The organism is Roseateles sp. So40a (assembly GCF_048081605.1).
In the GTDB taxonomy this organism is placed as follows: Bacteria; Pseudomonadota; Gammaproteobacteria; order Burkholderiales; family Burkholderiaceae_C; genus Roseateles.
In genome coordinates, this window is the sequence record NZ_CP182288.1 from 57,672 (window position 1) to 114,051 (window position 56,380).

Consider the following 56,380-nt stretch of genomic DNA (forward strand, 5'->3'; position numbering starts at 1 on the left):
ATCGCCGTGGCGATGAGCTACGGCTACTTCATGGTCGACGGCTACGACGACCTGCTCGCGATGGGCGTGCTGCTGGGCATCGCCGGCGCGAGTTTCGGCGTGGCGATGTCGCTGGGCTCGGGCTGGTATCCGCCGCCCTACAAGGGACTGGCCATGGGCCTCGTCGGCGCTGGCAACGCGGGCACCGCGGTGTCCGTGCTGGTGGCGCCGCCGCTGGCGCAATGGCTGGGCTGGCAGAGCGTCTACGCGATCGCCGCGGGCGCGATCGCGCTGCCGATGCTGGTGATGGTCGTCTTCGCCAAGGAGCCGCCCGATGTCGATGCCCATGCGGGTCTGCGCGATCACGTCGCGTGCCTGTTCGAGAAGGACGGCTGGGCCTTCAGCCTGCTCTACGCGGTGACCTTCGGCGGCTTCATCGGGTTGACCACGTTCCTGCCCACCTACTACCACGACCAGTTCGGTGTCTCCAAGGTCGCGGCGGGCCAGCTGACGATGCTCGCGGCCTTCATGGGCGCGGCGGTGCGCGTGGTCGGCGGCGCGCTGTCGGACCGCGTTGGCGGCGTGCATGCGCTGACGGGCGTGCTGGTGGTGGTGGCGCTGACGCTGGCGCTGATCGGTCCGGCCAACGGCTCGCTGGTCCTGACGACCGCCCTGCTCATCGTGTGTTTCGCCGCGCTGGGTGCGGGCAACGGCGCGCTGTTCCAGCTGGTGCCGCTGCGCTGGCCCGCGGCCACCGCGGTGGCGGGTTCCATGATCGGCGAGATCGGCGCGCTGGGCGGCGGCGCGGTGCCCAACCTGATGGGCCTGTCCAAGCAGTGGGCGGGGACCTACGCCTGGGGATTCGCCGCCTTCGCCGTCTTCGCGCTGCTCATGCTGGGCCTGCTGCGCGTGATGCAGACCCGCTGGACCCAGACCTGGGTCGGCGCCGGCGGCCGTTCACTCCCTCTCCCGCTTGCGGGAGAGGGTAGGGGTGAGGGCCAGCGGCCGCCGCACACCACCGCATTGCCTCACCCGCATGCGGGAGAGGCCAGGGATGAAGCCCATGGCCCCTCGCACCTCCCCGCATTCCCCATGGAGCGTTCTGCATGAAGAAGATGAAACTCGTGATGATCGGCAACGGCATGGCCGGCGTGCGCACGCTGGAGGAGTTGCTGAAGATCTCGCCCGAGCTGTACGACATCACCGTCTTCGGCGCGGAGTCGCATCCCAACTACAACCGCATCCTGCTCAGCCCGGTGCTGGCCGGCGAGCAGACGCTGGACGAGATCATCCTCAACCCGCTGAGCTGGTACGAGGACCACGGCATCACGCTGCACCTGGGCAAGACGGTGACGACGATCGACCGCATCAAGCGCCAGGTGATCGCCGACGACGGCACCGTCGCCGACTACGACCGGCTGCTGATCGCCACCGGCTCGACGCCGTTCATGCTGCCGGTGCCGGGCAAGGACCTGGACGGTGTCATCGGGTACCGCGACATCACCGACACCAACACGATGATCGAGGCGGCGACGAAGTACCGCCACGCGGTGGTCATCGGCGGCGGGCTGCTCGGCCTGGAAGCGGCCAACGGCCTGATGCTGCGCGGCATGCAGGTCACGGTGGTGCACATCGGCGGCTGGCTGATGGAGCGTCAGCTCGACGACCAGGCCGGCGATCTGCTGCGCAAGTCGCTGCAGGAGCGGGGCCTGCGTTTCCGCATGGGCGCGCAGACCGAGGCGCTCATCGGCGACAAGGACGGACGCGTGATGGCGGTCCGCTTCAAGGACGGCGAGGAGATCCCCGCCGACCTGGTCGTGATGGCCGCGGGCATCCGTCCCAACACCGCGCTGGCCGAGAGCGCCGGCTTGCATTGCCATCGCGGCGTGGTCGTGACCGACACGCTGCAGACGGTGACCGATCCGCGCATCTACGCGGTCGGCGAATGCGCCGCGCACCGCGGCATCGCCTACGGCCTGGTGGCGCCGCTGTTCGAGCAGGGCAAGGTCTGCGCGAACCACCTCGCGCAGTTCGGCATCGGCCGATATCTCGGCAGCCAGACCAGCACCAAGCTGAAGGTGACGGGCATCGACCTGTTCTCGGCCGGCGACTTCATGGGCGGCGACGGCACCGAGGAGATCGTGATGAGCGATCCCTTCGCCGGCGTCTACAAGAAGCTCGTGATCAAGGACGACCAGCTCGTGGGCGCCTGCCTGTACGGCGACACCGTCGATGGCAGCTGGTATTTCAAGCTGCTGCGCGAGGGCCGCAAGATCGCCGACATCCGGGACAAGCTGATGTTCGGCGAGAGCAACATCGGCGACGTCGGCCACCAGGGCCACAACAAGGCCGCCGCGATGGCCGACAGCGACGAGGTCTGCGGCTGCAACGGCGTGACCAAGGGCGCGGTCTGCAAGGCGATCAAGGACAAGGGCCTGTTCACGCTGGAGGAGGTGCGCAAGCACACGAAGGCGAGCGCCTCCTGCGGGTCCTGCACGGGCCTGGTCGAGCAGCTGCTGATGTTCACCGCGGGCGGCGACTACTCGTCCGCGCCGAAGAAGAAGGCGATCTGCGGCTGCACGGAGATGAGCCACCAGGAGGTGCGCGACGCCATCTTCAAGGACCATCTGACGACGCTGACCAGCGTCTACGAGCGCCTGAACTGGAAGTCGCCCAACGGCTGCGCGACCTGCCGTCCCGCGCTCAACTACTACCTGATCTCGTCCTGGCCCAAGGAGGCGGTGGACGATCCGCAGTCGCGCTTCATCAACGAGCGCAGTCACGCGAATATCCAGAAGGACGGGACCTACTCGGTGATCCCGCGGATGTGGGGCGGGGAGACAACCGCCGATGAGCTGCGTCGGATCGCCGACGCCGTCGACAAATACAAGATCCCGACCGTCAAGGTGACCGGCGGCCAGCGCATCGACCTGCTGGGCGTCCGCAAAGAGGATCTCGTCGACGTCTGGCGCGACATCGGCATGCCCAGCGGTCACGCCTATGCCAAGGCGCTGCGCACGGTGAAGACCTGCGTGGGCTCCGAGTGGTGCCGCATGGGCACGCAGGACAGCACGCAGATGGGCAAGGACCTGGAGCGCGCGATGTGGCGCATGTATGCGCCGCACAAGGTCAAGTTCGCTGTCAGCGGCTGCCCGCGCAATTGCGCCGAGGCCGGCATCAAGGACGTCGGCATCATCGGCGTGGACTCGGGCTGGGAGATGTACGTCGCCGGCAACGGCGGCATCAAGACCGAGGTCGCGCACTTCCTGGTCAAGCTCAAGACCGCCGAGGAAGTCATGGAGTACACCGGCGCGTTCATGCAGCTCTACCGCAAGGAGGGCTGGTACCTCGAGCGCACCGTGCATTACGTCAGCCGCGTGGGCCTGGAACATGTGAAGCGCCGCATCCTCGATGACGCCGAGGGCCGCAAGGCGCTGTGGGCCGAGCTCCAGTTCGCGCTCGACGGCGAACCCGACCCGTGGTTCGAGTTCGCGAAGGCGCAGGTCGACGTGCGGCAGTTCGAGCCGGTGGCCACCCTTTCCTCCTGAGGACTTCGTCATGACCGACTGGATCTCTGTCTGCGCCGTCACCGATATTCCCGTGCTGGGTTCGCGCCGCGTGGCGCGCGTGCGGGGCCCGCAGGTGGCGCTGTTCCGCACCGCCGACGACCGCGTCCATGCGCTGCTCGACCGCTGCCCCCACAAGGCCGGTCCGTTGAGCCAGGGCATCGTCTTCGGCAACGCGGTCGCGTGCCCGCTGCACAACTGGACCATCGCGCTGGACAACGGCTGCGCGCGCGAGCCCGACGAGGGCCGCACGCCGGTGTTCCGCGTGAAGGTGGAGGCGGGCGTGGTGATGCTCGATCGCCAGGAGCTGGACACCGTGGGCATCGACCTGCCGCCGGTCCAGGCCGGCCCTTGCACGCGGGTGGCCTGCTGAGCGGATCGGCGCGATGAGCCTCGACGTCCGCACCACGCGCTCGACCTGCCCGTACTGCGGCGTGGGCTGCGGCGTGCTGATCGACACCGAAGGCGAGGGCGCCGGCATGCGCCTCGTCGGCGTGCGCGGCGATCCCCATCACCCGGCCAACCTGGGCCGGCTGTGCACCAAGGGATCGACGCTGCACCTGACCGCCACGCCGCTGGTGCGGCAACAGCAGCGCCTGCTGCGGCCGGCCTGGCGGGCCACGCGCGACGACGCCCTGCAGCCGCAGGACTGGGACACGACGACGCGGCGCATCGCCGATCAGCTGCTGGCGATCCGCGCCGAGCACGGTCCCGACGCGATCGGCTTCTACATCTCGGGCCAGCTGCTGACCGAGGACTATCACGCGTTCAACAAGCTCGCGCGCGGGCTGGTCGGCACCAACAACATCGACAGCAACTCGCGGCTGTGCATGAGCGCCGCGGTGGTCGGCTACAAGCAGGCGCTGGGCGCCGACGCGCCGCCCACCTGCTACGAGGACCTCGAGCGCACCGACTGCCTGTTCATCGCGGGGGCCAACACCGCCTGGGCCCATCCGATCCTGTTCCGCCGCATCGAGGCCGCGCGCGCGGCGCGGCCCGACATGAAGATCATCGTCGTCGATCCGCGCCGCACCGAGACGGCGGAGTTCGCCGACCTGCACCTGGCGCTCAAGCCCGGCAGCGACGTGGCGCTCTTCCATGGCATGCTGCACGCGGCGATCTGGGAGGGCTGGATCGACGCGGCCTTCATCGATCAGCACACCAGCGGCTTCGACGCGCTCAAGGCGCTGGTGCGCACGATGACGCCCGCTGAATCTGCCCGCCTCACCGGGCTGAAGGAGGACGGCATCCTGCAGGCGGCGCGCTGGTTCGCGCAGTCGCCGGCGACCTTGTCGCTGTACTGCATGGGCCTGAACCAGAGCAGCAGCGGCGCGGCCAAGAACACGGCACTGATCAACCTGCATCTGGCGACGGGTCAGATCGGGCGCGCGGGCGCGGGACCGTTCTCGCTGACCGGGCAGCCCAATGCGATGGGCGGGCGCGAGACGGGCGGCATGGCCACGCTGCTGCCCGGACACCGCGATCCCGGCCAGGCCGCGCATCGCGAGGAGATCGCCGCGCTGTGGGGCGTGGACGCGCTGCCCGCCGCGCCGGGCAAGACGGCGGTGGAGCTGTTCCAGGCGGCCGCGCGCGGCGAGATCAAGGCCTTGTGGATCGCCTGCACGAATCCGGCCCAGTCCATGCCCGAGCAGGCGCTGGTGCGCGAGGCGCTGTCGCGTTGCGAGCTCGTGATCCTGCAGGAGGCGTTCAGCGGCACCGCCACGGCGGACTTCGCCGATGTGGTGCTGCCAGCGTCGACCTGGGCCGAGAAGGAAGGGACGGTCACCAACAGCGAGCGCCGCATCAGCCGCGTGCGCGCCGCGCTGGCGCCGGCCGGCGAATCGCGCGCCGACTGGCGCATCGTGCGCGACGTCGCGCGATGCATGGAAGCGGTGCTGCGGCCGGGGCGTCCGAGCCTGTTCGCCTGGGACGGTCCGGAGCCGCTCTGGATCGAGCATCGCGAGGCGACGCGCGGTCGCGACCTCGACATCGGCGGGCTCAGCTACGCGATGCTCGAGGAGGCGCCGCGCCAGTGGCCCTGGCCCCAGGGTGCCCAGGCCGCGAAGGCGCGACTCTACGAGGACGGCCATTTCGCGCATGCCGATGGGCGCGCGCGTTTCGTGGCCAAGCCTGTGCAGCCGACGGCGGAGAGGCAGGACGCGCGGTATCCGATCGCGCTGAGCACCGGCCGCCTGCGCGATCAATGGCATGGCATGAGCCGCAGCGGCACGGTCCCGCGGCTCTTCGCCGGAGAACCCTCGCCGGCGCTGTCCCTGCATCCGCAGGACATGGCGCGTCGAGGTCTGAAGGACGGCGCGCTCGTGCGTGTGACGTCGCGGCGCGGCGCGGTGATCGTGCCGCTGCGTGAGGACGAGTCGGTCGGCGCGCAGCGCGCGTGGCTGCCGATGCACTGGGGCAGCGAGTACCTCGGCGGGCGCGATCAGCTCGGCATCAACGCGCTCACGCAGCCGGCCTATTGCCCGGACGCGCGCCAGCCGGAGCTCAAGTTCACGGCGGTGGCCGTGGAAGCGGTGGCCTTGCCGTGGCGCGTCTTCGGCGCGGCCTGGGTGGGGCCGGGCGAGGGCGCGGCGCTGCGCAGCCAGTTGCGCGTGCTGATGGATCAGGCGGACTACGGTTGCTGCCTGCCGGGCCCCGCGCAGGACGGGCGCGAGGGCTGGAGCTTGACGCTCGCCTTCGCTGAGCCGCCTCCCGCGCCGGTCGTGCAGGCGCTGGCGACGGTCCTGCAGCTCAACGGAGTCGGTGTGCTGCGCTACGCCGATGGACGCCGCGGACGCAGCCGGTCGCTGCGGCTGGACGGCGAGGGCGCGCAGGCACGGCTGCAAGCGCTGCTGCGCGTGGGCGAAGGCAGCGAGGGCGCCTGGCTGGACGCGCTGTGGCGTGAGCGCTCGCCGGTCGCGCCGCATGGCCGCCGCCTGCTGGCGCCCGACGCGGAACAGCCCTCGGCACCCGCGAGCGCGCAGGTCTGCAACTGCTTCAACGTGCGCGAGGACGCGATCGCGGCCTGCCTGCGCCGGCAACCGGCGGGCCCCGCTGAGGCGCGTCTCGCGGCCTTGCAGGGCGAGTTGCGCTGCGGCACGCAATGCGGCTCCTGTCTGCCGGCCTTGCGGCGCATGGTGCAGGCGGTCGCGCCTGGCGAAGCGGTCTCGAATGCGATGAAGGAACCGACATGACGAACCTCGACAGTCCCTCCCGCGCGCTGTGCGCGACGCCGCGTGTCTCCCTCGTGGGCGCAGGCCCGGGCGATCCGGAACTGTTGACGGTCAAGGCGCTCAAGTGCCTGGAGCGAGCGGAGGTCGTGCTGACCGATGACCTCGTCGATGCCCGCGTGCTGGCATGCCTGCCGGCTGGCGCGCGCGTGCTGCGTGTGGGCAAGCGCGGCGGTTGCGTGTCGACCGAGCAGCGCTTCATCCACGAGTTGATGATCCGCGAGGCCCAGGCCGGCGCGCGCGTGGTGCGGCTCAAGGGCGGGGATCCCTTCGTGTTCGGACGCGGGGGAGAGGAAGTCGATGCGCTGCGCGAGGCGGGCATCGAGGTCGAGGTGATCAACGGGCTCTCGGCCGGACTGGCGGCGCCGGCTGCGGTCGGCGTGCCGGTCACGGACCGGCGCTGCACGCCCGGCGTGGCCTTCGTCACCGGGCACAACGGCGAGCACGGCATCGCGCCCGACTGGGCCGCGTTGGCGCGCAGCCGCCTGACGCTGGTCGTCTACATGGGGCTCGCCCGCGCCGCGGGCATCTCGCGGGCGCTGCAGGACGGTGGGCTGAGCGGGGAGACGCCCGCGGTGATCGTCAGCGCGGCGCACACGCCGCATCAGCGCGAGTGCTTCACGACACTGGCGGGTCTGCCCGAGGCCATCGAGCGCGAGGGGCTGGCGAGCCCGGCGCTGCTGGTCATCGGCGAGGTCGTGGCGCTGTCGCCGACCTGGCGCGATCAGGTGGGACTGGATGTCGGGATGAACGGCAGCTTGAGCGCGGCGCAGGCCGGCGTCATGACGACGCGCGAGCTTCCAGCGCGCGCAGCCGCAGCATGATGGCCATGCCCACGGTCAGCACGCCGGCGGTGAGCCACAGCGAAGCGGTGTAGCTGCCGCTGGCCTGCGCCATGGCGCCGGCCAGGGCGGGCGCGGTGACCTGCGCCACGCCGTAGCTCAGCGTCAATCGGGCCATCGCCTTGCCCGGGTTGCCGGGCGAGCGCCGGCCCACGAGCGCCAGCGTGAGGCTGACCAGGCCGATGAAGGTCGCGCCGTAGAGCAGCGCGCCGGTGAGCGCGGCGCCCAGGCTGCCGGAGAGCGCCGGCAGGACGACCGAGACGATCTGCAGCGCGAAGGCGGCCAGCAGCGCGTTGAGGTCGCCGATGCGTCGCGCGACGCGGTCCCACAAGAACACGGCCGGCGTGGCGGCCAGACCGACCAGCAGCCAGGCCCACGGGCCCTGGCCATGCAGCAGCGGTTGGCGCTCCACGATGGCGACGGTGAAGGTGGCGCTGATCACAAAGCCCCAGCCGGCGCAGAAGTAGCCGGCGATCATCCAGCGCATCCACTGGACGCTGGGGGCTCCGGCGGCGAGGGCCGTGGTGGCGGGCGGAGGCACGGGGGGCCGCCACCACCAGCAGAGCGCGAGCAGCGGGACGCCCAGCACGACGAATCCCCACCAGTGGCCGGCCCAGTCGAGCGCGAGGCGGTCCATGGCCATGGCGCCGATCGCGGAGACGACGATGCCCAGGCCGAGTCCCATGAAGTGGACGCCGAGCTCGGGGCGTCTGCCGGCGCGCATCAGGAAGCCGAGGACGAGGCCGGAGCCGAGCAGCATGCCGGCGGCGCCGCTGAGCCCGCCGAGGTAGCGCGAGAGTGCCCACAGCGTGAGGTTGGGCGCGAGCGGCATGAGCGCGGTGGCCACGAGGCCGAGCAGCATGCCCCAGAAGTAGAGGCGGGAGCGCCAGCGCGGGTCGTCGATCAGCGCGGCGAGCAGGGCGCCGCTCATGTAGCCGGTGTAGTTGACGGCGGCGAGCGTGCCGCCCATCGCGTCGCTGAGGCCGGCCTGCTGCTGCATCAGCGGCAGCACCGGCGTGTAGGCGAAGCGCGCCAGCCCGATGCTCAGGATCAGCCCGGCGATGCCGCCGGTGGAGACTTGCCAGGGGAGGAGCGCCGTGTCGCGGGACATCGAGAGATCAGGCCGCAAGGGCGTCGACTTCCTCCACCAACTGGTCGCCTTGCGTTTGCAAGATGACCTCGATGTCGTACTGCGCTTGAAGGTTCAGCCAGAAGCGCGGATCCATTCCGAAGGCCAGTCCCAACCGCACGGCAGTGTCAGCCGACATGGCACGCGATCCGGCACAGATCTCGTCGATGCGCCGCTGCTGGACGCCGATGGCCTTGGCCACGCGGTAACGCGTCAAGCCCAGCGGCTCGATGAACTCTGACATCAGGATCGTGCCTGGATGGACCGGATCCAGCCGGCGCCCCGTGGCGATGTCGCTGAAATCGACCTGGTTGATTCGACTGCGAGGAATGCTCATGGCTTCGATCCGTGAATGTGTGCGGCCGGGTCAGTGGTAGTCGACCACCTCGACGTCCCAGGCAGCCCCGTCCTGCCATCGAAAGCAGATGCGCCATTGGCGGTTCACTCGCAGACTCCATTGGCCCTTGCGCGTTCCCCGCAGCAACTCGAGACGATTCCCTGGAGGAAATCGCAAGGTGTCCACCGAAGGGGCTGCGTCGATGGCACGCATCTTCTGGCGACATTGCTGTTGGAGTTCGCGCTCCATCCCCCGCACTTCCCGACCATCGAAGATGGCCGCCGTGCGCTTGTCCGCGAAGCTTTCGATCATTTAGTATCGACGCGCAATAGTAGCGAAGTCAATACAGATTCGGCGACGAGCGCTCCTTGTCTCGCGCCTTCGCGTACTCGACGAGGTCGACAAAGAAGCGTTGATCAAACGGAGCCAGTCCGCCGGAGTCGATGCCCTCGACCATCATGTCCTGCATGGCCTGGCGATCCATCTCCATCGCGATGAGCCCGCAAAGGTACTCGTCGCCGGAGCCGAACCCTCCGCGCTTGGCTTGAGCATCAATGAATGAAAACTGCGCCTCGCTCAGGAGCAGAGTCCTTGTGGGCATGAAGGCGTCGAGGAGCGGCGGCGCGGACGTATGGCTGTGTTGAGGGAGAGGCGACATCGATGGGCCCTTCTTGAAGAAGGCATCGAGCCTAAGCCCGGGTCATTTGACACCCGACCCTGCCAGACGGCATAACGGCCTCTATTCAAGAGGCCGTTGCGTTGGATCAAAAAGTCTCCCAATCTCCGTCGGGCGCGGACGTCGCGCTCGGGCCGGAAGGCGCTGGCGCCCTGGGGGTCACCGCCGGTGCGGGCTTGGCGATCGGTGTCGACTTCGCCGGCACGGCCTTGGCCGCAGCCTTCGGAGCGGCGCTCGACGCCGCCTTCACCGTCGATTTCACCGCCGGCTTGACTGTCGTGCTCGCCTGCTTCACCGCGGCAGGCCGCGGCGCGGAGATCGGCTTCGATGCCGCGGGCGACGCGCTCACCGACGTCATCGGCGCGGACGCGGGCTTGGCGCTCGTCGCCTCGTCGCCCTTGGGCTTGGGATCGCTGACCTTGAAGTGACCCACGAGCGCCGTGAGCTTGCGCGCCTGCTCGCTGAGCGACTCGGCCGCCGCGGCGGACTCCTCGACCAGCGCCGCGTTCTGCTGCGTCATCTGATCCAGCTGCGCCACCGAGCCGTTCACGCTGCCGATGCCCTGGCTCTGCTCGACCGTGCTCGCGCTGATCTCGCCGATGATGTCCGACACCCGCTGCACGCTCGCCACGATCTCCGTCATCGTCGCGCCGGCATCGCGCACCTGCTGCGAGCCCACTTCCACCTTCGTCACGCTGTCGCCGATCAGCGCCTTGATCTCGCGCGCCGCGCTCGCGCTGCGCTGCGCCAGCGCCCGCACCTCGGAGGCCACCACCGCGAAGCCCTTGCCGTGCTCGCCCGCGCGCGCGGCCTCGACCGCCGCGTTCAGCGCGAGGATGTTGGTCTGGAACGCGATGCCATCGATCGTGCCGATGATGTCGTTGATCTTCTTGGCCGACGCGTCGATCTGCGCCATCGTGCCCACCACGTCGCCCACGGCCGCGCCACCGCGCTCCGCCACTTCCGCGGCGCTGCCCGCGAGCTGGTTGGCCGTGCGCGCGCTGTCCGCGCTCTGCTGCACCGTGCCGGTCAGCTGCGACAGCGACGACGCCGCCTGCTGCAGGTTGGACGCGGTCTGCTCGGTGCGCTGGCTCAGGTCCTGGTTGCCGCTGGCGATCTCCTGGCTGGCGGTCTGCATGCCGTCGGCGCTCGCGCGCACCTCGCGGATGACCTTGCGCAGCGCGCTCTTCATTGCCGCCAGCGCCCGCTGCACATCGCCGATCTCATCGGCGCGGTACTCGCGCTCGACGTGGAACAGGTCGCCCTCGCCGATGCGTTCGGCCTCGGCCATCAGCGACTTCAGCGGCTGCGAGATCGTGCGCACGAAATACGCCGTGGCCAGCGCCAGCGCGCCCACGATCAACGCCATCAGCGCCGCCACGCCCCACACGGTGCGCATGCGCTCGGCGCCCGCGGCCTCGCGCAGCGACGCGGAACGCTTCTGCTGCAGCGAGACGAAGTCCTGCTGCGCCACCAGGTACTGCTCGATCGCGGGGGCGACCTTGTCCTTGAGCGCCTTGTGCGAGCCCTCGACGTCGCCGCCGGCCTTGAGCTTGTTGGCCTCGTTGCGCACGGCGATGTAGGCCTGGCGGCGTTCGGCGATCTTCGCCATCGCCGCCTTGTCGTCGTCGCCGTCGGTCAGCGCCTCGAGCTGCTTCTGGATCTCGTTGATCGACTCGGTCGTGCGGGCGATGTCGGCCTTCATCGCGTCGGCCACCGCGTTGTCGTTGGCGGCCAGGCCGGCCTGGACGCGGCTCGCGTTGGCTTCGGTCAGGCCGCGCCAGCGCAGGGCCAGCTCGAAGCGCTGCTGTTGTTTCTCCTGTGTCACCTGGGCGACTTCAAGAAGGGCGCGCGTGCGCGATGCCGCGCCGAGCGACATCACCACCGTCATGACGGACATGACGGCCACCGGAATCCAGAGCCGCGTGGCGATCGAGAACTTCATCGGTCCTGAGCCTTGTGTTGTTGTTTCGGAGGGCGCCGCCCCGGGATGGTGCGACGGGCCTCGATCCCATCCTAAATCGGCACCCCGGTGCACTTGCTTGAGGACAAACACTGCTAACCTGCCGCCTGGCCGCACGGCGCCGCCATTTCCCCCAAGAACTCCACAGATCGTCCGTCTCGCCCATGACCTTCTTGGCCATCGACATCGGCAATACGCGCCTGAAATGGGCGCTGTACGCCGGCCCCCAGCCCGGCAGTCCGATGCTGGCCCATGGCGCGCAGTTCCTCGAGAACATCGAGAAGCTGGCCGAACACGATTGGGCGGGCCTGCCCGCGCCCGGGAGCATGCTGGGCAGCAACGTGGCCGGCGACGGGATGCGTCATCGCGTCGAGGAGCAGATGGAGCTCTGGGACATCGAGCCGCGCTGGGTGGCGTCCTCGGCGCAGGCCGGCGGGGTGACCAACGGGTATGACCATCCGGTGCGGCTGGGCGTGGACCGCTTCGTGGCGCTGATCGGCGCGCGGCACCACGTGCTCGCGCGCGGTCGTGGCCAGACGCCGAGGCCGGCGCTCGTGGTGATGGTGGGCACGGCGGTGACGGTCGACGCGCTGGACGCGGACGGCCGCTTCCTGGGCGGGTTGATCCTGCCGGGGCACGGGATCATGCTGCGCGCGCTGGAAGGCGGCACGGCGGGATTGCGCGTGCCCACGGGCGAGGTGCGCGAGTTCCCGACCAACACCTCCGACGCGCTCACCAGCGGCGGCAACTACGCGATCACGGGCGCGATCGAGCGCATGCACCGTCACATCGTGCAGCGCTGCGGCCAGCCGCCGGTCACGCTGATGACGGGCGGTGCGGGCTGGAAGGTCTCGCCCGCGCTGGACATCCCGCACGAGCTGATCGACTCGCTGATCTTCGACGGCCTGCTCGCGTTGCAGGCGCACCGGCTGGCGCTCTGAGCGCCAGCGCGGCTCAACGCGCCACGACCTGCTTCGATTGGAAGTCGACCGGCACGGACGTGTGCTGATGCACGGCGAGCCAGCGGCCCTGACGGCGCTGCAGCAGCACGGTCTGCCGGTTCTCGATCGATCGCTGCGGCTGGCCGTGCTCATCGAGCGCGGCGAACTCCAGCGTGGCGCTGCCGCCCGCGACATCCGCGCCGATCCAGGTCTGGACGTCCTTCGCGATGACGCGCACGCGGGTGTCGCGGATGCCGTCGAACCACGAGGCGATCATGCCGGCCCAGGCGTCGCGACCCGCGTACTCCCAGCGGTCCCAGCTGTCGAAGACCTGCACGTCCTCGGCGTAGAGCTCCACGAACCGGGGCAAGTCGCGTTCCAGCACGGCGGCGGCGTATTCGCGGAGGAAGGTCTGCGCGGGGTCATCGGTCATGGCGTCGCTCCTGTGGGGTGATGGTGACATCCCCACGACGGATGCGCGAGCCCGCTTTCGACATCCACGTCGACATCGATCCTCGGCTTCAGGAGAAGCGCTGCTGATGACGGCGCCAATCGCGCTTCCAGCGGGCGACGTTGTAGAGCAGCACGCTGACCGAGCAGACCCAGAACATGCCCAGCCACAGGCCGAGGACCTTGAGCGTGAAGATCATGTCGCCGTCGCAACGGCCGGAGGCGTTGCAGGGCGAGGGCACGTAGACATCGATGAGCAGCGCGGTCGCGACGTTCCAGACCAGCAGTCCGACCAGCACCGAGGCGAAGAAGCGATTCATGGCAAGGGTGTCCTCTCTTTCAGGAGAAGGCCCCAGTCTCGCCACGACGTTCGAGCTCAGCATGAGTCCCGTGTGAGCTCAGGGTGAAGTCGGCGGTCGGCGGACGGCGCACGGGTGGCGCGTCGCCTCAAGTCGACTCTGGCCGCCTCACGCGGCCCAGGCGTCGCGGAGCGTGTCGCGGAACAGCGCCGACAACAGCGGCTCGACCTCGGGCCGATCCGTGATCGGCAGCTCGAGACCCTCGATGCGATCGAGCTCGTGCTCGATGAAACGCTGGATCGGGACGATCTGCGGCGACAGGCCGAGTTCGGCGGTGCGGGACTTCATGTCGAGCAGCTCGTCGATCGCGCCCGCAAGACCGGGCTCTTGCTGGATGGTCTCCAGCAGGCGATGGAACTCGATGGGCGCAGGGGTTCGGTGCCGCTCCAGCCACCGGACGGCGAGCAATGGGCGCAGCACGTAGAAGTATTTCTTCAAGGGCACCTGCTCGGTCTGCAGATAGCCGCGGAAGTTGGTCTTGGCCATGCTGCGGTAATGGTGGATGCCGCGCACGATCGAGTAGACGACCGGCAGCAACTCCAGCGCCCGCGCATGGAATCCGGTGTACTGGCCATAGACGATGGGCGACTGGATCCATTCGACGAAGCCCGGATTGGAGCTGCGGAACAGCCGCAGCGCCTTGCGCAGGTCCCAGCCGTTGATGTCCATCTCGTCGACGATGGGGTACTCGATGACGTCGCGCTGTTCCTCGAGTCCGACGGAGAGATACCAGTCCTGGCGGTTCACGTAGATGAAGCGGGCATCGAAGTCGCTGTCGGGCGAGGCGAAACCCCAGGCGCGGCTGCCCGACTCGACGGCCAGCAGCACCCGGACGTCATGCTCGGTCTCGGCGCGCCGCAGGCGCGATCGGATCTCCTCGCGCGCGGGCTCGGGGATCACGGAGAGGTCGGTGGAAGTCGTGGCGCTCATCGGGCGATTCTCTCCGCCGTGGGCGCCGTGAAGGAATGCCGAAAGTCGCGCGAGGGGCATCGAGCGCGTGGCAGTGACGCCGCATCCCGCGGGATTTCGCCCGAGGGCCTTTCATACTGCGCGCCGCGCGTGATCCCTTGGGGCCGCGCTCGCATCCGCAGTTTCAGGAGAGGACATGAACCACAAGACTTCGGCGCTCGGCGCCTTGCTCATCGGCGCGCTGTGCGCGACCGCCTCGGCACAGGCGCAAGACGCCGGCGCCCCGATTCCCACCATCACACCCGCGCCGGGCAAGACGGCCTGCAAGGCCGTCTCGTCGAGCGTCGCCGACAAGCCCCTGCGCGCCGAGCTGTGCGTGACCGGCGGCAGCTTCTCCTCGGACATCTACCAGTTCAAGCTCGATGGCGCGTTGGTGCTCAAGGGCATCGACGACCAGACCACGCCCGGCCTGAAGGCCACGCGCGACGGCAAGAACGTCGCGATGGTGTGCACGCCGCAGGAAGTGGCGCCCAACGCAAGCGCCGAGGACATCCAGCGCGTCCTGCCGGGTTACCCCGCGGCGAAGACGCGCGACCTGGTCGCGCTGATGGCCGGCAGCCCCAGCGGCGTCGAGCTCGGCCGGCTCTGCAAGGCCACCGTCGACGGCGCCCCCGTGCTGACGGTGCAGGTGATCTTCGATTGATCAACGGCGCCGGTCGCGGTCGCCACCCACCTGCTCAGAGCGAGGCCCGATCGCAGATCGGCAGGCGATTGAGGGTTCGCCGCCGGTAGTCCGCCTCGTGGGCGCGGAACTTGTCCACCGCGTCCTTGTCGGCGCTCGCCAGGAAGCGTTCGAGGTTCTCGGCATCCTGCGCGGGCTCCCAGCGAAGCGTCACCTGGCTGGGCACGAAGGGGCGTGTCTGCTGCTGGAGCAGCAGCAATTGCGTCACCGGGAAGTCCGCCCCCAACTGGCCCTGCAGCGCGGCGCGCGCCAGGCGCTGCGCGAGGACGAACTGCTCCAGCGGATCCATGAAGTCGTCGGCGTTCTTCAACCGGGGCGTCGCGTAGGCCGGCAGGGCGGCCTGCACCTGCCCCCTCAGCGCCTGGAGCTGCGCGTTGGGAAAGTCCAACGCGGCGCTCTCCCTCTCCTCGCGGTCCTCTCGCGTGCGTCCATGCAGGGAGAAGGTCGTGTGCGTCCAGAAGTCCAGCGCCTCGAGATGCGAGGGCGAGGGCCGGAGCCACCGGAGGTCCGCGGCCAGTCGCCCCTCGCGCTCCCGAACCTGCGACGTATGGTCCTCCGGGAACCAGTACGCGCCCAGAAGACCTTCGCGGGACACCCGCGTGCACAGGCACTCGCCGAGCCGGTCCCGCGGGCCGGTCGCGCAGGCGCTCGCCTCCTTGAGGAAGGTGGTCGAGCCGGCCGGGCTGCTCGCCTCCCGGGCTCGAAGAAAGGCGGCCATCGCGGCCTTCATCGGCTCCGAGAACCTCACCGCATCGGTCTTGGACTTGTCCACCACCTGCTGCACGCGATCGGCAGGGCAGACCGGCTCCTCCCGGGCGACCACGGCGCGCGCGTAGGTGACCACCGCCCGCCAGTTATCCATCTGCCGGCGGTCCTCAGACAACTGAGCGATCGTGGTGGATGCCGTGCTTTCGGCGCGTGACGGACGCGTCGTGAAGGTGTCGATCAATCGGTCTGATTCGATGACACGGCACCCCAGCGGCGTATCGACCAACGCGGGATGCAGGTAGGTCATGCGGCCGATGGCCTTGCGGTCGCCGCCCATGATGGTGGTGGCTACCACGCGCTTGTCGGCGGCATAGCGCAGCGCCTGGTTGAGCACGCCGGCGTCGAAGGTCCCCGCGGACTGCCAGGTCGGCGTGGTCCCGGGCTTGTCCGCGACGCGCAGCTCGAGCGCGACGCGCGTGGGCTTGCCCGCCCCCTCCGCCGCCAGGATGCGCCAGCGGATATCGGTGACGTCCAGCGGTTGGCCCGCGAGATCGCGCCCGATCAGGACGCCCCGCACTCGGAAGCTGCGCGACGCGGTGTGGAAGTTGGAGGCCCAGCCGCGCGAGGGCGATCCATGGGCCTGTGAGCCGTGCCCACCACCACCGCCACCGCCACCGCCGGCACCCGCCGGGCCCGGTTCGGGCGCATGCGGACCCGTCTTGGGGGGGCCGCCCGCCGCGGTCGGCGGCATCGACCGCGAGAGGTCGTTGATGCGCGGATCGACGTCCGCGACGAACACGCGCTCGTACCCACCGAAGGTGTCGAGCATCGCGGCCCGTTCTCCTGCGTCGGTCACGCCGTGGAGGTCGGCGACCCGGTTGGCGACGGCCTGCGCCATGCGCGCTTCCTGCGCGTTCGCCGGGGCCGCGCGCCAGGCCCGGCCGCTGGACTGTTCCAGATCCTGGACGAATGCCCGGGTGGACTCGCTGGCCTCGAAGGCGAAGGCCTGACGGACCTCGGGCCGCGTCGTGCCGATGATCGTGTCGCTCATGAACTGCTTGAGCCGGGCGTCCGCCCACGCCTTGGTGGCGTCCTTGCCGAACTCCTTGGCCAGCTTCTGTCCCTGCTTGGCCAGCTCCCCGTCAGGCTTGGCGTCGAGGCCGCCGAACGCCTCATCCAGGACCTTCGCCACCAGCTTGGACTGCGCGTCCGTGGCCGACATCGCGTGGGCATATCGCGCCTCCAGGCGCTCGAGCAACGCGGCGAACCGCTTCGGCTGCCTGTCCTTGAGCTGTTGCAGCGAGGCTTGCGCGCGCTCTTCCAATTGCCGGACTGCCGCGCCCTCGTGAGGGGACACGCGGTCGGCGGTCGCCGCCGCTTCCTGGCTGATGCGGGAGGCCGTGTCCGGCAGCATCGGCTGGTCGGCGACATGCCCCGCCAGCGCATGCGCGACGGCATCGGCCTGGGCGCGGGGGTTGGCGGGAAGCGCCGAGGCCGTGCGGACCAGCGGGGCGCGCGTCAGGTCCGTCATCACGGCGCGCGCCATCAGCCGGGAGGCCGTGCGGACGGACTCCGCCGGCAGCGGCGCGCTCGCCTCGACGGGCGTGGTGGGTTCGGCGCGTGACAGGGCCTGGTCGAGGTCCCGCTGCGCGTCACCGGCCAGCAGCTGTGCCCTCAGGTTGTTGACCGCCAGTTGAAGGCTGTCGGCCATCGGGACCGACGCCCACCCCAGCAGCGAGACGAACAGCAAGGCGGTGACCGCGCGTCCCAGCGGCTTGCGCACCAGGCCCATGTCCTCCGAGAAACGCTTCGAGGACAGCGCGCGCAGCACGCGTTGCCATGGGCGAAGGGCGGCGGTTGGATCGGCGGGCGCGTCCGAGGCCGTCACGACGAAATCGACTTGCTTGCGGGCCGATTCGATCGCCAGATGCGTCAGCGCGGCGCCGAGCGCCTCGCGCGTGTCCTCGATCTTCCCGGGATCGGGCGTCGGCATGGCGTGGAGCGTGCGCAGGCGGTCGATCGCGGCGTCGATCTGCTGGACGATGGGGAGAAGTTCGGGATCCTTGGCGGCTTCGCCGATCCGTTCCGGATTGGCGCGGAACGCCTCATGCGCCTCGTTGGCCTTGGCCTGCCAGACCTCGACCACGTGTTGCCGGGCCTTGCGCGCCGAAAGCCACAAGACGACAGCGCCGCCGGCCAAGGCGGCCCAGCTCAGCCCCGTGCCGAAGTCGTCCGCCACCTGCTTGACGCTCTTGTAGATCGACGCGAGGGCCTCGATGACCGCCTTGGGCCAGACGACTCCCGCGCCGCCCAGGAAGTTGGCCGCGACGACGAGGAGGGCAATCGCCCCCACGGCGCAGGTGCCGACGGCGGCCAGGTCGCGCAGCTTCTCGACTACCACGAGCGCGCCGGCCCGCGTCATCTTGCGGCGCAGGTCGGCGGCCTTCCAGTCGTTCTTGACCCACGGCAGCACTTGCAGATGCAGCAGCGCCCACAGCACCGCGAGCGTGATGAACAGGGCCTTGATGTCCATGGCCGTCTCCCAACGTGCCCGACACGATGGCACGGCACGCGGAGCGGCACATCCTCAACCCTGGGGAAGAGGGGCGGTGCAGGATCTCAGAGGATGAACCGGCTCAGGTCCTCGTTCTGCGCCAGCGCGGCGAGCTTCTCGTCGACCTGCTCGCCGCCGATCGTGACCGTCTTGCCGGCGTGCTTGTGCGCGTCGAAGCTGATGTCGTCCAGCAGCCGCTCCAGCACCGTCGCCAGACGCCGCGCGCCGATGTTCTCGGTCCGCTCGTTCACCTCGAACGCGATCTGCGCCAATCGTCGGATGCCGTCCGCGCTCAGCTCCAGCGTCAGACCCTCCGTCGCGAGCAGCGCCTGGTACTGCTTGACCAGGCTCGCATGCGTGCTCGACAGGATGGCCTCGAAGTCCTCCACCGACAGCGACTTCAACTCCACCCGGATCGGGAACCGGCCCTGCAGCTCCGGGATCAGGTCGCTGGGCTTGCTCAGATGGAAAGCGCCCGACGCGATGAACAGGATGTGATCGGTCTTCACCATCCCGTACTTCGTGTTCACCGTCGTGCCCTCGACCAGCGGCAGCAGGTCACGCTGCACACCCTGGCGCGACACATCCGCGCCGCCGCTGTGCTCGGCCCGAGTGGCCACCTTGTCGATCTCGTCGATGAAGACGATGCCGTTGTCCTGCGCATGCGCCAGCGCCGCGGTCTTGATCTCGTCCTCGTTGACGAGCTTGGCGGCCTCTTCCTCGACCAGCAGCTTGCGCGCCTCGGCGATCTTGAGCTTGCGCGTCTTGCGCCGCTCCTGACCCATCTGCGAGAACAGCCCCTTGAGCTGCTCTGCCATCTCTTCCATGCCCTGCGGCCCGACGATTTCCATCGACGGCTTGGCCTCGGCCACCTCGATGTCGATCTCCTTGTCGTCCATCGAGCCCTCGCGCAGGCGCTTGCGCATCACCTGCCGCGCGGTGTTGTCCGCGTTGCCCTCGGCCGCCGGCGCGAAGCCCGTCGACGAGCGCGGCGGCGGCACCAGCGCGTCCAGGAGACGCTCCTCGGCCGCGTCCTCGGCCCGCGCGCGCTGGAAGCGCATCTGGCGCTCCCGCTCCTGCTTCACCGCGATGTCCACGAGGTCGCGCACGATGCTGTCCACGTCCTTGCCGACATAACCGACCTCGGTGAACTTCGTCGCCTCGACCTTGATGAAGGGCGCATCGGCCAGCTTGGCCAGCCGGCGCGCGATCTCGGTCTTGCCCACGCCGGTCGGACCGATCATGAGGATGTTCTTCGGCGTGATCTCGCCGCGCAGCTTCTCGTCGACCTGCTGGCGCCGCCAGCGGTTGCGCAACGCGATCGCGACGGCGCGCTTGGCATCGGCCTGGCCGACGATGTGCCGGTCCAGTTCGGACACGATTTCCTGCGGGGTCATGCTGCTGCTCATTCGTGTGCTCCGATGCCGGCTCAGTCCAGCGTCTCGATCGTGTGATTGCCGTTGGTGTAGATGCAGATCTCGCCGGCGATCACCAGCGACTGCTTGACGATGTCCACCGCGCTCAGCTCGCTGTGGTTGAGCAGCGCCTTCGCCGCCGCCTGCGCGTACGCGCCGCCGCTGCCGATCGCCACGATGCCCTGCTCGGGCTCCAGCACGTCGCCGTTGCCGGTGATGATCAGCGAGGCCGTGCGGTCCGCCACCGCCAGCATCGCCTCCAGGCGGCGCAGCACACGGTCGGTGCGCCAGTCCCGCGTCAGGTCCACCGCCGCGCGCACCAGGTGGCCCTGGTGCTTCTCCAGCTTGGCCTCGAAACGCTCGAACAGCGTGAACGCATCCGCCGTCGCGCCGGCGAATCCCGCCAGCACCTGGTTCTTGTAGAGCTTGCGCACCTTGCGCGCCGTCGACTTCACGACGATCGTGCCCAGCGTCACCTGCCCGTCGCCGCCGATGGCAACCTGGTTGCCGCGCCGCACGCTGACGATGGTGGTGCCGTGGTACGGCGGAAGCGGGGAGGAATGGTCTTGGGACATGGTGGATCCGGTCGTGAAGGACTCACGTGGGTTCCCGCGCGGGAATCACAAGGTGAGAAAAATCGGAGGACGGCGCGCCTGCGGACACGCTTGTGCGAATGCCGGCGGACGATGTCGATGATCGGACATCCGAATGAACAACGGGGCCAGAGGCCCCGTGGTCACGATGGTTGCGATCGCCGTGATCGTCGCGAACGGCGAGGGCGCGGTCGTCAGACGTGCCGCACCTTCACGCGCGCATGCTCGTTGATGCCCATGGCGCCGAAGAACAGCGCCACCAGCCGGTGCGCGTCGGTGAACAGCACCGAGCGGTTCTCGCTGCGGCGCGCCAGCACCCAGTTCAGCAGGTCGCCCGCGGCCATGAAGTCCAGGCGGATCAGCTTGGGGCAGGCGATGGTGACCAGCGACGCGCCACCGAGCTGCTCGGTCATCAGCGCCAGCGTCTCGCTGATGTCGCCGCTCAGCTGACCCGAGAGCTCCATCAGCGCCGCCGTGTTGACCGCGTCGGTCATCGTCGACTCGAGGAAGGCGATGCCGGTGTCCATCGCCGCGGGCTGGATCGACGACGGCGAGCTCGTGGACAACGCGTTGCCGCTGATGCGCACGTGGCACAGCGCCTTTTCCCAACTCGGCGGCGAGACCTCGTAGGTCACGCAGTAGTCGATGGCGACCTCGTCGAACTGGTCGGGCCGGTTGGCCAGACGCAGTGCTTCCAGGCGCAGCATCCACAGGATCGGATCCGCGTCGCGGCTGCCGACGGGCGCCTGCTCCTTGAGCACCTGGAAGAAGTGGTCGCCGGAGAGCCAGCGCAGATCCAGCGCCTGCTGCGCCCACGCGCGGAACAGGTCGCGCAGCTTGGCGCAGGCCTCGATGTCGATCTGCTTGAGCGGCGCCCAGTCGATCACCCACGGCATCGGCAGGTTCTCGCAGCGCGTGCGCATCTGCGTGACGGCCTCGGTGTCCAGGTAGTCCGGCGCCGTCCAGGACACGCTGCTCGCGCGGCCGCGCGGCGCGCGTTCCTGCTGCACGGCCTCGGCCACCAGCTTGGGCAGCGAGAACCATTGCGGCGAGGACAGACCGAACTGCTGCGCGTAGTCGTTGGCCAGATGCTCGAACTTGCCCTGCTGGCCGGTGGCGCGGTACAGGTCGAACAGCACCAGCCAGGTCTCGGCGTGCTCGTGGCGCGCGCCGCCCGGGCGGGTCAGGTCGATCAGGCTGCGCTCGCAGTGCTCGTAATCGGCGTTGGCGAAGGCGATGACGGCTTCGTCCAGCTCGGCGTCGTGGACGACCTCGCTCACCTCGACCTGCGGATCCGCGACGCGGAAGCTCAGCGTCGGGATCTCCTTCTTGAGCTCGGGGATCGGCGCGGGCGCGCCGGCAGGCGAGGGCGGCGCCATGCCGCCACCCATCGAGGCCGCGGCCGGCGCGGGCGACAGGTCCAGGCGCTCGATCTCGGACGGGGCCGCGTAGTCGGAGACCCGCGCCGCGACCTGATCGGCCGGCTGTGTCGGCGCGAAGTTGACCGGGCGCGTGCTGGTCTCGAAGAAGGCCTGACCGTGCTGACCCGTCATCTGCGTGGGCACGAAGCCCTCGCCGACCATCTGCTGCTCGATCTGGTCGATCTTGGCCTTGACGGTGCCGTCGTCGCGACGGGCGCCCTGGATCTCGCTGATGCGGCCCAGCTCGTCGATGCCCGACGTGGCATGACCGCCCAGCGCGGCGAGCTGCTCAGGCGTCAGGCCCTCGCGGCGGATCTTGCGCAGCATGTCGAGCTCGCGCTTGCGCACGAAGTCGTTGCGCCGCTTGCGCTCGACCATGGCCCGCAGCTCCGCCTTGGCCGCGTCGGCCTCGGGGTCGTCCTGGCGGGAGTTGATCTCCGCCCAGTCGGTCGTCGGGTTGGCGACGAAGCGCGCCACCTTTCTGAAGAAGCTCTCGCCTTCTTTGGTGCCGTCTTTGGGGTCGGTCGTCATGCTCTGGCGGGTCTTGCTCTGCGCGGGAATCGGCTCAATCGCCGAACATCTTCTGCTTCAGCTCGCGGCGCTGCTGCGCTTCCAGCGACAGCGTGGCGGTCGGGCGCGCGATCAGGCGACCCAGGCCGATCGGCTCGCCGGTCTCGTCGCAGTAGCCGTACTCGCCGCTGTCCAGGCGCGACAGCGACTGCATGATCTTCTTGAGCAGCTTGCGCTCGCGGTCGCGCGTGCGCAGCTCCAGCGCGTGCTCTTCCTCGATCGTGGCGCGGTCGGCCGGATCGGGGACGATGGACGTGTCCTCGCGCAGGTGCTCGGTGGTCTCACCGGCGTTGGACAGGATGTCTTCCTTCAACTGCGTCAGCTTGGCGCGGAAGAATTCGACTTGCTTGTCGTTCATGTACTCGGTGTCCGGCATCGCCAGCACCTCGGCGTCGCTCAGTTCGGCACCGGCCTTGGTTTTCCAGGCAGACGAGAGTTTGGGATCGGTCTTCACGGCGGGTCGGCTGTTCTGGTTTGTTGATGTCGGGGTCGAATGCCGGACGGGACTGTCCAGCAGAGAGATCGTGCTGTCGGGCGCGTCCGCCTCGGCGGACTTGTCCGCCGCGGAAGCCTTGGCCGACTTGGCGGGGGCCTTGGGCGCGGCGGTCTTGGAGGCCGGTGTCTTGCTCACGTTCACTCTCCTAGCGGCTCTTTATACCTGCTCGACATGAGAAGCCGGGACTTCCCGCGCGGACGCAGGGGCCAGGTTCGGGCGCGGCGGATTGTAGCCACCTCCACCGCCACACCGGGGACGGCTCTCGAACCGCCGGCCAGTGTGTCACTAAGCCAGGCAGCCTTCCAGCCCCTGCATGAGGATGTCCTTCGGCAGATCGATGCCGATGAACACCATCTTGCTGATCCTCTTTTCCTCGGGCAGCCACTTCGGGCCCAGGTCCGAGCCCATCAGCTGGTGCACGCCCTGGAAGATCACCTTCTTGTCGGTGCCGTTCATGTTCAGCACGCCCTTGTAGCGCAGCATCTTGGGCCCGTACACCTGCACGATCGCGCCCAGGAAGTCCTCCAGCTTGGCCGGATTGAACGGCCGGTCCGAGCGGAAGACGAAGGACTTCACGTCGTCGTCGTGGTGATGGTGGTGCGGGTGGTTGCAGGCTTCGCCCGGGGCGTGGTCATGGCCTTCATGGCCGTGCTCATGTCCGTGATCGTGCTTGTGGTCATGACCGTGGTCATGTCCGTGATCGTGATCATGGTCGTGCCCGTGATCGTCGGCGGACAGGAACTCCGGGTCGATCTCGAGCTTGGCGTTCAGGTTGAAGCCGCGCAGGTCGAAGACGTCCTTGATCGGCACCTCGCCGAAATGGACCTTGGACTGCGGCGCGCGCGGGTTCATGTGCTTGAGCCGGTGCGACAGCGCGTCCACCGCGGCGGCGTCCACCAGGTCGGTCTTGCTCAGGAAGATCTGGTCGGCGAAGCCTACCTGGCGGCGCGCTTCCTGGCGCGTGTCGAGCTGCTCGTTGGCGTGCTTGACGTCGACCAGCGTCAGGATCGAGTCCAGCAGGAAGGTCTCCGCGATCTCGTCGTCCATGAAGAAGGTCTGCGCGACGGGGCCCGGATCGGCCAGGCCGGTGGTCTCGATGACGACGCGCTCGAAGTCCAGCTCGCCCTTGCGGCGCTTGGCTGCGAGGTCGGTCAGCGTGGTGCGCAGGTCCTCGCGGATGGTGCAGCACACGCAGCCGTTGCTCAGCTGGATGATCTGCTCCTGCGTGTCGCTGACGAGGATGTCGTTGTCGATGTTCTCCTCGCCGAATTCGTTCTCGATGACGGCGATCTTCTGGCCGTGGGCCTCGGTCAGCACGCGCTTGAGCAGCGTGGTCTTGCCCGAGCCCAGGAAGCCCGTGAGGATCGTGGCGGGGATCAGCCCGGTGGACGGGGTCATGGCGGCGCCGGCAGCGGAGGCCGGGGCGGCGGTGTCAGGAACGGACGACATGGTGGAAAGTGACCAATCTGCGATATCGGTGGGGGCGGCGGTGGGGGCGGCTGCGGGTCGACGCTGAACGCGTGGGTCCGGCACCTGGGGGCGGATGACTGTGTTTCAAGCGAATGTCAATGTCAATCGGTTATTCTGGCGCCTCTTCAACGACGGCACCCACGACAGTGTCTGAACCTCAGCCTAGTCGGCCCGCCAAGCATGGCGGGCGTGGCAACGACCAGCGCGGTCTCCTCGATCGCGTCCTCGAATTCCTGCACCCCGGCCCCGACTCGACCAGCGAGCTGATCGAGAACTTCGCCGACGCGGAGGAGCGCGATCTGATCGCGCCCGAATCGCGCCAGATGCTTGAAGGCGTCCTGCGCATGGCCGAGCTCAGCGCCGGCGACGTGATGGTCGCCGCGCCCCGGATGGACCTGCTGGACATCCAGTGGCCCTCCGACGAGCTCTTCGCGACCGTCATCGACACCGGTCACTCGCGTTTCCCGGTCTACGACGGCCAACGGGACAACATCATCGGCATCCTGCTGGCCAAGGACCTGCTCAAGCTCCAGCGCGCCCCGGAACTGAACCTGCGCGCGCTCCTGCGCCCGGCAGTTTTCGTGCCCGAGAGCAAGGGCCTGAACGAGTTGCTGCGCGATTTCCGGTCCAACCGGAATCACCTGGCCATCGTCATCGACGAATTCGGCAACACCGCCGGGCTGATCACCATCGAGGACGTGCTCGAGGAGATCGTCGGCGAGATCGAGGATGAATTCGACGTCGGCGACGGCGACGCGGGCATCTACACGCTGGCCGACGGCAGCTACCGCGTCGCGGGCGATGCGCACATCGCCGCGGTCAACGAGGCCTTCGGGCTGTCGCTGCCGGTGGACGCCTTCGACACCATCGGCGGGCTGGTCGCGCACGAGCACGGCCGCGTGCCGCGCCGCGGCGAGACCGTGGAGGTCGCCGGACTGCGCTTCGCCGTGATGATCAACCGCGGCGGTGCCGTGCGCTGGTTCAAGGTCACCCGCGCGCCGGCCGCCGAGGCCGACGACCACAGCGGCTGATGCGCCGCGGAGCTCCCTCGCCCGGGTGGGTCTGGTGGCGCCATCCGGCGCTGGCGCTCGTCGCGGGCGCGCTGCACACGGCGTCCTTCGCCCCGAGTCCCGCCTGGTGGCTGCAGCCGCTGGCGCTGGCCTGGCTGTTCCTCGCCTGCGACGGCGCGCGACCGCGCCGCGCCGCGCTGACCGGCGCGCTCTTCGGCGTGGGCTGGCTGGCGTCGGGCCTCTGGTGGCTCTACATCAGCATGCACGACTTCGGGCACCTGAACCCGGTCGTGTCCGCGCTGGCGGTGCTGGCGCTGGCGCTGTTCCTGTCGACCTACTACGCGATCGCGCTGGGCGTGGCGGCGCGCTGGACGACGGGTGCTTCGGCGACGCGACGCGCCTTGGCCTTCGCCGGGCTGTGGCTGGCGGCGGAGCTCGCCCGGGCGAGCTTCCTCACCGGCTTCCCCTGGATCGCCAGTGGCTACGCGCACACGCAGGGGCCGCTCGCGGCGCTGGCGCCGTATGTCGGCGTGTACGGCATCGCGGCGGTGTCGGCCCTCGGCGCCGCGGCGCTGGCGTTGCGGCATTGGAGGCTGCTGGGCGCGATGGCGCTGGCCATCGGCGCCGCGCAGTTCCTGCCCGCCGACTTCACCCGCTCCACGGGCACGCTGGCCGTGTCGCTGGTGCAGCCCAACATCCCGCAGGATCAGAAGTTTGATCGCGACCGCTTCGATCAGAACTTCGACCAACTGGTCGCGCTGATCGAATCGTCGCGCGGGCAGATCGTGATCACGCCGGAGTCGGTGCTGCCGGTGCCGCTCGCCTTCCTCGCCGAGGACCACACCGCGCGGCTGAACCGCGGCGCCGCCGTGCGGCCGCTGCTGTTGGGCACCTTCCTCGGCAACTCGACGGACGGGTTCGTGAACTCGCTGGCCGGACTGGGCATTCCCGGCGGCTACGACTACGGCAAGCGCCACCTGCTGCCCTTTGGCGAGTACGTCCCGCCGGGCTTCCACTGGTTCGTCACCGCGATGCGCATCCCGATGGATGACCAGGCGAGCGGCACGCATCAGCGCGCGCTGGCCTTCGCCGGTCAGCGCCTGCGACCGCTGATCTGCTACGAGGATCTGTTCGGCGAGGACGTGGTGGCCAGCGTGCTGGACGGGGGCGTCTCGGGCGACGCCGCCGCGACGATGTTCGTCAACGCCAGCAACCTGGCCTGGTTCGGGCCCCGCATGGTCCAGGACCAGCACCTGCAGTTCTCGCGGATGCGGGCGCTGGAGTTCCAGCGGCCGGTGGTGCGCGCGACCAACACCGGCGCGACCGCGCACGTCGACCACCACGGCCAGGTGCTCGCGCGGCTGCCGGCGGACACGGCGGGCGTGCTCGAGGTGACGGTGGAGGGCCGCACCGGCACCACGCCGTACGCGCGATGGCTCGCCGCGGCCGGGCTCTGGCCGCTGTGGGTGCTGGCGGCGCTCGGCGTGCTGCCGGTGCTGTGGCGCGGCCGGCGCGCCGGGTCCACCCTCTCGGGCCGCACATAGAATCGGTCGTTTTGCTCCACCGCCGGCCTCGGCCCGACGCCCCATGCTGACTTTCCAGCAACTGATCCTCCGCCTGCAGGAATACTGGTCCAAGCAGGGTTGCGCCCTGCTGCAGCCCTATGACATGGAAGTCGGCGCCGGCACCAGCCACACCGCGACCTTCCTGCGCGCGCTCGGTCCCGAGCCCTGGAAAGCCGCCTACGTGCAGCCCAGCCGCCGTCCCAAGGACGGCCGCTACGGCGAGAACCCCAACCGGCTGCAGCACTATTACCAGTTCCAGGTCGTGCTCAAGCCCGCGCCGGCCAACATCCTGGAGCTGTATCTCGGCTCGCTCGAGGCGCTGGGCTTCGACCTGAAGAAGAACGACGTCCGCTTCGTCGAGGACGACTGGGAGAACCCCACGCTCGGCTGCTGGGGCCTGGGCTGGGAGGTCTGGCTCAACGGCATGGAGGTGACGCAGTTCACCTACTTCCAGCAGGTCGGCGGCATCGACTGCAAGCCCATCACCGGCGAGATCACCTATGGCCTGGAGCGCCTGGCGATGTACCTGCAGGGCAAGGAATCGGTGTACGACCTGGTCTACACCGACGGCCTGACCTACGGCGACGTGTTCCATCAGAACGAGGTCGAGCAGTCGACCTACAACTTCGAGCACAGCGACGTCGACTTCCTGCTCCAGGCCTTCGGCGCCTACGAGCGCAAGTCCAAGGAGCTGATGGACACGCAGCTGGCGCTGCCCGCCTACGAGCAGCTGCTCAAGGCCGGCCACACCTTCAACCTGCTGGACGCGCGCGGCGCGATCAGCGTGACCGAACGCGCCGCCTACATCGGCCGCATCCGCAACCTGGCCCGCGCCGTGGCGCAGAGCTACGTGGACAGCCGCGCCCGACTGGGCTTCCCGATGGCGCCCAAGGCCTGGGCCGACGAGGTCGTGGCGCAGATCGAGAAGAAGAGCGCCGACGCGGCAGTGAAGGCCGAGAAGGCTGACAAGGCCTCGGCCAAGTCGGACAAGTCGCCCGCGGCCTGACGAGACGAGGAACACCGATCCATGACCACGAAGAATCTTCTCGTTGAGCTGTTCGTCGAGGAACTGCCGCCCAAGGCGCTGCGCAAGCTGGGCGAGGCGTTCTCGACCGTGCTGGCCGACTCGCTGAAGGCGCAAGGCCTGGCCCCGGCGGATGCGGCCGTCACCGCCTTCGCCACGCCGCGCCGCCTGGCCGTGCACCTGGGCGGCGTCGCCGCCAAGGCCGCCGACCGCGCCGTGCAGCAGAAGCTGATGCCGGTGGCCGTCGCGCTGGACGCCGCGGGCAACGCCACGCCCGCGCTGCTGAAGAAGCTGGCCGCGGTCGGCGCGGATGCCTCCGCGGTCGCGAGCCTCAAGCGCGCGCCCGACGGCAAGGCCGAGGCGCTGTTCCTGGACTCCGTCATGCCCGGCGTGTCGCTGAAGGACGGCCTGCAGAAGGCGCTGGACGAGGCGCTGGCCAAGCTGCCCATTCCCAAGGTCATGACCTACCAGCTGGCCGACGGCTGGAGCGACGTCAAGTTCGTGCGTCCGGCCCATGGCCTGATCGCGCTGCATGGCGACGAGCTCGTCGAGATCGGCGCGCTGGGCCTGACCGCCGGCCGCGTGACGCGTGGCCATCGCTTCGAGGCCAAGGCCGACGCCATCGAGATCAGGCACGCCGACACCTACGAGCAGCAGCTGCGGGAAGAGGGCGCGGTGATCGCGTCCTTCGATCAGCGCCGCGCCGAGATCGTGCGTCAGCTGCAGGCGCAGGCCGAGCCGCTGGGCCTGTCGCCGATCGACGCGCCCGAGCTGCTCGACGAGGTGACCGCGCTGGTGGAACTGCCCAACGTGCTGTCCTGCCAGTTCGAGCCCGAGTTCCTGGCCGTGCCGCAGGAATGCCTGATCCTGACGATGAAGGCCAACCAGAAGTACTTCCCGCTGCTGGACGGCCACGGCAAGCTGACCCACCGCTTCCTGGTGGTCAGCAACGTCCATCCGGAGGACGCGTCCAAGGTCATCGAGGGCAACGAGCGCGTCGTGCGTCCGCGCCTGGCCGACGCGAAGTTCTTCTTCGACCAGGACCGCAAGAAGACGCTGGCCTCGCGCGTGGAGGGCCTGGGCAAGGTCGTGTATCACGGCAAGCTCGGCAGCCAGGGCGAGCGCACCGAGCGCGTGCGGGCGATCGCGCATGCGATCGTCAACCAGCTGCGCATGGCCCAGCACCCGTACACGGTCGAGGCCAAGGACGAGTTCGACGTGCTCGACAGCAAGGCCCAGGAAGCCGCCGTGCTGGCCAAGGCCGACCTGCTGACCGACATGGTCGGCGAGTTCCCCGAGCTGCAGGGCATCATGGGCGGCTACTACGCGCGCCATGAGGGCCTGCGCGACGGCGTGGCCAAGGCCATCGAGGACCACTACAAGCCGCGCTTCGCCGGCGACGCGCTGCCGCGCAACCACACCGGCACCGTCGTGGCGCTGGCCGACAAGCTCGAGACGCTGATCGGCCTGTTCGGCATCGGCCAGCTGCCCACCGGCGACAAGGACCCGTTCGCGCTGCGCCGTCACGCGCTGGGCGTGATCCGCATCCTGGTCGAGAACCACATGCACCTGTCGCTGCCCGAGCTGATCCAGGGCGCGCTGCCGGCCTTCGGCGAGCTGATCCAGGATCCGACCGAGCCGCTGCTGGGCTTCTTCGCCGACCGGCTGGCGGTCAACCTGCGCGACCAGGGCTACAGCGCCCAGGAAGTCGACGCGGTGCTGGCGCTGAACCCGGCGCGCCTGGGCGACGTGCCCAAGCGCCTGGGCGCGGTGCGCGACTTCGCGGCGCTGCCGGAATCGGCCTCGCTGGCCGCGGCCAACAAGCGCGTGGGCAACATCCTCAAGAAGATCGAGGGTGAGCTGCCGACCGAGGTGAAGCCCGCGCTGCTGACCGAGGCCGCCGAGAAGGCGCTCGCCGACGCGCTGGCCGGCGTGAAGCCGCAGGCCGACGCGCTCTTCGAGCAGCACGACTACGCCGGCTCGCTGAAGGCGCTGGCCGCGCTCAAGGCGCCGGTCGACGCGTTCTTCGACGACGTGATGGTCAACGCCGAGGACCCCGCGCTGCGCGCCAATCGCCAGGCGCTGCTCAAGCAGCTGCACGACGCGATGAACCGCGTCGCGGACCTGTCGCGCCTGGCGGCCTGATCGCCCGGCCCCCGGACCGCCTCGGCTCCCCACCCGCCTGACCCACCCCGGAGCCCTCGATGCCCAATCGGTCCGACCATCCGCATGGCATGAAGCTGGTGATCCTCGGCCGCGACGGCACGATCAACCGCTACCGCGACGACCACGTGAAGTCGCCCGAGGAACTCGATCCGCTGCCCGGCGCGCTCGAGGCCATCGCGCGGCTGAACCACGCCGGCTGGCACACGGTCATGGCCACGAACCAGCCCGGCATCGGCCGCGGGCTGATCGACATGGCCTCGCTCAACGCGGTCCACCTGCGGCTCAACCAGCTGCTGGCGGAGCGGGGCGGCCGGCTGGACGCCGCGTTCTTCTGCCCGCACGCGCCCGAGGACAACTGCAACTGCCGCAAGCCGCTGCCCGGTCTGGTCGAACAGATCGGCGAGCGCTTCGGCGTGGACCTGCAGCATGTGCACATGGTCGGCGCCAGCGTGCGTGACCTGCAGACGGCGCACAACGCCGGCTGCGTGCCGCACCTGGTGCGCGGCGACCGGCTGGCCGGCGTCGACGAGGCGCAGCTGCAGGAGCAGATCGCGCTGGTGCCCGGCTCGCGGGTGCATCAGGACCTGGCCGCCTTCGCCGAAGCCCTCATCCACGCGGAACGCCGCGCCCGCGCCGAGTCGCGGGGCGAGTCCGCCGAACCCGATACCGCCCCTGGAGACCTGGGCTGACCCCGATGCTGATCACCGCGCTGCGTTCCTTCCTCTTCGTCATCTACCTGATCGTCACCGTCGTGCCCTGGGGCAGCGCCGTCGTGCTCTGCTCGCTGTTCCTGAACAGCACGCAGCTGTACTGGATGTGCGCGACCTGGCTGCGCATCGCCATCTGGGGCGCCAAGCTGATCTGCGGCGTGCATTGGCGCGTGCGCGGCATGGAGCACCTGCCCACCGACCCGAAGCAGTCGGTCATCCTGCTGTCCAAGCACCAGTCGACCTGGGAGACCTTCGCCTACCCGATGCTGATGCCGCGCCCGCTGGCCTACGTGTTCAAGCGCGAGCTGATCTACATCCCGTTCTTCGGCTGGTCGATGGCGCGGCTGGACATGATCCACATCGACCGCAGCAAGCGCAGCGAGGCCTGGAACAAGGTGGCCGCGCAGGGCAAGCGCATCGCGGCGCTGGGCAACTGGATCATCATGTTCCCGGAAGGCACCCGCGTGGCGCGCGGCAAGGCCGGTGAGTACAAGACCGGCGGCACCCGCCTGGCGGTGGAGACCGGCGTGCCGGTCGTGCCCATCGCGATGAACTCCGCCAGCTGCTGGCCGCGCAAGAGCTTCCTGCTGCGCCCCGGCACCATCGACATCTCCATCGGACCGATGATCTCCAGCGAGGGCCGCGCGCCGGCCGAGCTGATGAAGGAAGTCCAGGCCTGGATCGAGGCCGAGATGCGGGTGTTGGATCCTTCGGCCTACTGATTACACTCGCAGCCCATGCTGCCTTCCAAGCGTCGGGGTCTGGGCACGCTGCTGAACAAGTTCACGCAGTTGTCGCTGTTCGACGCCGAGCCCACCCCCGCCCCTCCGACTCCCGTTCCGGACCCGCTCGTCCCGGCGCCGCGCTCGCGCGTCCAGCCGGGATCACCGGGCTCACCGGGTGCGACCGGAGCGTCGGGTGCGTCCCTTCGCCAGGTCTTGCTGCAGGGGCAGGCGATTCCCTATGAGCTCAAGCGCGCGCGGCGCCGCAGCATCGGCTTCACCGTCAGCGAGGACGGCTTGCGGGTGTCCGCGCCGAAGTGGGTGCCGCTGGGCGACATCGACAACGCGCTGCAGCAGAAGGCCGACTGGATCCTGCGCAAGCTCGTCGAGCAGCGTGAGCGCGCCAAGCGCACGCAGGCCGCGCGCATCCTCTGGGGCGACGGCTGCAGCCTGCCCTATCTGGGCGAGCCGCTGATCGTCGTGCTGGACCCGTCGATGACGGGCGCGCGGCTGGACGAGGGTCAGGCCGATCCGCAACCGACGCTGGCCACCGTGCCGCGACGCATGCTGTACCTTGGCCTGCCGCAGAACGCCGAACCCGAGCAGATCCGCGACGCGGTGCAGGCCTGGCTGCAGCGCCAGGCGCGTCAGCGCTTCGAGCTGCGCTGCCGCCACTTCGCCGAACCGCTGGGCGTGACGATGACCGGCCTGCGCCTGTCCTCGGCGCAGACCCGCTGGGGCAGCGCCAGCGCCGACGGCATGATCCGGCTCAACTGGCGGCTGATCCACTTCTCGCCGGCGCTGATCGACTACGTGGTCGCGCACGAGCTGGCCCATCTCAAGGAGATGAACCACAGCCCGCGTTTCTGGGCGGTGGTGCGCTCGGTGTTCCCGGAATACGAACTTGCCCGGGACCGTCTCAAGCAGGCGGTGTTGCCGCTGATGGACGAGGCCTGAGCGTCTTTCGCGAAAAGCGTCAATCGTTCAGCTTGAGAGCGGTAAACGTTCGCACTTCCCCCTTTGGGGGGGCTTGTAGCTGATTTGAGTGGCGCAGACACTGCGGGCTTGCTGTCATCACCCGCATTTGAGCCAGAACCGGCGGTTCCGGTCCCGATGGCGCCCAGGGTCCCCCAGCCACGTGGCTGAGCCAGGAGACCCGCGCTCGGCACCGATGAGCTCGATGCATAAAAAGGCCCAGCGCCGCCGTCCCGTGACCGGGTCGGCGGCGACTGTCTTTCTGGGGTCCGATTTCCTTGATCGACGGCTCAGGCCGAGAACCGATACACGCCGTCCGCGTCCAGGTGGCGGCGCAGTTGCCCGCCCAGCCACAGCCGATTCAGGTGGGCGACCGCCTCGCCCATGGCGAAGGTCGTCTGGTGCAGGTCCAGCGGCCGGCGGAACATCATCGGCAACAGCTCCGCCGCCTGGCACGGTTTGGCGGTGCAGGCCTCGACGACCTCGGCCAGCCGCTCGCGGTGGTGCTCCTGCAGCTGATCGATGCGCGCGTGCAGCCCGCGGAAGGGCTTGCCGTGAGCGGGAAGCACCAGCGTGTCGGCGGGCAGCGGGGTGAGCCGCTCCAGCGACTCCAGGTAGAGCGTGAGCGGATCAGCCTCGGGCTCGACGTCCACGACCGACACATTGGTCGAGATGCGCGGCAGCACCATGTCGCCGGAGATCATCACGCCCAGCGAGGCGCTGTGCAGGCTGATGTGCTCGGGCGCGTGGCCGTAACCGACGAGGCAGCGCCAGTCGTGATCGCCAACGCGCACCACCCCGCCGTCCATCAGGCGGCGGTACGCGGACGGGACGGCGGGGACCATGCTCGGGTAGTAGCTGGCGCGGCCGCGGATCTTGTCCAGCGCGTCGGGGTCGCTGAGGCCGTGGCTGCCGAAGAAGGCCGCGGCGGCCTCGCCGCCCATGCCCACCGTCGACGACGAGGCCAGGCGCGCGAGCTGGTAATCGGTCGCGCTGATCCAGAGCCGGCAGGACCAGCGTTCGGTGAGCCAGTGCGCCAGGCCCATGTGATCGGGATGGAAGTGCGTGACGATGACCCGCAGCACCGGCAGCCCGTCCAGGCGCTCGGCGAAGACGCGCTCCCAGTTGGCCTTCGTGGCGTCGCTGTGGATGCCGCAGTCGACGATCGTCCAGCCCTCGCGTCCGTCCTGGACGTCGCGCAGCAGCCAGAGGTTGATGTGGTCCAGCGCGAAGGGCAGTCCCATCCGCACCCACCGCACGCCGGGCAGCAGGTCCAGGGCCTCGCCGGGCCCGGGCAGCGTGTCGCCCAGGGGGTAGGTGAGTTCGGATTCGCGGGGATTGGCCATGGCTATAGACTTACGTTTACGTCAACGTCATTTGCCAGTGTAGCCATGAGCACCGAACCCCGCCCGACCCCGGCCGACGAGCTGTCCGAGGAGTCGCTGCCCGAAGCCGGCGACGACGCGGGACCGCTGTTCACCATCACCGAGCTCGCCGCCGAGTTCGACATCACGCCGCGCGCAATCCGCTTCTACGAGGACATGGGGCTGCTGACGCCCGCGCGCGCCGGCCGCAATCGCGTCTACACCCAGCGCGACCGCACGCGGCTGAAGCTGACCCTGCGCGGCAAGCGCCTCGGGCTGGCGCTGCAGGAGATCAAGCAGCTGGTGGACATGTACGACAGCCATTCGGACACCGTGCCGCAGCTGCGCGCCTTTCTGGGCGTGCTCGAGCAGCACCGCCGCCAGCTGCGTCAGCAGCTGAGCGACATCGAGGTGACGCTGGCCGAGATCACCCAGCACGAGGAGCGCTGCCACGCGCTGCTGGCCGAGGCCGGTCAGTGAAGGGCCTGCACCTGACGGCCGACCTGGCCGGCTGCGCGCGACACGCGCTGCTGACCGACGGCGACGCGCTGGCGTGGCTGGCCCGCGGCGCGGCGCGCGGGGCGGGGCTGTCGGTCGTCGGGGAGCACTGGCACCGATTCCCGGACGCGGCCGACGGCCAGCCCGGCGGCATCACCGGCATGCTGCTGCTCGCGGAGTCGCATGTGGCGCTGCACACCTGGCCGGAACTCGGCGCGGTGACGCTGGACGTCTACGTCTGCAACTACGGCGGCGACAACTCCGAGAAAGCGCGCGGCCTGATGGCCGCGCTGGTGGCGGCGTTCGAGCCGGCCTCGGCGTCGCATCAGGCCCTGCATCGCGGCATGGATCACGGCATCGAGGACGGCATCGCGAGCGGCCGGGATGACGCCAGCACGTCGGGCGTCCAGGCCGCGTAGACTCTCGCCCCGGGCGCTGAGCGCCCGCGAAGAACAGGCCGGCAAGGCCGCCAAGGCTGAAGCGGGCGCGAGAGGGTGCCCGGACACGACAGCGTGCACGCGTAGAGGGCGCAGAGGGAGTATCGGGAGTGATCGACGACAAGACCGCACGGGCGTTCGCGCCGACGTTGCCGCCGTCGCTGGACGACGACGCACCGGAGGCGGCCCGGCCTCGCCAGCGCGTGAAACCGATCGACCGGCCGTGGACGGCCGACGGCGGTCCGATGGCCACCGGTCTGCTGGCCAAGGCGCATGAGCAGCGCCTGGTCTTCACCGGCACCGGCGCCGAGTACTTCCGCCTCTGGATCGTCAACACGCTGCTGACGCTGGCCACGCTGGGCGTCTATTCCGCCTGGGCCAAGCGCCGCAAGGCCCGCTGGTTCGCGCGGCACACGCTGCTGGCCGGCGAGCCCTTCGACTTCCACGGCGACCCGCGCCGCATCCTCGTCGGGCGCGTGCTCGCGCTGACGCTGCTGGTCTGCTACGGCCATGCCTTCGAATGGTCCAAGGCCGCGGGCTTCGTGATGCTCGGCGTGCTCTACGGCCTGGGGCCGATGCTCTTCGCCGGCGCGCAGCGCTTCAAGCTCGGCAACACGAGCTGGCGCGGCGTGCGTTTCGGCTTCCATGCGAGCGCGCCGGTCGTGTACGCGTCCTGCCTGCCGCTGCTGGTGGCGTGGACGGTCGCGTCCATCGGCGCCAGCATGGGCCTGAACCGCTACGTGATCGGGCTGGTGGCGCTGGGCGTCAGTCTGCTGTTCCCGCTGGCGCACGGCTGGCTCAAGCGCTTCCAGCATCGCCATGCGCGTTACGGGGAGCGCGCCTTCAGCTTCGACCTGCCGGTGCGCGAGTTCTACGGCCTGTACCTCGCGCTGGTGGGCCTGATGTTCCTGGCGGGACTGGCGGCCTTCGTCGTCTCGGCGCTGGTCGTGTGGGGCGTGCAGTCCGTCGGCGGTCCGAGGATGACCGGCGTGCGCTTGCTGTCCTCGCTCGTGACGATGGGCGTGGTGTGGGTGATCGGCTGGCCGGTCTACATCGCGCGGCTGCAGAAGCTCATCTGGAACAACACGCGCCTGGAAGGCGGGATCGAGTTCCGGTACGACCTGCCCGCGATGAAGCTCTTCGGCACGCTGGCCGTGCATGGGCTGCTGACCGTGTTGACGCTGGGCCTGTACTGGCCCTTCCTGGCCGTGCGCCTGGCGCGGCTGCGCGTGGCGGGCATGACCGTGCTGTCCGACGAGCCCGTGGGCACGATGCGCGTGCGCGCGGCCTCGACCGGCCGGCGAGGGGCCGCCGGTGACGGCGTGGCGGATGCCTTCGGGCTGGACATCGGCTGGTGAGCGGAGCACGCGGAATGACATCGCAGACCCACACCGGCCTGGGCCGCTGGTACGAAGGCACGGACACCCTGGCGCAGGACGTGCGCGTGCGCCTGACCCGCAACAGCATCGAATTCATGCCCTGGCCGCCGCGGCCGCAGGCCTCGTCGTCGGCACCGCCGTCCGAGGCGGAACTCGCCGCCTCGCAGCCCTCGCTGCCCGGCCTGCGCCGTTATGCGCGGCGCGCCCTGCAGGTCGGCGAATGGTGGCGCGGCAGCCCGACGCCGGTGGGCCTGCCCGACGGCGGCACGCTCTGGCTGCCGGAGGACAGCCCGATGGGCCGCGAGCTCGGCGGCAAGGCGCTGACCACGCAGCTGAGCGCGCATTGGGCCTGGGTCGTGTGCTGCGTGGTGGTGCTGGTGTCGCTGGTGGCCTGGTTTGATCGCCAGGGCGCGGGGCTGCTGGCCAGCGCCGCGCTGCCGCTGGTCCCCCAGCGCATCGATCAGGCGCTGGGCCAGCAGGTCGAGGCACAACTCGGCCGCGAGTTCCTGCGTCCGTCGCGGCTGCCCCAATGGCGCCAGGAGCGGCTGCAGGACCGCTTCGATGCGCTCGCCGATCGCTCCTTCCCCGGCGTCACGCTGGAGCTGCGCTTCGCGCGGCTCAAGGACCGGGCCGGCTTCAACGCGATGGCGCTGCCCAACGGCACGATCGTCGTGCTCGACGGCATGGCCGAGGCGCTGACCGACGACGAGCTGATCGCGGTGCTCGGCCACGAGGCCGGCCATGTGAAGCATCGGCACTCGATGCGCCACCTGGTGCAGGCCGCGGGTCTGGTGACGGTGGCCGGCGCGGTGCTGGGCGACTTCTCCACCGTGGCGGCGGGCACGCTGGCGTCGGTGCAGACGCTGCGCTACAGCCGCGACGCCGAGCGCCAGTCCGACGCCGAGGCGCAACGCGTGATCCTGCGCGAGCACCTGCCCAACGAGACGCTCGTGGGGGCCTGGATCAAGCTGCGCGAGCAGATGCGCGCCAGCGGCCAGGTGGACAGCGGGCCGGGGTGGCTGTCGACGCATCCGCCGATCGCCGAGCGCATCGAAACCGCGCGCCGCGCGGCCCAGGAAGCCGAGCCCGCGCGCTGATCCGGCGCGGCGGGCGCGTGGGCATCACTTCGCGCTGGTCGTCGCCGGCGCTTCCTGGCCCTTGGCCACGGCGGACTCCGCAGGTTGGCTGGCCGGCTTGAACTGGCCCATCACGTCGCGCTTGCCGCGTTCCAGGTAGGGCACGGGCTTGTCCATCCACTCGGGACGCGGGCTGCCGAGCAGGTAATGGTCGAAGAACTCGGCCATGTGCACGGTGTAGTGCTTCATGTTGTCGCGCTCCCGCAGGCCGTGCTTCTCGCCGTTGTAGTTGAACCAGTAGGCTTCCTTGCCCAGGCGGCGCAGCGCGGTGAAGAACTCGATGCCCTGGTACCAGGGCACCGCGTCGTCCTCGTCGTTGTGGATGGTCAGGTAGGGCGTGGTGACCTTGTCGACGCGGAAGATCGGCGAGTTCTCCAGGTACAGGTCGGGCCGTTCCCACGGCGTGGCGCCGATACGGCTCTGGCCGTGTTCGTACTGGAACGCGCGGCTGATGCCCGCGCCCCAGCGGATGCCGCCGTAGCCGCTGACCATGTTGGCCATCGACGCGCCGGCCTCCGCCGCGCGGAACTGGTGGGTGTGCGTGATCAGGTAGTTGATCTGGTACGCGCCCCAGCTGTGGCCCTGGATGCCGACGCGCTTCGGATCGACGAAGCCCTTGGCGATCTGCTGGCGGATCGCCGGCAGCACCGTGTTCATCGCGCTCTGGCCGGGATGGCCGGTCGTGTAGACGATGTCGGGCCGCAGCACGAGGTAGCCGTTGGAGACGTAGCGCGTGACGTTGATGTTCTGGCTCGGCGCGGGCGGGACGTAGCGGAACCGGTTGTCAGTCATCTTCTCGTAGATGTAGACCATCATCGGGTACTGCTTCTTCGGATCGAAGCCCGCCGGCTTGGCCAGCAGCGCGCGCAGCTTCTTGCCGTCCGCGGCCGTGTACTCGATCAGCTCCTGCGTGCCCCAGGCGTATCGCGCCTGCTGCGGATTGGCCTCGCTGAGGCGCTGCGGCTGCTGGAACGCGAGCGTCGAGGTCCAGAGATCGGGGAACTCGGTGAAGGTCTGCTGCGTGAAGACGATGCGGTCCGCGTCCTTGGCCTTGATCAGGCCGCCGATCATCTTGTCGTCCTGGATCAGCGTGCGGGGCGCGCCGCCGGCCGCGTCCACGCGGTAGTAGCCGCTGGCGCGCGTGATGTCGTGCGTGCCGGTCAGCGTGAGCGTGTCGGCGGGCAGCGGCTTCTTGTCGGCGTCCTCGGGATCGAGCGGCACCACGCGCAGCTGCAGCTGCTGCTTGCGGCCCCAGCCCTGCGTCAGGTTGCGCGACTGGCCGGTGGCGGGCTGCACGGCCCAGAGGTCGAACTTGTCGTAGACCACGACGCTGTCGTCATCGGTGGTCCAGCCCGCGCTGCCGTAGGGCGAGGGCAGGTCGGGGACGTCGCGGTCGTCGTTGTCGAAGCGCGACTTGATCTTGCCGGTGAGGTCGATGGCCTGCGCGGTGTCGGTGCGCCACGCCAGCCAGCGCGCGGCGGGCGCATCGAAGCCCAGCACGTAGCGGCCGGTGGGCGACAGCGTCGGCGCGTGGCGCAGCTTGCGTCCGAGCGGCCTGGCCGCGCCGGTGTTCAGGTCCACCGCATAGGCGTCCATGTAGCCGCCTTCCCATGACATCAGCGGGCGGTAGGGCAGATCGCTCAGACCCAGTGCCACGGCGGCGTTCTCGTTGACCTGCACGGTGGGCAGGTCCTTGTTGCCGAGCTGCACGAAGCGCGCAGTGTCGACATCGGTGCCGAGGTGGACCACGGCGCGGTAGCTGCGTGTGCGATCGCGCTCGGCCTTGGCCTTCTGCGCGGACTGCAGCTCGGGATCCTTCCAGTGCCAGAGGTCGACCTTCACCGGCTCGGGCGCGTCCTTGGGCTCGGGCGCAGGCAGCTCGGCCGTGCCCAGGAACAGCCGCTGGCCGTCCTTGCTGAACGCGAGCGGCGCGTGCTCGCTCGGCGTCCAGCCCGCAGGCATCCCGGGCGTCAATGCGCTGACCAGCACCGCCGCGCGCTCCTGGCCGGCTTGCCAGAGGAAGAGCTTGAACGGCGTCGGATCGGGCTTGTCAGACTTCTCGTCCTTGGCGTCCTTGGCGTCCTTGGCGTCCTTGGCGTCCTTGGCGTCGGCCTTCTCGGCCTTCCTTGCCTTCTCCGCGGCCTTGGTTTCCGCGACGTGATCGCGGTTGGACACGAAGGCCAGGCGACGGCCGGCCTCGTCGAAGCGCAGCTGCTTGTAGCTGCCCGCTCCGGCGATCACCGCGCGCGACTGCGTCGGCGCTGACGGGTCGATGACATAGATGCCCTCGCGGGCGCTCTCGTCGACGGCAGGCTTGGCGGTGGCCGTTGGCGCGACGGCGGTCGCGACCGTCGCGTCCGACGCAGGCGCCGCCGCGGGGATCGCGGAGGCCGCCGGGGCCGGCACCGCCGGTGCTGCCGTCTTGGCGGGCTCCTTCGCGGAGTCCTTCGCCGGCTCCTTCACCGACACCACATACGCGAGCAGCGTGCCGGTGTTGTTCCACGCGAAATCGGCGGCGTCCTTGAAGGCGTTGCGCTGCCTGGTGGTGACGTCGATCAGCAGCAAGTCGTTGCCCGGCGTCTTCTTCGCGGAGGGCGCACCACCCTCGGGCGGCGCTTCCTGATCGCGCGATCCATCGTTGCGATCGTCCTGTTCATCGGCCTTCGCGGCGGTCGCCGCCTTGGCGCCGTCCTTCTTCACGGGCGCTTCCAGCAGCATCGCCAGGTGCTGGCTGCCGTCCTTGGCCCAGGCGAAGCGCTTCACGCGCTCGACGCTCTCGACCTGGCCCGTGGCCAGGTCCATCCAGGCGGCGCCGGCCTTGGGCGCGTCGTCGCCCTTCTTCTTGTCCTTCTTCGCCTTGTCGAGCTCCGCGCGCGTGGGCGCGACGGCGAAGGCCAGGTAGCGGCCATCGGCGCTGAAGCTCGGGGTCGTGCCGCGCGGGGCGCGGTACTCGCGGCCGTCGGCGACGCGGCGCACGACCAGCTCCCCATCGGCCTCCTGCGCGACCAGCGCGTAGGCGATCCACTGGCCATCGCGGCTGAGCTGCGTGTGCTGGATGCTGCGCCAGGTGGCGTAGACGTCGTGCGTGATCGGCGCCAGCACGGTGGCGGGCGCGAGCGACGCCGCGGCGACCGCCACCGGCGTCGCCGGCTGCGGCGGGGTGGCCGCGGTCAGCGGCGCCAGCGGCAGCAGCGCCAGGGACAGCGCGGGAAGGGAGAGAGGGAACGGCCGGAGGGACATGGGACGCATCAGGAAGTCGAGGAGGAGGCGGTCAGCGTGGTCACGAGCCAGGCCTGCAGGGCCTGGATCTCGTCCATGCTGACCTCGTGGGCCATGGGGTACTCGTGCCACTCGACCGGGTAGCCCAGGCGGCGCAGCTCAGCGAGCGAGGCCGTCGCGCGCGCCGGCGCGACGACGCCGTCGTTCAGGCCATGCGCCAGGAAGATCGGCGTGTCGGCATTGGCGGCGTGGCGCTCGGTCTCGGTGGTGTCGAGCAGCGGCAGATAACCGGAGAGGCCGACCAGGCCGGCCAGCCGCTTCGGATACCGCAGCCCGGTCATCAACGTCATCGCGCAGCCTTGCGAGAAGCCCATCAGCACGACGCGTTCGGGCGGGATGCCGAACTCGCGCTCCTCACGGGCGATCAGCTCCTCGATCAGCGTCTGCGACACGCGCAGGCCGTTGGCATCCTCGCGCTGGCTGAGGTCGCCATGGCGGATGTCGTACCAGGCGCGCATGCGCATCCCGCCGTTGATCGTCACGGGGATCTCCGGCGCGCTGGGCAGCACCACGCGCAGTCCGCCGTGCGCCAGCACCGGGGAGAGGTCCAGCGCCTGCACGACCGGCACGAAGTCGTTGCCGTCCGCGCCCAGGCCGTGCAGCACCAGCAGGCTGAAGCGCGGCGGGGTGGGGGTCTGCAGTTCGATGGTTTCGAGGTTCATGGGCGGGAATGCTAGTCCGCGACGCGCCGTCGGCACTGGGTGAAAACGCCCTGTCGCGCGTCATCCGCTCCGCATCGCGCCCACATGCAGCCGGTCGCACGCGGCTCGCCCGGAGCGAGGGGGCTGCGTAGTCTTCACCCCATCGCATCCCCGGATGCGCGACTTTCAGCAAAGGAGCCCCCCATGTCCGACAGCGAAGAACTCAGCCGCCTGGCCGATCTGCATCAACGCGGCATCCTCAGCGATGAGGAATTCGCCAAGGCCAAGGAGCGCGTGTTGAACGCGCAATCGCGGACCTCGTCCTCGAGCTCGTATGCCTATGCGTCCGGCCAAAACTATGGCCATAACTACGGCCATGGCCACGGCTACACGCCGGGCGGCGCGCCGGCGGTGAACGCGATCAACGGATTCCGTCGCAGCCGGGACGATCGCTGGATCGGAGGCGTGTGCGGCGGGCTGGGCCGGTTGAGCGGTCTGGCGCCGTGGTTCTGGCGCATCGTCTTCGTGGCGCTCACGACCTGCGCAGGCGGTGGCGTGCTGCTGTACCTGCTGCTGTGGATCTTCGTGCCGCAGGAGGATTGAGCGAGAGGCCCCGGTCGGACTCTCAACAGCGTTGAGAGAAATGCATCCGAAGGCCTTCTATCTACCGGGAGCTAGACGTATCCCCTCAACACATACGCGGAGGCGAGCCAGCGGCGCTCGACCTCCGCGTCGTTCATCCGGCCGGCCAGCAGTCGCCAGGGGCAGTCCAGGTTGTCCATGCGCACGATCGAATGCATCGCCGCGCCCAGCACGAAGCAGTTGCTCATCGGCAGCCACGGCGGCGCCCACACCAGCCCCGCGGCCACGATGCGCGCGCCGGGCTTGAGCATCGCGATCGCCCGTGTCAGGCCGACCTCGTCCTGCAGCACGTCGTGCGTGAAGAAGAACAGCGCGGCATCGGCGCGGCGCGTGCCCAGCGCCGATTCGTAGGGCGCGTCCTCGGCGGCGGCGGGCAGGAAATCGATCGGGGTGTCGAGATGCTCGGTACGCGCGCGCTGGCGGGCTTGGCGCATCATCGTCTCGCAGGGTTCCACCGCGACGATGCGCCCGGTGCGTCCCACCGCGCGGCTCAGGCCGGGCAGGCTCAGCCCGGTGCCCGCGCCGATGTCCAGCACGGTCTGGCCGGGCTGCAGATCGAGCGCCGCGATCGCCTCGCGGCGCAGCGGCGCCACGGGCATCAGCTCGTAGTCGTAGACCGGGGCGCGGCGCGCGTACAGCGCGTTCAAGGCGTGCCGCGCCGATCCTGGATCGTGCGTGTTCATGGGCTCCCTTTGCTGGCGGGCCAGCTTCGCGTGTGGCCGCGCGGGCTGTCAAGCAAGAAAAACGGGGCGTCACGCCACCGTCATGCCGCGCCGAAACAATCGCACCCATGTGCGTCGATCCCCGTCATGACTCCCCGTCCGCCACGAGCTCCGGAACGTTCTCCGGGACCTTCTCCGGAACGCTCAGCGCGGCCTTCCTCGCCGCGACCCTGGCGATCCTCCTGCCGCTGAGCCCGGCGACCGCCGCCGAGGCGGCCGTCCCCGCGCCCCCGTTGGAGCTCAAGTTCTCCCAGTTCTTCGAGTCGCCGATCGGCCCCGCCGGCCTGGCGCTGTCGGACACGCTGCGCGCCGCCGATGGCCGTCCGGTGCGTCTGGTCGGCTACATGGTGGCGCAGGAGCAGGCCCGACCCGGCCGCTTCTGGCTGACGCCGCGCCCGGTGCGAATGAGCGAGCACGCCGACGGCGAGGCCGATGACCTGCCCGCGGGCACCGTCACGGTGCTGCTGGATGCCGCGCAACGCGACCGATTGATCGCGCACCGCAACGGGCTGGTGAGCCTGACCGGCACGTTGTCGCTGGGGCGCGTCGAGGACGAGACCGGCCGCGTGTCCTGGATCCGCCTGCAGCTGCCGGCCGACGCGCTTTCCGATTCCCCCGAGTTGACTTCCTCCCGATGAAACCTCTGATCGCCTCCCTCGCCGGCGCCACCGCGCTGCTGGTCCTCAGCCCCGCGGCCCAGGCCGCGCCGACCGTGACCCGGCTGACGCCCCCCAGCGAGCTGTTCTCCAGCGGCCAGCCCGAACCCGTCATCGCGCGTTTCCTGCCCGGTCAGCGTTTCGACCTGCAGGCCACGATCAAGCCCGACGCCGGCCAGCGCATCACCGCGGCGCGTTTCCTCATCGACGGCAAACCGGTCGATGCGACCGTGGCGGTGCGCGACTGCGCCGCGGGCTGCGTCAAGGGCGTGAGCGCCGAGACCGCGATCGCCACGGTGCGCGCGGTGAGCCTGGAGAAGGCCGGCCGTCATGTGTTCAGCGTCGAGGCCACGCAGGCCGACGGGCAGAAGGTGTCCGCCACCGGCAACTTCGACGTGGTGCCCTTCACCGCGGCGATGGGCCCGAAGGTCAAGAACGTGATCATCCTGCTGGGCGACGGCATGGGCGCGGCGCAACGCACCGCGGCACGCATCGTCAAGGGCGGCTACGCGCAGGGCAAGGCGATCTCGCCGCTGGCGATGGACACCTTCCCCGCGACCGGCCTGGTGAAGACCGCCTCGCTGAACTCGGTGGTGACGGACTCGTCGCCGGGCATGACGTCCTATGTCTCGGGCAACAAGAACAACAACAATGAAGAAGGCGTCTTCCCCGACGACACCATCGAGCCCTTCGACAACCCGCGCATCGAATACCTGTCCGAGTATCTGCATCGCACGCAGGGCAAGGCGCTCGGCATCGTGACCACGGCGGATGTGTTCGATGCGACGCCAGCGGGCAACGCGGTGCACACCAGCAACCGCGGAGCGGGCACCGGCATCGTCGACCAGTTCTTCGATGACCGCTCGCGCACCGGGTTGACGGTGCTGCTGGGTGGCGGACGCAAGTGGTTCCTGCCGGCGGGCACGCCGGGCTCGGAGCGCGCGGACGGCAATGACTACGCGTTCAGCGCGACCGATCCGCACACCGCGGAGATCGTCAAGCGCTGGGGCGCCGCGCCGGGCGCGAAGGACAAGGGCCGCGACCTGATCAAGGAATTCCAGGACGCCGGATATCGCTATGCGCCGACCCGGACCGAGTTGGACGCGGCGACCGCCGGTGCCGGCGCGGACAAGCTGCTGGGGCTGTTCGCGTTCTCCAACATGAACGTGGCGCTGGACAAGATCGATGGGCGTCGCGGGAAGAAGCAGGGTCTGGCCGGCGGCAGCGTGGTCGACGATTACGGCTTCCCCGACCAGCCGATGCTCGACGAGATGGCCAAGGCGGCGATCGCGACGCTGAAGAAGCAGTCCAAGGGCTTCGTGCTGATGATCGAGGGCGCCTCGATCGACAAGCAGGCGCACAACATGGACAGCGAGCGCTGGATGCTGGACACGATCGAGTTCGACCGGGCGGTGCAGGTCGCGCAGGATTTCGCGCGTGAGAACGGCGACACGCTGGTGATCGTGACCGCGGACCACGAGTGCTCGGGCGCGGCGCTGATCGGCGGCTCGATGCTGACGGATCAGGCGCTGCTGGACGCGGCGGCCAAGAAAGGCGCGGCCAACCTCCGCGACAAGGTCGTCGGCGTGTACGAGAAGGCGGGCTTCCCGCGTTATCGACTCGCTGCTGACGGCTATCCGCAAGCAACGGACATCGACTACCGCCTGCTGGTGGGTTATGGCGCGAATGCGGACCGCTACGAGGACTGGCGCACGAACCAGACGCCGCTGCGCGACTCGCAGCAGCCGATGGTCAAGGGTGAGCCGCTGAAGTGGTATCCGGCGAACGCCGCGGAGCGCGACGACGCGCAAGGCGAGTTCCTGGTGACGGGCCAGGTGCCGGGCGAGCAGGCGGTGCACACGGCGACGGACATTCCGCTGTCGGCGTTCGGCCCGGGCGCGCTGGCGTTCACCGGCCTGATCGACAACACGGACGTGTTCTTCAAGCTGGCGCAAGCCGCGGTGAAGGGTCCGGTCGCCCCGGCTGATGCGTCGGGTGCGAAGCGGCCGGCGAAGGTGGCGAGGAAGTAAACGGCATCGACCTTCGATGATCCGAAGAGAGGCCCTGCGGGGCCTCTCGGCATTTCATCCCCCATCGGGGTTGTCCGGGAGTGGGGACAAGCCCCCGCAGGGACGATGTTCACAGCGGGCGCCGTTCGCAACACTGCGTCGCTTTGCTCTCTTGAGAGGAAGGCATGTCGATCACGATTTCGCCTAAGGTGGGGCAAGTGCTTCTGTGCAACTTCGGGCAGTTCCCGCGCGCTGAACCGCATCCTCGGGGTCGCCCCAGACTTCGACCGGCGAATCCCGCCCGAGATGGTGAAGCGGCGACTGGTCGTCGTGCTCAACGGACGCCTGAGTCGACACTCCTGCATCGTCGTCCCCTTGTCCAGTTCGCTCGATCAGTCGAAATCGGCTGCTGGCGTTCATGTAGCCCTCGCGGCGGACGACATCTGCCCGCTGATTCATTTCACGCCGTGCCTGCGCTGGGCCAAGGCCGACTGCGTTCAGACGGTCAGCAACCTCCGGTTGCAACTTCCCATGGATGAAGAGGGTCCTGTGGAATGGCATCTGACGCCCGCGCGTGTCGAGCTCATTCAGCGCGCGGTCATCAAGGCGTTGAACGCTGGGGTCCTATTGGTAGCGCCAGAAGAACACAAGCTGCCCAAATGAGGCATGCAACGCCAAGAAGAGGCATCTTGAGAGCGACCTCGCCCGCAGGCAGAATCCGTCTTGCCCCTTGAGGCCATTTCTTTTCTTCCAGCCCTTCGGGGATTCATCTGGAAACCCGCCCTTAGAGGCCATTGGAAGCCCGGTCGCAAGACCGGGCTTCTCCGTTTCCGCGGTCGCGCTCGCGCTAGGGCGCGGCGGATGCGCGCCATCCACCGCCCAAGGCTCGCACCAGGGCCAACCGGTTCTCCAGCTCGCTCTGCCGGATGCGGATCAGGTCGTTGTCCTGCGCGAAGAGGTTGCGCTGCGCATCGAGCTCCTCCAGATAGCCCGCATAACCGGCCTCATAGCGGTCGTGCGCGTACTGCAGCGATCGCGCCAGCACCTCGCGGCGCTCCTGCGAGAAACGCCGTTGCCGGTCCAGCCGTTCGATGCCGGCCAACGCGTTCTCGACCTCCGTCAGCGCCGTCAGCACGCGGCCTCGATAGGTGAACGCCGCCTGGTCGCGCTGCGCCGTCGCGGTGTCGAATTGCGCGCGCAGCCGGCCTGCGTCGAACAGCGGCGCGAGCACGCTGCCGCCGAGGCTCCAGACCCGGAGCGGGTCGTAGTCCAACGCGGCGACGTACAGCTTGCCCGCCGTCGCGCTGAACTGGATCTGCGGCATGAAGGCCGCGCGACGCGATGCCAGCGTTGCGTCGCTCGCCGCCAGCGTCAGCGCCGCCTGCGCCAGGTCCGGCCGTCGCTCCAGCAGCGCCGAGGGCAACACCACCGGCGGCAGCGGCAGGTCCAGGTCCTCGAATCGACGACCGCGCGGCATGTCCCCCGGCGGCTGACCGGTGAGTTGCGCCAGCGCGTTCTCTTGGCGCCGGATCGCCAGCTCCAGCGACGGCACCTGCTGCGCGACCGAGGCGTACTCGGCTTGTGCCTGCGTCAGCTGCAGCTGCGAGATGTAGCCCGTGCGCGCCTGGTCCTGCGCGAGGCGCAGCGCCTCGGCCCGCGAGTCCAGCGTGCGCTTGGACAGCGACAGCTGCGATTCCAGCGCGAGCAGCGCGATGTAGGACTGCACCGTCGTCGCCGCGATGCTGAGCGCAGCCCCGTCGCGGTCGGCCTCGCTGGCCGCCACGCGCAGCCGCGCCGCGCGGGTGAGCGCGCCCAGCCGGTCCCAGAGGTCGAGCTCCCAAGAGGCCGACAGGCCCGGCTGAACGATGTGCGACTCCGAGATGCCGGTCGCCTGCAGCGAGCGCGATCCCTGCACCGCGAGCGTCGCGTTCAGCTGCGGTCCTTCCGCGGACCGGCTCGCGGCGAGCGCCGCACGCGCTTCGTCCAGCCGCGCACCCGCCAGCAACAGGTCGTTGTTGCGCGAGAGCGCGCGCTCGACAAGTCCATCCAGCACCGGGTCGCCGAAGTCGCGCCACCACTCGGCGCGCTGCGCCGTTGCGGGCGCTGATGCCGCCGGCACGGGCGATGACGCGGCGGACGCGGTCGACACCGGCTGCTCGCGCCAGGCGCCTGGCGGATCGATGCGGGACGCTTCCGGCGGCGCCCGAAGCGCCGGCGCGCAGCCCGTGGCGATCAACGTCATGAGGCCCGTCATGAGGGACGTCGCGAAGGACCTCGCGATCGCGCGTCTCACCGCCCGTCTCATCGCGAGGCTCCCGAGCCCGCAGAGGTCGAAGATGTCGAAGAGGTCGAAGAGGTCGAAGAGGTCGAAGAGGCCGCGGAGGCCGAGGTCTCCACCGTCACCACGACCGACATCCCGGGCCGCAGGCGGTCCGCACCGGGCTGGCCGGCATCCAGCGCGATGCGCACCGGCAGGCGCTGCACGACCTTCGTGAAGTTGCCGGTGGCGTTGTCGGCCTTGAGCACGGCGAACTCGGACCCGGTCGCGGGCGCGAGCTGCTGCACGTGGCCGGTGAATCGCAGGCCCTTGAGCGCGTCGGCCTTCAGGCTCGCGGGTTGACCGACCCGCATGCGTCCGGTCTGTGTTTCCTTGAAGTTCGCGACGATCCAGAGCTGCCTCGGCACGAGGAACAGCAGCTGCGATCCCGCGCTGACGTACTGGCCCAGGCGCACCGAGACCTCGCTGACCTGCCCCTGCGCGGGCGCACGCACGACGGTGTTGGACAGGTTGATGCGCGCGGTGGCCAGCTGCGCCTCCGCCGCTTGCACCTGCGCGTTCAGTCCGCCCTTGCTGACGCGCGTGGCCTTGATGCGTTCCTCGCCGATGCGGATGTCGGCCCGCGCCTTCTCCACGTTGGCGCTGGCGAGCCGGTTGCTCGCCCGCACGCGATCGCGCTCGTTGAGCGAGACCGATCCGCGGCCCGCGAGGTCCTCCACGCGCGCCAGTTCCGCGTTGGAGCGCGCCAGCTCGCCCTCGGATGAGGCCAGCGTCGCGCGAGACGCCGCGAGCGTCGCCTGGTTCTGCGCCTGCGTCTGATCGAAGTTGTCGAACTGCGCCGCGGCGTTGGCGCGTTGGGCCTCGGCCTGCGCCACGGCCGCCGCGTAGAGCCGATCGTCGATGCGCACCAGCGGCTGACCGGCCTCCACCGTCTCGAAGTCCTTGACCAGCACCTCGACGACGTAGCCGTTGACCTGCGGCGACAGCACCGTCACCGCGCCGCGCACGTAGGCGTTGTCGGTGGTCTCGTTGCTCGTGTCGAAGGGTCCGAGTTCCCAGGCCCGCATCACCAGCGTCACGCCGACCACCGCCACCACGGCCATCGCCACGATCGCGGTGGTCGAGGCCTTCAGGTACTTGGGCGGCGGCTCCGGCGGCGGGGCGCTCGGGGGAAGCGGCGGCGCGGGCGGCATCGGTGGGGCCACTGGAGAGGGAGCAGCCGTCGTCACCGGCGGCGCGCGTCCCGCACCTTCGCCGTCGGCGGGCAGCGGGAGGTCGGCACCCGCCGTGCTGGCGGCGGACGGGGCGAGGTTGGGCGGAGTCGGCGCGTTGCTCATGGTCATGCGGGCGGTGGCTGGGCCGAGGCGGCGGAGGCGGAAGGCGACGCGCGGCGCTCGGCAAGGCGTTTGGTCAGCGCGGTGCGGGTCAGCAGCGCGAGCAGCCACACGAGGAAGGCGATCGCCGTGACGGCGCTGAACATGAAGACGTCGTTGTACGCGCGGACGTTGGATTCCCGTCTGGCCGCGGCCGCGAGCTGCGCCGTGCCCTGCGCGGCGCGCAACACCGGATCGCTGATCACGCCGCCCAGCGCGGCCGTCTGCTGCGCGATCCGCGTTGCGACCATCGGATCGGTGCGGTCCATCGTCGCGACGAGCGACGCGGAGAACTCGTGCTCGCGGTACAGCTGGTAGGTGTTGAGCACCGCCGATCCCAGCACCCCGCCCAGCGTCTGCGTGATCGAGAACATCACCGAGAAGGTCACCATGTAGGCGGGCCCGTTCTTGAGCGCCTGTCCGATGCCGATCAGCATCAGCGGACCCATGAACATGCCGGCGCCCACCGAGAGCAGGAACTGGCTGAGGTAGAAGTCCTGCGGGCGGTCGAGGCTGGTGCGGTGATGGTCCATCAGGCCGGCGATCGCGAAGAGCACGATGGACAGCAGGATCTGCGGCACCAATGTCTTGGGCGTGAAGCTGAGCGAGCACGCGACAATGCCCAGCACCATGCCGGCGAGCACGACCGCGAACAGCGGCTGCAGCTGATCCGGCCCCATGCCTTGCGAGCGCAGGAAGCTCACGGCGCCGACGGCCTGTTCCGCGGTCAGGAAGCGCAGGATGACGCCGCCGATGACGAAGCGCAGGGTCGCGCCGTTGGCGAACCAGCGGGTCTGCAGGAGCGGGTTGGCGCGGTGGTGTTCGACCAGCACGGCCGACGCGATCAGCACCAGCGCAGCGATGAGCAGCCAGCCCAGCCAGGGGGTGTCCAGCCACCAGTGCAGGTAGCCCTGGACCAGCACCGCGCAGATCATCGCGACCGCGGGCGCCATGAGGAAGAAGGTGAGGAAGTCCAGCGGCTCGAAGACCTTGATCTGCACGCCGGGTGGCAGCTTGAGGACGACGACGGCGGCGAAGCTGCACAGGGCGAGGCCGGCTTCGAAGAGATAGAGGTTGTGCCAGGAGCCGCCGCCCTGGTCGAGCAGGGCGGGCGAGACCACCCAGGCCAGCGGCGCGGCGAGCTGGCCGATGCCCACGCCGATGACCATCATCTTGCCGGTGTGGGTGCGGGGCATGCTCTGCAGCATGTAGAGCAGGCAGAGCGTGGAGCAGGCGGCGCCGGCCAGGCCGCTGGCGGCGCGCACGATGAGCGTCGTGGCGAAGCTGCCCACGGCGAGGTGGAGCAGCGTGAGGACGGCGTAGACACCCAGGCCGATCTCGGCGAACCAGCGCATGCCGAACTGCTGACGGCACTTGAAGACGAGCAGGTTGGCGGTGACGTTGACCATCACGTACGCGGCGGAGATCCACGCGCCCTCGGACGGGGTGAGGCCGAGCTGTCCCTGCAGGACGGGCAGGTTGGCGGTGACGAGGCCGTTGCCGAGGGCGCCGGTGATGCCGACGAGGATGGCGACGAGGGCATAGGCGAGGCGCCGCCATGGCGGATGCCACGGCATGGAGGGCGACCCCGGCATGCTGGGCTTCTCATGCTCCTGCCAGTCGGGGACGGGCGTCAGGTACTGAGGCGTGGCCACGGCGAAACGCTGCTCCTGTTCCCGCAAGGATGACTCCGCGCGTGCCCGCCGGGGGGCAGGGGTTGCACGGATGGTCAGCCTCAATGCTCCGCGCAGGTGCTCAGCCCAACCTACCCGTCGTCACCATCTCCTCCGCTGCCCGCACCAGGCACATCGCGGACGCCCCGGCCGCGAGACCGGCTCGCCACTGGCGATCCTCCAGCACCCCGCCGATGCCCACCACCGGCGTTCCCGCCATGCGCGACCACCAGCGCAATTGCGCCAGCCCCTGCTGCAGCCACGGCATGTCCTTGGTCGTCGTCGACCACAAGGGCCCGCAGGCGATGTAGTCCGGCGCCAGGCCGCGCGCCCGGCACAGCTCCCACAGGCTGTGGCTGGACACACCCAGCCGGACCCCGTGCCGCGCGCGACGCTGCTGCAGGTCCTCTCGATCCGCCGACTCGAGACCCGCCCAGTCCTCCTGACCCAGGTGCAGCGCGCGCGCGCCTTCATCGATGGCCAGCCGCCAGTGGTCGTTGATCCACAGCGTCGCCGAACGCCCCGCCATGTCGCGCACCGCCTCGCGAATGGCCGCTCGCAACGCCTCCTCGTCGCGATCGGGCGACGCCTTCACGCGCAGCTGCACATGCGCGAAATGACCGCTCAGCGCCATCGCCGACACGCGCTCGGCGCGTTCGGTGATCGCGTAGAGCCCCGTGGCGAAGGGCATCGGGCGGCGCGAGCCGGGCCAGAGGACCTCGCGCCAGCGCGATACGGTCGCCGCGTCCGGCGTCGTCTCGTCGTCGAATCCCATGACCGGCATCGCGCGAGGATCCTCCACGAAGTGCCGGTCGGGCCGCAGCGGACCCGCCCCGGCACCCGCCGCATGGCCGTCCCGCAGCGCCGACCACGTCAGCATCTTGGCCAGCACCACCGCGTCCGGCACCGCGAAGCCGCGCGCCAGCGCGCTTGCCGCCGCGGTCGCGAACGTGCAGCCGCTGCCGTGGTGCGACGGCGGCCGTCCCGCGGTTCCCGCCAGTCGCGGCAATGCGATCCAGCCGGTCGCCTGCGGGCTGTCGAGCCAGTCCATCGCCAGGCCGTCGCGCTGCGACGCGTCGTCGCCGCCGGTGACGCACACCGCCTGCGCGCCCAGCCCGCGCAACATCGCCGCGAGCTCGGGCACCGGCAACTGCCCCGGCGCCACGCCCAGCAGACGTTCCGCCTCGCGGCGGTTCGGCGTGATCAGCGCCGCGCGCGGCAGCAGCTGATGTCGATAGGCGCCCAGCAGCGCGTCATCGCAGAAGGCCGCGCCGCCCGCGCTCGCGCCCAGCACCGGATCGACCACCAGCAGCGCGTCGGCGAGTTGCGCGAGCAGCGTGTCCGCCGTCGCGGCGCTGGCCAGCAGGCCGGTCTTGACGACACGCGCCGGCAGATCCTGGCGCAGCGCGCTCAGCTGCGCGCGCACCTGCGCCGTCGCCACCGGGAACACGCCGGTCACGCCCAGCGAGTGCTGCGCCGTCACCGCCGCGACCACCGTGCACAGGTGCACGCCCATCGCGGCGGCGGCGCGCGTGTCGGCGCTCAGGCCGGCGCCACCGCCGCTGTCGGTGCCGGCGACGCTCCAGATGACGGGCGGCTCGGGATCCTCGGTCCACGGCGGCAGCACCGCGAGGTCGGGATCGGCCGGCAGCGCCCATGGCGAGGGCAGGCTCGGGTGCGGCACCAGCGGCGAGGGCAAGCCCGCTGCCGGCGACTCGCGCCGATCGACGGCCGTCATCTCACGCGCGCTCATGCGTCCCCCAGCACGAACGCATGACCACCGACCGGCGTGCTCGCGACCGCGAAGGCCTGCGGCGCCATCAGCCCGGCACGCCAGGCCATTCGTCCGGCGTCTACCGCGTCGCGGAAGGCCGCCGCCATCGCCACCGGGTCGCCGGCCTGCGCGACCGCGCTGTTGAGCAGCACCGCGTCGAAGCCCAGCTCCAGCGCGCGCGCCGCCTGCGAGGGCGCCCCGAGGCCGGCATCGATCACCAGCACCGTGTCGGGCAAGCGCTCGCGCAGCGTGCGCAACCCATGCAGGTTGAGCAGCCCCTGGCCCGAGCCGATCGGCGCGCCCCAGGGCATCAGCAGCGGGCAGCCCGCATCGAGCAGCCGCCGGCCCAGGATCAGGTCCTCGGTGCAGTACGGGAAGACGACGAAACCCTCGCGCGCGAGCTCGGCCGCCGCGGCCACCAGCTCGAACGGATCGGGCTGCAGCGTGTGGTCATCGCCGATGACCTCGAGCTTGATCCACGCGGTGCCGTAGAGCTCGCGCGCCATGTGGGCGAGCTGCACCGCCTCGCGCGCGCTGCGGCATCCCGCGGTGTTGGGCAGCAGGCGCGCGCCTTGCGCGCGGCCGATGGCCAGCGCCTGCGCCAGCGCGCCGTTGTCGCCGGCCTGCAGCGTGCGCTTGAGGCCCACGGTGATCACCTGCGTGGCGGAGGCCCGGATCGCCTCGCCCAGCGCCACGGGGCTGGGATAACCGGCGGTGCCCAGGAACAGCCGGCTCTCGAGCGCGACGCCGTCGATGAGCAGCGGATCGGGAATGGCGCTCATGTCAGCCTCCGACGATCGGTTGGAAGAACAGGACGACGTCGCCATCGCGCAGCGCGGTGGCGGCGCGCGCGTCGCGCGGCACGAAACGGCCGTTCAGCGCGGTGGCCACGGCGACGGGCTCGCGGTGCTCGGCGTCGAGCAACTGCGCCAGGGTCGCGCCCGCGGGCAGCGACACGGCGCGCTCATCCAGCCGCACGGTGATCGAGGGCAGGGCATTCATGGGGGTTCTCCTCGGGAAGGAAGTCGGCCAGGTCGATGAGGCGCGCAAGGCCCGCCTCCGCGAGCAGCCGCTCGACGAGTGCCGGTGCCAGCAGCCAGCCATGGCGGTACAGACCGTTGAGCCGCAGCAAGCCGGGCTCGTGGTGGGTGAACGGGAGGTTGTCCGGCAGCGCGGGGCGCAGGTGGCGGTCCAGCCTCAGGATGCGGGCCTCCGACAACGCCGGCAGCACGCTCTGCGCCGCGGCCATCAGCTCGACCGCCGATCGCAGCGACATCGGGCTGCGGTCCTCGCTCTCGATCTCGCTGGCGCCGACGACGATCTCCTCGTCGGTGCGCGGCACGAGATAGACGCGATGACGCGGATGCAGCAGGCGCACCGGGCGGTGCAGGCCGTGCCCGGGCAGCGAGAGCGTGACGATCTCGCCGCGCACGCCGCGCAGCGGCAGCGGCGGACGCGCGCCCAGACCGCGCGTGTCGACGGCCCAGTCGCCTTGCCACCTGCGCCCATCGATGAAGTGCAGCTCACCGGGCAGCACCTGGTCGACCACGCACGACCAGTGCCAGCGCACCGACGCCGCGCCGTCATGCAGCGCGGCCATCGTGGCGACGGGCGAGATCAGGCCTTCACGCGGCAGCAGCCAGCCGCGCAGGCCCGGCGCGAGCATCGGCTCCAGCGCGCGCAGCGCCGAGGCATCGAGCGGCTGGGCGCCCGGCATGCGCGCGAGCGAGCGCTGCGCCGCGCCCAGGTCCGCGCGATGAGAGAGCAGCAGGCTGCCGTCGACACGCAGCGGTACTGTGCCCGGCAACGCGGCCACGATGCCCGGCCACAAGCTCAGCGACCGCCAGCCCAGCGCCGCGATCGCGGGACCGCCCTGCTCCTGCTCGGCGAGCGGGCTCAGCATGCCCGCCGCGCTGAACGCGGCCGCGCCCGACGCATCGAACGCGGGCCGCGGACCGGACGACGCGTCGAAGACCTCGACGCGATGCCCGGCGCGCGCCAGCGCCCACGCGATCAGCCGGCCGGCCAGGCCGGCGCCGGCGATGGCGATCGAGGCCATCGCGCTCAGGCCTGGCGGATCGGGATGTAGAGCTCGCCGCCACCGGCGAGGAACTCCGCGCTCTTCTCCTTCATCCCGTCGCGGCTCGCCGTGTCGGCCTCCAGCTGCGCGCTGTACTCGCGCACGTCCTGCGTGATCTTCATCGAGCAGAACTTGGGCCCGCACATCGAGCAGAAGTGCGCCACCTTGGCGCTGTCCTTGGGCAGGGTCTCGTCGTGGAACTCGCGCGCCGTCTCCGGATCGAGACCGAGGTTGAACTGGTCCTCCCAGCGGAACTCGAAACGTGCCTTGGACAGCGCGTCGTCACGCGCGCGGGCCGCCGGATGGCCCTTGGCGATGTCGGCCGCATGCGCGGCGATCTTGTAGGCCATCAGCCCCTGCTTGACGTCGTCCCGATCGGGCAGGCCCAGGTGTTCCTTGGGCGTGACGTAGCAGAGCATCGCGCAGCCGAACCAGCCGATCATGGCCGCGCCGATGCCGCTGGTGATGTGGTCGTAGCCCGGGGCGATATCGGTGGTCAGCGGGCCCAGCGTGTAGAACGGCGCCTCGTCGCAGTGCTTGAGCTGCTCGGTCATGTTGGCCTGGATCATGTGCATGGGCACATGGCCGGGGCCTTCGATCATGGTCTGCACGTCGTGCTTCCACGCGATCTTCGTGAGCTCGCCCAGCGTGCGCAGCTCGGCGAACTGCGCCTCGTCGTTGGCGTCGGCCAGCGAGCCCGGCCGCAGTCCGTCGCCCAGCGAGAAGCTGACGTCGTACGCCTTCATGATCTCGCAGATCTCCTCGAAGTGCGTGTACAGGAAGTTCTCGCGGTGATGCGCGATGCACCACTTGGCCAGGATCGAGCCGCCGCGCGACACGATGCCGGTGCGGCGCTTGACCGTCATCGGCACGAAGGGCAGGCGCACGCCCGCGTGGATGGTGAAGTAGTCGACGCCCTGCTCGGCCTGCTCGATCAGCGTGTCGCGGAAGAGCGCCCAGGTCAGCTCCTCGGCCACGCCGCCGACCTTCTCCAGCGCCTGGTAGATCGGCACGGTGCCGATGGGCACGGGGCTGTTGCGCAGGATCCAGTCGCGCGTGGTGTGGATGCTGCGACCGGTGGACAGGTCCATCACCGTGTCGGCGCCCCAGCGCGTGGCCCACACGAGCTTCTCGACCTCCTCCTCGATGCCGGAGCTCACCGCCGAGTTGCCGATGTTGGCGTTGACCTTGACGAGGAAGTTGCGGCCGATGGCCATCGGCTCCACTTCCGGATGGTTGATGTTGGCCGGGATGATCGCGCGGCCGCGGGCGACCTCGTCGCGCACGAACTCGGGCGTGATGATCCCGGGGATCCGCGCGCCCAGGCCCTGGCCGATCAGGCGCTGCTCGCGCTCGCTGTCGGCGAGGTACTCGTGCATCCACGCGCGGCGGCCGTTCTCGCGGATGGCGACGTACTCCATCTCCGCCGTGACGATGCCGCGGCGCGCGTAATGCATCTGCGAGACGTTGGTGCCCGACTTCGCGCGGCGCGGCGTGCGCGTGAGCGCGGCACTCTGCGCGCGCAGCGCGTCCTGCTGGGCGGCCTCGCGCAGACCGTCGTCGAAGAGCTGGATCGGGCGGCCGGTGTAGGACTCGGTGTCGCCGCGCGCGGCGATCCACTCGGCGCGGGTGGCGGGCAGGCCGCGTCGCACGTCGGTCGCGACGGCGGGGTCGGTGTAGGGGCCGGAGGTGTCGTAGACGGCGATGCGCTCGCCGTTGGTCAGCGCGATCTGGCGCAGCGGCACGCGCAGCTGCGGATGCAGCACGCCGGATTCATGCGTCTTGGTCGACGCGGGCAGCGGCGCGCGGCTGGCGGCGAGCCGGGCGTGGAAGTCGTCGGCGGACGGGGTCAGGTCGGTCATCGGGGTCTCCGGTTGGGCGCCGGAGGCTGGACCGATGAGGACGGACGAGCGTTGGGGA

The 56,380-nt window shown here is 69.9% G+C and carries 48 protein-coding genes (1 of these 48 running past the window's edge); 22 read left to right on the forward strand and 26 right to left on the reverse strand.

All coding sequences use genetic code 11. The features are described from left to right. The 5 genes in view from ACNI65_RS00280 to cobA are tightly spaced (at most 13 nt apart) and all read left to right on the forward strand, a layout consistent with a single transcriptional unit that may run on beyond the window. On the forward strand, window positions 1-1,089 hold the 3' portion of the coding sequence (locus ACNI65_RS00280) for an MFS transporter (protein ID WP_416760559.1). 264 nt of this gene lie to the left of the window's left edge; the window shows 1,089 of its 1,353 coding nt (coding positions 265-1,353); its start codon lies off the left edge, out of view; its stop codon occupies window positions 1,087-1,089. Beyond that, window positions 1,086-3,527 carry a nitrite reductase large subunit NirB gene (nirB, locus tag ACNI65_RS00285; protein ID WP_416760560.1) on the forward strand — a complete coding sequence of 814 codons (2,442 nt, stop codon included), beginning with the start codon at window positions 1,086-1,088 and terminating at the stop codon, window positions 3,525-3,527. Before ACNI65_RS00280 ends, nirB begins: the two co-directional genes overlap by 4 nt. 10 nt (window positions 3,528-3,537) lie before the next feature. Then, window positions 3,538-3,918 (forward strand): nitrite reductase small subunit NirD, encoded by a 381-nt coding sequence (gene nirD, locus ACNI65_RS00290; RefSeq protein WP_416760561.1) that lies wholly within the window; start codon window positions 3,538-3,540, stop codon window positions 3,916-3,918. A gap of 13 nt (window positions 3,919-3,931) precedes the next feature. After that, on the forward strand, window positions 3,932-6,736 hold the full coding sequence (locus ACNI65_RS00295; RefSeq protein ID WP_416760562.1) for a molybdopterin-dependent oxidoreductase: 2,805 nt from the start codon (window positions 3,932-3,934) through the stop codon (window positions 6,734-6,736). Continuing rightward, the gene (cobA, locus tag ACNI65_RS00300) at window positions 6,733-7,596 is read left to right on the forward strand and encodes a uroporphyrinogen-III C-methyltransferase (RefSeq protein WP_416760563.1); all 864 of its coding nucleotides are present in this window, start codon (window positions 6,733-6,735) and stop codon (window positions 7,594-7,596) included. Before ACNI65_RS00295 ends, cobA begins: the two co-directional genes overlap by 4 nt. Here cobA and ACNI65_RS00305 read toward each other — a convergent pair. The 5 genes from ACNI65_RS00305 to ACNI65_RS00325 form a co-directional block, all read right to left on the reverse strand. Continuing rightward, window positions 7,553-8,725, reverse strand: coding sequence for a YbfB/YjiJ family MFS transporter (locus ACNI65_RS00305; protein ID WP_416760564.1), 1,173 nt, complete (start codon window positions 8,723-8,725; stop codon window positions 7,553-7,555). The two genes, cobA and ACNI65_RS00305, sit on opposite strands and share 44 nt — an antisense overlap. A 7-nt stretch (window positions 8,726-8,732) precedes the next feature. Then, window positions 8,733-9,080 (reverse strand): HigA family addiction module antitoxin, encoded by a 348-nt coding sequence (locus ACNI65_RS00310; protein WP_416760565.1) that lies wholly within the window; start codon window positions 9,078-9,080, stop codon window positions 8,733-8,735. A gap of 30 nt (window positions 9,081-9,110) precedes the next feature. Next, on the reverse strand, window positions 9,111-9,392 hold the full coding sequence (locus ACNI65_RS00315; protein WP_416760566.1) for a type II toxin-antitoxin system RelE/ParE family toxin: 282 nt from the start codon (window positions 9,390-9,392) through the stop codon (window positions 9,111-9,113). A gap of 28 nt (window positions 9,393-9,420) precedes the next feature. Beyond that, window positions 9,421-9,738 (reverse strand): hypothetical protein, encoded by a 318-nt coding sequence (locus tag ACNI65_RS00320; protein ID WP_416760567.1) that lies wholly within the window; start codon window positions 9,736-9,738, stop codon window positions 9,421-9,423. A gap of 106 nt (window positions 9,739-9,844) precedes the next feature. Further along, window positions 9,845-11,701, reverse strand: coding sequence for a methyl-accepting chemotaxis protein (locus ACNI65_RS00325; RefSeq protein ID WP_416760568.1), 1,857 nt, complete (start codon window positions 11,699-11,701; stop codon window positions 9,845-9,847). A 182-nt stretch (window positions 11,702-11,883) separates the two neighbouring features. On the opposite strand from ACNI65_RS00325, the gene ACNI65_RS00330 reads away from it, so the two are divergent. After that, on the forward strand, window positions 11,884-12,660 hold the full coding sequence (locus ACNI65_RS00330) for a type III pantothenate kinase (RefSeq protein WP_416760569.1): 777 nt from the start codon (window positions 11,884-11,886) through the stop codon (window positions 12,658-12,660). A gap of 13 nt (window positions 12,661-12,673) precedes the next feature. Here ACNI65_RS00330 and ACNI65_RS00335 read toward each other — a convergent pair whose 3' ends face one another. The 3 genes from ACNI65_RS00335 to ACNI65_RS00345 form a co-directional block, all read right to left on the reverse strand. Continuing rightward, on the reverse strand, window positions 12,674-13,093 hold the full coding sequence (locus ACNI65_RS00335; RefSeq protein WP_416760570.1) for a YybH family protein: 420 nt from the start codon (window positions 13,091-13,093) through the stop codon (window positions 12,674-12,676). 88 nt (window positions 13,094-13,181) lie between these two features. Next, a complete protein-coding gene (locus ACNI65_RS00340; protein ID WP_416760571.1) occupies window positions 13,182-13,430 on the reverse strand; it encodes a hypothetical protein in 249 nt (82 codons plus the stop codon). A gap of 147 nt (window positions 13,431-13,577) precedes the next feature. Further along, window positions 13,578-14,399 (reverse strand): DNA polymerase beta superfamily protein, encoded by an 822-nt coding sequence (locus ACNI65_RS00345; RefSeq protein ID WP_416760572.1) that lies wholly within the window; start codon window positions 14,397-14,399, stop codon window positions 13,578-13,580. Between the two features lie 175 nt (window positions 14,400-14,574). Here ACNI65_RS00345 and ACNI65_RS00350 point away from each other — a divergent pair, with 175 nt between their 5' ends. Then, on the forward strand, window positions 14,575-15,081 hold the full coding sequence (locus ACNI65_RS00350) for a hypothetical protein (RefSeq protein WP_416760573.1): 507 nt from the start codon (window positions 14,575-14,577) through the stop codon (window positions 15,079-15,081). Between the two features lie 34 nt (window positions 15,082-15,115). Here the strand turns inward: ACNI65_RS00350 and ACNI65_RS00355 are convergent, their stop codons facing one another. The 6 genes from ACNI65_RS00355 to ACNI65_RS00380 form a co-directional block, all read right to left on the reverse strand. Beyond that, a complete protein-coding gene (locus tag ACNI65_RS00355) occupies window positions 15,116-18,361 on the reverse strand; it encodes a hypothetical protein (protein ID WP_416760574.1) in 3,246 nt (1,081 codons plus the stop codon). Between the two features lie 86 nt (window positions 18,362-18,447). Further along, entirely contained in the window at window positions 18,448-19,779 is a 1,332-nt protein-coding gene (hslU, locus tag ACNI65_RS00360) for an ATP-dependent protease ATPase subunit HslU (protein WP_416760575.1), read from the reverse strand. Window positions 19,780-19,811: 32 nt separating this feature from the next. After that, window positions 19,812-20,372: an ATP-dependent protease subunit HslV gene (gene hslV, locus ACNI65_RS00365; RefSeq protein ID WP_416760576.1), complete on the reverse strand. Its 561-nt coding sequence runs from the start codon at window positions 20,370-20,372 to the stop codon at window positions 19,812-19,814. A gap of 212 nt (window positions 20,373-20,584) precedes the next feature. Continuing rightward, window positions 20,585-22,342: a hypothetical protein gene (locus ACNI65_RS00370; RefSeq protein WP_416760577.1), complete on the reverse strand. Its 1,758-nt coding sequence runs from the start codon at window positions 22,340-22,342 to the stop codon at window positions 20,585-20,587. A 34-nt stretch (window positions 22,343-22,376) separates the two neighbouring features. Then, window positions 22,377-23,012 carry an RNA polymerase-binding protein DksA gene (dksA, locus tag ACNI65_RS00375; RefSeq protein WP_416760578.1) on the reverse strand — a complete coding sequence of 212 codons (636 nt, stop codon included), beginning with the start codon at window positions 23,010-23,012 and terminating at the stop codon, window positions 22,377-22,379. A 150-nt stretch (window positions 23,013-23,162) separates the two neighbouring features. After that, the gene (locus ACNI65_RS00380) at window positions 23,163-24,275 is read right to left on the reverse strand and encodes a CobW family GTP-binding protein (RefSeq protein ID WP_416763529.1); all 1,113 of its coding nucleotides are present in this window, start codon (window positions 24,273-24,275) and stop codon (window positions 23,163-23,165) included. A gap of 218 nt (window positions 24,276-24,493) precedes the next feature. On the opposite strand from ACNI65_RS00380, the gene ACNI65_RS00385 reads away from it, so the two are divergent. From ACNI65_RS00385 to ACNI65_RS00415, 7 genes are read left to right on the forward strand one after another with little or no spacing between them, the layout of a single operon-like run. Beyond that, the gene (locus tag ACNI65_RS00385) at window positions 24,494-25,378 is read left to right on the forward strand and encodes an HlyC/CorC family transporter (protein WP_416760579.1); all 885 of its coding nucleotides are present in this window, start codon (window positions 24,494-24,496) and stop codon (window positions 25,376-25,378) included. Further along, entirely contained in the window at window positions 25,378-26,901 is a 1,524-nt protein-coding gene (lnt, locus tag ACNI65_RS00390) for an apolipoprotein N-acyltransferase (protein ID WP_416760580.1), read from the forward strand. Before ACNI65_RS00385 ends, lnt begins: the two co-directional genes overlap by 1 nt. A gap of 43 nt (window positions 26,902-26,944) precedes the next feature. Beyond that, the gene (gene glyQ, locus ACNI65_RS00395; protein WP_416760581.1) at window positions 26,945-27,928 is read left to right on the forward strand and encodes a glycine--tRNA ligase subunit alpha; all 984 of its coding nucleotides are present in this window, start codon (window positions 26,945-26,947) and stop codon (window positions 27,926-27,928) included. A gap of 21 nt (window positions 27,929-27,949) precedes the next feature. Beyond that, window positions 27,950-30,091 carry a glycine--tRNA ligase subunit beta gene (gene glyS / locus ACNI65_RS00400; protein ID WP_416760582.1) on the forward strand — a complete coding sequence of 714 codons (2,142 nt, stop codon included), beginning with the start codon at window positions 27,950-27,952 and terminating at the stop codon, window positions 30,089-30,091. 59 nt (window positions 30,092-30,150) lie between these two features. Continuing rightward, window positions 30,151-30,801, forward strand: coding sequence for a D-glycero-beta-D-manno-heptose 1,7-bisphosphate 7-phosphatase (gmhB, locus tag ACNI65_RS00405; protein ID WP_416760583.1), 651 nt, complete (start codon window positions 30,151-30,153; stop codon window positions 30,799-30,801). A gap of 11 nt (window positions 30,802-30,812) precedes the next feature. Next, window positions 30,813-31,544, forward strand: coding sequence for a lysophospholipid acyltransferase family protein (locus ACNI65_RS00410; RefSeq protein ID WP_416763530.1), 732 nt, complete (start codon window positions 30,813-30,815; stop codon window positions 31,542-31,544). 15 nt (window positions 31,545-31,559) lie between these two features. After that, complete coding sequence (locus ACNI65_RS00415; protein ID WP_416760584.1) at window positions 31,560-32,501, forward strand: M48 family metallopeptidase; 942 nt, start codon at window positions 31,560-31,562, stop codon at window positions 32,499-32,501. A gap of 308 nt (window positions 32,502-32,809) precedes the next feature. Here the strand turns inward: ACNI65_RS00415 and ACNI65_RS00420 are convergent, their stop codons facing one another. Beyond that, on the reverse strand, window positions 32,810-33,865 hold the full coding sequence (locus ACNI65_RS00420; protein ID WP_416760585.1) for an MBL fold metallo-hydrolase: 1,056 nt from the start codon (window positions 33,863-33,865) through the stop codon (window positions 32,810-32,812). A gap of 45 nt (window positions 33,866-33,910) precedes the next feature. Here ACNI65_RS00420 and ACNI65_RS00425 point away from each other — a divergent pair, with 45 nt between their 5' ends. The 4 genes from ACNI65_RS00425 (at window position 33,911) to ACNI65_RS00440 (ending at window position 37,294) form a co-directional block, all read left to right on the forward strand. After that, window positions 33,911-34,363, forward strand: a complete 453-nt coding sequence (locus ACNI65_RS00425; RefSeq protein WP_416760586.1) for a MerR family transcriptional regulator — start codon at window positions 33,911-33,913, stop codon at window positions 34,361-34,363. Next, window positions 34,360-34,800: an S-adenosylmethionine decarboxylase family protein gene (locus ACNI65_RS00430; RefSeq protein WP_416760587.1), complete on the forward strand. Its 441-nt coding sequence runs from the start codon at window positions 34,360-34,362 to the stop codon at window positions 34,798-34,800. Before ACNI65_RS00425 ends, ACNI65_RS00430 begins: the two co-directional genes overlap by 4 nt. 128 nt (window positions 34,801-34,928) lie before the next feature. Beyond that, window positions 34,929-36,176, forward strand: a complete 1,248-nt coding sequence (locus ACNI65_RS00435; protein ID WP_416760588.1) for a YjgN family protein — start codon at window positions 34,929-34,931, stop codon at window positions 36,174-36,176. Window positions 36,177-36,190: 14 nt separating this feature from the next. After that, entirely contained in the window at window positions 36,191-37,294 is a 1,104-nt protein-coding gene (locus ACNI65_RS00440; protein WP_416760589.1) for a M48 family metallopeptidase, read from the forward strand. Between the two features lie 24 nt (window positions 37,295-37,318). On the opposite strand, the gene ACNI65_RS00445 is transcribed toward ACNI65_RS00440, so the two are convergent. Next, complete coding sequence (locus tag ACNI65_RS00445; protein ID WP_416760590.1) at window positions 37,319-40,573, reverse strand: prolyl oligopeptidase family serine peptidase; 3,255 nt, start codon at window positions 40,571-40,573, stop codon at window positions 37,319-37,321. An 8-nt stretch (window positions 40,574-40,581) separates the two neighbouring features. After that, entirely contained in the window at window positions 40,582-41,274 is a 693-nt protein-coding gene (locus ACNI65_RS00450; protein WP_416760591.1) for an alpha/beta hydrolase, read from the reverse strand. Window positions 41,275-41,457: 183 nt separating this feature from the next. Here ACNI65_RS00450 and ACNI65_RS00455 point away from each other — a divergent pair, with 183 nt between their 5' ends. Then, window positions 41,458-41,856 carry a PspC domain-containing protein gene (locus ACNI65_RS00455; RefSeq protein WP_416760592.1) on the forward strand — a complete coding sequence of 133 codons (399 nt, stop codon included), beginning with the start codon at window positions 41,458-41,460 and terminating at the stop codon, window positions 41,854-41,856. 71 nt (window positions 41,857-41,927) lie between these two features. Here ACNI65_RS00455 and ACNI65_RS00460 read toward each other — a convergent pair whose 3' ends face one another. Further along, window positions 41,928-42,578, reverse strand: a complete 651-nt coding sequence (locus ACNI65_RS00460) for a class I SAM-dependent methyltransferase (RefSeq protein ID WP_416760593.1) — start codon at window positions 42,576-42,578, stop codon at window positions 41,928-41,930. Between the two features lie 107 nt (window positions 42,579-42,685). On the opposite strand from ACNI65_RS00460, the gene ACNI65_RS00465 reads away from it, so the two are divergent. The 3 genes from ACNI65_RS00465 to ACNI65_RS00475 all read left to right on the forward strand — a co-directional run bounded on the left by ACNI65_RS00465 (window position 42,686) and on the right by ACNI65_RS00475 (window position 45,945). Then, window positions 42,686-43,255: a hypothetical protein gene (locus ACNI65_RS00465; protein ID WP_416760594.1), complete on the forward strand. Its 570-nt coding sequence runs from the start codon at window positions 42,686-42,688 to the stop codon at window positions 43,253-43,255. Then, window positions 43,252-45,303: an alkaline phosphatase gene (locus tag ACNI65_RS00470; protein ID WP_416760595.1), complete on the forward strand. Its 2,052-nt coding sequence runs from the start codon at window positions 43,252-43,254 to the stop codon at window positions 45,301-45,303. Before ACNI65_RS00465 ends, ACNI65_RS00470 begins: the two co-directional genes overlap by 4 nt. Before the next feature lie 105 nt (window positions 45,304-45,408). Next, window positions 45,409-45,945 (forward strand): type II toxin-antitoxin system PemK/MazF family toxin, encoded by a 537-nt coding sequence (locus ACNI65_RS00475; RefSeq protein ID WP_416760596.1) that lies wholly within the window; start codon window positions 45,409-45,411, stop codon window positions 45,943-45,945. 184 nt (window positions 45,946-46,129) lie between these two features. On the opposite strand, the gene ACNI65_RS00480 is transcribed toward ACNI65_RS00475, so the two are convergent. The 8 genes from ACNI65_RS00480 to thiC all read right to left on the reverse strand — a co-directional run bounded on the left by ACNI65_RS00480 (window position 46,130) and on the right by thiC (window position 56,322). Next, window positions 46,130-47,524, reverse strand: coding sequence for an efflux transporter outer membrane subunit (locus ACNI65_RS00480; protein WP_416760597.1), 1,395 nt, complete (start codon window positions 47,522-47,524; stop codon window positions 46,130-46,132). Between the two features lie 59 nt (window positions 47,525-47,583). After that, complete coding sequence (locus ACNI65_RS00485) at window positions 47,584-48,753, reverse strand: HlyD family secretion protein (RefSeq protein ID WP_416763531.1); 1,170 nt, start codon at window positions 48,751-48,753, stop codon at window positions 47,584-47,586. Between the two features lie 146 nt (window positions 48,754-48,899). Then, on the reverse strand, window positions 48,900-50,588 hold the full coding sequence (locus ACNI65_RS00490; protein ID WP_416760598.1) for an MFS transporter: 1,689 nt from the start codon (window positions 50,586-50,588) through the stop codon (window positions 48,900-48,902). Window positions 50,589-50,688: 100 nt separating this feature from the next. Further along, window positions 50,689-52,359, reverse strand: a complete 1,671-nt coding sequence (locus tag ACNI65_RS00495; RefSeq protein ID WP_416760599.1) for a bifunctional hydroxymethylpyrimidine kinase/phosphomethylpyrimidine kinase — start codon at window positions 52,357-52,359, stop codon at window positions 50,689-50,691. After that, entirely contained in the window at window positions 52,356-53,162 is an 807-nt protein-coding gene (locus tag ACNI65_RS00500) for a thiazole synthase (protein ID WP_416760600.1), read from the reverse strand. Before ACNI65_RS00500 ends, ACNI65_RS00495 begins: the two co-directional genes overlap by 4 nt. A 1-nt stretch (window position 53,163) precedes the next feature. Then, window positions 53,164-53,382, reverse strand: coding sequence for a sulfur carrier protein ThiS (gene thiS / locus ACNI65_RS00505; protein ID WP_416760601.1), 219 nt, complete (start codon window positions 53,380-53,382; stop codon window positions 53,164-53,166). Then, window positions 53,345-54,439 (reverse strand): FAD-dependent oxidoreductase, encoded by a 1,095-nt coding sequence (locus ACNI65_RS00510; protein ID WP_416760602.1) that lies wholly within the window; start codon window positions 54,437-54,439, stop codon window positions 53,345-53,347. Before ACNI65_RS00510 ends, thiS begins: the two co-directional genes overlap by 38 nt. Before the next feature lie 5 nt (window positions 54,440-54,444). After that, a complete protein-coding gene (gene thiC / locus ACNI65_RS00515; protein ID WP_416760603.1) occupies window positions 54,445-56,322 on the reverse strand; it encodes a phosphomethylpyrimidine synthase ThiC in 1,878 nt (625 codons plus the stop codon). Between the last annotated feature and the right edge of the window lie 58 nt (window positions 56,323-56,380).

What these genes read in the sequence shown, in the direction of transcription:
- ACNI65_RS00355 (WP_416760574.1), bottom strand. Translation starts at nt 18,361, where the DNA reads ATGGACATCAAGGCCCTGTTCATCACGCTCGCGGTGCTGTGGGCGCTG.
- ACNI65_RS00330 (WP_416760569.1), top strand. Translation starts at nt 11,884, where the DNA reads ATGACCTTCTTGGCCATCGACATCGGCAATACGCGCCTGAAATGGGCG.
- ACNI65_RS00470 (WP_416760595.1), top strand. Translation starts at nt 43,252, where the DNA reads ATGAAACCTCTGATCGCCTCCCTCGCCGGCGCCACCGCGCTGCTGGTC.
- glyS (WP_416760582.1), top strand. Translation starts at nt 27,950, where the DNA reads ATGACCACGAAGAATCTTCTCGTTGAGCTGTTCGTCGAGGAACTGCCG.
- ACNI65_RS00350 (WP_416760573.1), top strand. Translation starts at nt 14,575, where the DNA reads ATGAACCACAAGACTTCGGCGCTCGGCGCCTTGCTCATCGGCGCGCTG.
- ACNI65_RS00325 (WP_416760568.1), bottom strand. Translation starts at nt 11,701, where the DNA reads ATGAAGTTCTCGATCGCCACGCGGCTCTGGATTCCGGTGGCCGTCATG.
- ACNI65_RS00445 (WP_416760590.1), bottom strand. Translation starts at nt 40,573, where the DNA reads ATGTCCCTCCGGCCGTTCCCTCTCTCCCTTCCCGCGCTGTCCCTGGCG.
- ACNI65_RS00500 (WP_416760600.1), bottom strand. Translation starts at nt 53,162, where the DNA reads ATGAGCGCCATTCCCGATCCGCTGCTCATCGACGGCGTCGCGCTCGAG.
- ACNI65_RS00305 (WP_416760564.1), bottom strand. Translation starts at nt 8,725, where the DNA reads ATGTCCCGCGACACGGCGCTCCTCCCCTGGCAAGTCTCCACCGGCGGC.
- ACNI65_RS00310 (WP_416760565.1), bottom strand. Translation starts at nt 9,080, where the DNA reads ATGAGCATTCCTCGCAGTCGAATCAACCAGGTCGATTTCAGCGACATC.
- ACNI65_RS00335 (WP_416760570.1), bottom strand. Translation starts at nt 13,093, where the DNA reads ATGACCGATGACCCCGCGCAGACCTTCCTCCGCGAATACGCCGCCGCC.
- ACNI65_RS00345 (WP_416760572.1), bottom strand. Translation starts at nt 14,399, where the DNA reads ATGAGCGCCACGACTTCCACCGACCTCTCCGTGATCCCCGAGCCCGCG.
- ACNI65_RS00425 (WP_416760586.1), top strand. Translation starts at nt 33,911, where the DNA reads ATGAGCACCGAACCCCGCCCGACCCCGGCCGACGAGCTGTCCGAGGAG.
- ACNI65_RS00495 (WP_416760599.1), bottom strand. Translation starts at nt 52,359, where the DNA reads ATGAGCGCGCGTGAGATGACGGCCGTCGATCGGCGCGAGTCGCCGGCA.
- thiC (WP_416760603.1), bottom strand. Translation starts at nt 56,322, where the DNA reads ATGACCGACCTGACCCCGTCCGCCGACGACTTCCACGCCCGGCTCGCC.
- ACNI65_RS00315 (WP_416760566.1), bottom strand. Translation starts at nt 9,392, where the DNA reads ATGATCGAAAGCTTCGCGGACAAGCGCACGGCGGCCATCTTCGATGGT.
- ACNI65_RS00485 (WP_416763531.1), bottom strand. Translation starts at nt 48,753, where the DNA reads ATGCCGCCCGCGCCGCCGCTTCCCCCGAGCGCCCCGCCGCCGGAGCCG.
- ACNI65_RS00320 (WP_416760567.1), bottom strand. Translation starts at nt 9,738, where the DNA reads ATGTCGCCTCTCCCTCAACACAGCCATACGTCCGCGCCGCCGCTCCTC.
- ACNI65_RS00450 (WP_416760591.1), bottom strand. Translation starts at nt 41,274, where the DNA reads ATGAACCTCGAAACCATCGAACTGCAGACCCCCACCCCGCCGCGCTTC.
- lnt (WP_416760580.1), top strand. Translation starts at nt 25,378, where the DNA reads ATGCGCCGCGGAGCTCCCTCGCCCGGGTGGGTCTGGTGGCGCCATCCG.
- hslU (WP_416760575.1), bottom strand. Translation starts at nt 19,779, where the DNA reads ATGACCCCGCAGGAAATCGTGTCCGAACTGGACCGGCACATCGTCGGC.
- ACNI65_RS00380 (WP_416763529.1), bottom strand. Translation starts at nt 24,275, where the DNA reads ATGACCCCGTCCACCGGGCTGATCCCCGCCACGATCCTCACGGGCTTC.
- ACNI65_RS00340 (WP_416760571.1), bottom strand. Translation starts at nt 13,430, where the DNA reads ATGAATCGCTTCTTCGCCTCGGTGCTGGTCGGACTGCTGGTCTGGAAC.
- ACNI65_RS00465 (WP_416760594.1), top strand. Translation starts at nt 42,686, where the DNA reads ATGTGCGTCGATCCCCGTCATGACTCCCCGTCCGCCACGAGCTCCGGA.
- nirD (WP_416760561.1), top strand. Translation starts at nt 3,538, where the DNA reads ATGACCGACTGGATCTCTGTCTGCGCCGTCACCGATATTCCCGTGCTG.
- cobA (WP_416760563.1), top strand. Translation starts at nt 6,733, where the DNA reads ATGACGAACCTCGACAGTCCCTCCCGCGCGCTGTGCGCGACGCCGCGT.
- ACNI65_RS00440 (WP_416760589.1), top strand. Translation starts at nt 36,191, where the DNA reads ATGACATCGCAGACCCACACCGGCCTGGGCCGCTGGTACGAAGGCACG.
- thiS (WP_416760601.1), bottom strand. Translation starts at nt 53,382, where the DNA reads ATGAATGCCCTGCCCTCGATCACCGTGCGGCTGGATGAGCGCGCCGTG.
- ACNI65_RS00415 (WP_416760584.1), top strand. Translation starts at nt 31,560, where the DNA reads ATGCTGCCTTCCAAGCGTCGGGGTCTGGGCACGCTGCTGAACAAGTTC.
- nirB (WP_416760560.1), top strand. Translation starts at nt 1,086, where the DNA reads ATGAAGAAGATGAAACTCGTGATGATCGGCAACGGCATGGCCGGCGTG.
- glyQ (WP_416760581.1), top strand. Translation starts at nt 26,945, where the DNA reads ATGCTGACTTTCCAGCAACTGATCCTCCGCCTGCAGGAATACTGGTCC.
- ACNI65_RS00455 (WP_416760592.1), top strand. Translation starts at nt 41,458, where the DNA reads ATGTCCGACAGCGAAGAACTCAGCCGCCTGGCCGATCTGCATCAACGC.
- ACNI65_RS00420 (WP_416760585.1), bottom strand. Translation starts at nt 33,865, where the DNA reads ATGGCCAATCCCCGCGAATCCGAACTCACCTACCCCCTGGGCGACACG.
- ACNI65_RS00475 (WP_416760596.1), top strand. Translation starts at nt 45,409, where the DNA reads ATGTTCACAGCGGGCGCCGTTCGCAACACTGCGTCGCTTTGCTCTCTT.
- ACNI65_RS00460 (WP_416760593.1), bottom strand. Translation starts at nt 42,578, where the DNA reads ATGAACACGCACGATCCAGGATCGGCGCGGCACGCCTTGAACGCGCTG.
- ACNI65_RS00480 (WP_416760597.1), bottom strand. Translation starts at nt 47,524, where the DNA reads ATGACGTTGATCGCCACGGGCTGCGCGCCGGCGCTTCGGGCGCCGCCG.
- ACNI65_RS00510 (WP_416760602.1), bottom strand. Translation starts at nt 54,439, where the DNA reads ATGGCCTCGATCGCCATCGCCGGCGCCGGCCTGGCCGGCCGGCTGATC.
- hslV (WP_416760576.1), bottom strand. Translation starts at nt 20,372, where the DNA reads ATGTCCCAAGACCATTCCTCCCCGCTTCCGCCGTACCACGGCACCACC.
- ACNI65_RS00295 (WP_416760562.1), top strand. Translation starts at nt 3,932, where the DNA reads ATGAGCCTCGACGTCCGCACCACGCGCTCGACCTGCCCGTACTGCGGC.
- ACNI65_RS00370 (WP_416760577.1), bottom strand. Translation starts at nt 22,342, where the DNA reads ATGACGACCGACCCCAAAGACGGCACCAAAGAAGGCGAGAGCTTCTTC.
- gmhB (WP_416760583.1), top strand. Translation starts at nt 30,151, where the DNA reads ATGCCCAATCGGTCCGACCATCCGCATGGCATGAAGCTGGTGATCCTC.